Consider the following 57,671-nt stretch of genomic DNA (forward strand, 5'->3'; position numbering starts at 1 on the left):
CCATTGTGCCCTCAAAAACACGGCCACACCCTGCGGAGAACAGTACATCGCCACAAAACAGTTTATTGTCACCGACATAGCCAATGTGACCTTTTGTGTGTCCTGCGAGATCAAGCACCATAAAGATTTCATCGAATAGTTCTAGCTGATCGCCAGCTTCAACCGCGTGCGTTAAGGTAGGAATAGGTTCATGAGCGGGACCAACAACGTTAATGCTGGGAAACTGGCGAACCAGTTCTGCAACACCACCAATGTGATCATGGTGATGGTGGGTAATTAATATTGCTTCGAGCGTTAATTGATGCTTCGAGAGGTACTCAAGTACTGGTGCTGCATCACCGGGATCGACCACAGCACAACGCTGATCGCTATTTTGGATCAGCCAGATGTAATTATCATTAAATGCGGGTATGCTTTTGATCTGTAACATGAGTATCTCCAATCACCGAGGTGAAATAGGTTATCGATGAAGCCAGCGCGTAGCGAAAAAAAATTAGATAAGCCTCATTCTTGGTCCCAACTTAAAAATGGCCAGTGGGTTAGTGATTCTATTCAGACTCGGCTTGATGAATGGTGCTCTAAATTATTTGGCTATCATATGCTTAAGCTCGGTGGTTTGAGTTGTGAGCTTGCCAGTTGCAACTGCAATATTCAACACCAAGTTCATCTTGATATTGAAAACCCACTCCATACGGTGATTGCCGATAGCTACGAACTGCCTTTTCTTGAAAAGAGTTTTGATGTGGCTATTTTAGCGCACCAACTGGATTATTGTGGCGATCCGCACCGTATCTTACGCGAAGTTGATCGCGTGATGATGGATGATGGCTACATCATTATTACGGGGTTTAATCCAATCAGTTTTACGGGGATCGCAAGTTTGATGCCTTGGCGAAAACATAACTTACCTTGGAGCGGTCGTATGTTTACCGCTAATCGGATTAAGGACTGGCTGAGTGTCTTGAACTATCAAGTGATTGACTGTGACCAATATGCCCTTTTCCCGATGCAAAAATATCAACCCATGTGGGCGTGGTTGGAAAATGGTATTGGCGACTGGGCCGCTCCATTTGGTAGCCTGTATTTCATCGTAGCGCGCAAACGTACTTATCCCTTGAAACCGATTAAACCTCATTGGCGTTTTAAACGGCGTCTTTCGCCAGTTAGCCTGAACTACCGTTTATCAACTCAGAACCAAGATAAGGCCTGTGACCCTTATTCGGATGCTTGATACCCAATATCGTCTTCGGTTGGGTTTTCTGCTGCATTGCGTGCTAATTCATCGCACATTTCATTTTCACGATGACCCGCATGGCCTTTCACCCAGCGCCAGTCAATGGTGTGGCGGGCGCTTTCTTTATCAAGTGCTTGCCATAAATCGGCATTCTTCACTGGTTTTTTATCCGATGTTTTCCAACCGCGTTTTTTCCAGTTGTGGATCCACTGAGTAATACCTTGACGAACGTATTGGCTGTCTGTGGTGAGAATAACATTACATGGCTCTTTCAGTGTTTGCAGTGCAACCACTGCCGCTAACATTTCCATTCGGTTGTTAGTGGTGAGTCGGTAGCCTTTGGCTAACGTTTTTTCGGTTTCTTTGTAACGAAGGACAACCCCATAACCACCCGGGCCAGGATTACCTAAGCAAGATCCATCAGTGAAAATTTCCACCTGTTTTGTCATGATTTGATACTATTAGGTTACGCACATTATTGGCATAGTCTGACATACATATCCTTATGAATACTAGCAGCAATTCCCAATCCCAACGTATCGTCGTTCTCGATACGGAAACCACGGGTATGAACCGTGAAGGCGGCCCTCACTATGAAGGACACCGCATTGTTGAAATCGGTGCCGTTGAAATTATCAACCGCAAGCTGACAGGCCGCCACTTCCATGTCTACCTGAAACCCGATCGTGAGATTCAGTTAGAAGCGATCGAGATCCACAGTATTACCGATGAGTTTTTGATGGACAAACCGCAATATCGCGATGTGCATCAAGAGTTTTTAGATTTCATCAAGGGAGCTGAGCTGGTGGCACACAACGCTCCCTTCGACGTCGGTTTTATGGATTACGAGTTTCGCAAGCTCGACGCTAAAATCGGTAAGACGGAGCAGTATTGCAAAGTGACCGATACGCTTGCTATGGCAAAGCGTATTTTCCCCGGCAAACGCAACAATTTGGATATACTTTGTGATCGTTATGGTATCGATAACTCACATCGTACCTTGCACGGTGCATTGCTCGATGCGGAGATATTAGCGGACGTTTATCTGCTGATGACTGGCGGGCAAACCTCGTTACAGTTCAGTGCCGGAACGCGCAGTGATGGCAGTGTGGGAGGAGAGTCAATAAAACGAGCTGTCGCAGGTCGGAAAAAGCTAAAGGTTTTGCAGGCTTGTGCCGATGAATTACAAGCACACCAAGAAAGATTGGATCTAGTCGAAAAGAGCGGAAGCTGTCTTTGGCGTCAGTAGGAGAAAATATGTTGAGGATAATGGTGGCTATTGCTGCGCTGATGTGGAGTATTGGCGTTTTTGCGGCAAATCCCTCCTCGATGTCGCTACTCGATAATCGTTTCCGTGTGGATCCAACCATTTCACAAATTACTTTTGTCGTGTATCGCGAAAAGTCATCTCAGCCAGTGGTGCTTGTGCGGCCAGATGGTAAGAAATATTACGCGTGGCGGTACGATGAGAATATGCGTTGGTATCAAGAGCCTACTATGGATATTATTTCAATTGATAAGCCAATGCCTGGCCCTTGGCAGGCTATAGGAAAGGTTTCGCCACAAAATAGCATTAAGCTAATCTCACACTTGCAATTGGATACAGATGTATTTCCTAGCCGTTTGTATCATGGTGAAGAATTAAAATTTACAGCTCGCTTAACCTCCGACGGTAAGCCTTTATTGTTGAGAGACTTTCTCGATAGAGTCAACTTAAAAGTGACTTTTACTAAGTTCGTTGAAAATGAAGAAGAACTGATCAAAGAGGCGCGTCCATTACCTGAGGTTATTGGTGAATTTGCTGATGATGGACGTGGTTTAGATGAACGCCCTGGTGATGGTGTATTTTCGGTTGCGTTACCTATCACTCCAGTGCCGGGTAAATACCGTGTTAGGATCACTTCTGGTAACGGTGTGTTTTTACGCGCTCAAGAGCAAGAAGTGTTAGTTTACCCTACGCCAGTGTCGACTACCTTTATCCAGTCCCGAGTAGATGGCGCGCCGCACCAAATTGTGTTTGCAGGTGAGTTAGGCATGGTTGAGCCCGGATCGATAGCGGCGCATGTTGAGCATGCCAATATTTATGATGATATTTTTGCTACTGAAGGACTATCCGGAAAAGAGTCACTCAAGCTTAATTTGGAAATTCCATACAAAGGGGATAACGGTAACTATCGTTGGTCTGGAAGGTTATATGCGACAGAACTCGCTAGCCAGCGCCCACTTTTTTTCCCACTTTCAGAGCGTACTTACAGCGTGGTGGATGATGTTAACATTGAGGAGACTCGCCGTTTGCAGATGGAAGAAGAGATTAAGCAGCGTAGGCTTGAACAGGAGCAACTGATTATTCAGATGAGAGAAGAGGCAACGAGTCGCAGTATTATGTTCATCGTGATTGGTAATATTGTTGCAATATTCATAGGTCTTCTAGCGTGGTTTGTGATGCGTAAGATTAAAGCGAAAAAGGCGTTGCAACCCGAATTACAGTTGAATATGCCGAAGAAATAACAAGGGATGTTGCCGAGCTGGCAACCTCTTGATTCAGTATTCCAGTCATAGAAAAGGGCGTTTAAAGCGCCCTTTGACATTCAAGAGATTGACTTACGCAACATCATTTATTGCCGGATATTGAGGCTTTGCGGCCAGTTCCTGTGGCGCAAAATCATCGACATTAATGGTATACAAACGATGAGCCTCAGCTTCCGTTAATAGCTGTGCTTCTTGTTCGGTTAGAATTTTTTGTTGTAAGCCAATGGCAGCCACTTCATCTAAACGCAAAAATGGACGGCGTTGATTGGTGATGCTGCACACTTTATCGAACAAAGGCTCTGCACGTAAAATGATGTCCAGTGCTTGTTCAATCTTACCCGCCGCATTATGCGCCGTTGGGGCGAGATATTGGTTGCGACCAATGCGTGAACGAGTTTCACTCGGTGTTTGCAGGATCTGCGCAACTTGGCTATCTAATTTATCGCTAGGTGCTTTGCGTACTCGACCAATCGGCATCAACAATATACGAAGTACCTTACCAATCGCTTTATTCGGGAAGTTGGCTAAGAATTCATCAATGGCGACTTCCGTCTGCTTCAAACTGTCTTGCAGACCCCAATGAACCAAAGGAAGATCCTCCACGGGACGACCATCATTTTCAAAACGCTTAAGTGTGGCTGAACTGAGGTAGAGTTGGCTCAAAATATCGCCAAGGCGTGCTGACAAACGCTCTTTACGTTTGAGAGAGCCTCCCAATACAGCCATCGAAATATCAGAAAGCAGTGCTAAGTTAGCGCTGTAACGGTTTAGTTGTTGATAGTAGCGTTTGGTTGCATCATTAGTCGGTGCAGATGAACCAAAACCATCGGTAACACCAAACCAAATACTGCGCACAAGATTACTCATGGTGAAGCTGACGTGACCTGCAAGAGCGGCGTCAAATTTCTCAACGGCATCAGAATCTTGTGAATAAGCGGCGTTCATTTCTTCTAAAACATAAGGATGACAACGGATAGCGCCTTGACCAAAGATGATCATTGAGCGAGTCAGAATATTGGCCCCTTCGACGGTTACGGCAATCGGTGCACCTTGGTAGCTGCGAGCTAAAAAGTTAGCAGGACCAATACAAATGCCTTTCCCGCCCACGATATCCATTGCATCAATAATGCTGCGTTGACCACGGTGGGTACAGTGGTATTTGACTATAGCGGAAATGACCGAGGGTTTTTCGCCCAGATCAATACCAGCTACGGTTAAATTGCTCGCCGCATCCATCACATAAGCGTTACCACCTAAACGTGCTAATGGCTCTTCGACACCTTCCATATGGCCAATTGGTTGCTTAAATTGACGACGAATCCGAGCGTAAGCTCCTGTTGCTAGCGCCGCAGTTTTAATTCCGCCCGTCGAGTTAGAAGGTAACGTAATGCCACGTCCAACCGATAAACACTCTACAAGCATACGCCAGCCTTGTCCTGCCATGCTTGGTCCGCCAATAATGAAATCAAGCGGCACAAATAAGTCGTTAGCACGTGTCGGACCATTTTGGAATGGAACGTTCAATGGCATGTGGCGATTGCCAATTTCAACTCCTTTTAAGTGGGTTGGGATGAGCGCACAAGTGATGCCAAGCTCTGTTTTATCCCCAAGTAAGCCGTCAGGATCGCGCAGTTTGAATGCTAGGCCTAATACGGTTGCAACCGGGGCGAGTGTGATATAGCGCTTGTTCCACGTTAGGCGCATCCCTAACACTTCTTTTCCTTCCCATTTCCCTTTACATACCACGCCAAAATCAGGAATTGAACCTGCATCGGAGCCCGCTTCTGGGCTGGTTAATGCAAAGCAGGGAATCTCTTTACCTTCCGCTAAACGTGGCAGGTAATGGTTTTTCTGATCTTCAGTACCATAATGTTGTAAAAGTTCGCCTGGGCCTAAAGAGTTCGGTACACCAACGGTGGATGAAAGCACTCCAGATACACCCGTTAGCTTTTGTAGCACAATGGATTGTGCATAAGCTGAAAACTCCAAGCCGCCGTATTGTTTTTTAATGATCATGGCGAAGAATTTATGATCTTTTAAATATTGCCAAACCTCAGGAGGTAAGTCGGCTAATTCATGCGTAACTTGATAATCGCTAACCATGGCACACACTTCGTTGACTGGTCCATCAATAAAGGCTTGCTCTTGTGCACTTAATGTCGGCGCTGCAATTTTGTGTAGTTTGCTCCAGTTCGGTTTGCCTTTAAACAGTTCAGCTTCCCACCAAACGGTTCCTGCATCTAATGCCTCTTTTTCGGTTTGTGACATTGCAGGCAGCACTTTTTTGAACAGTGTTAATGCTTTTTCGCTAATCACGCTTTGACGGATAGAGGGAACGGCTAATAAAGCGATAGCCGCTAAATACAGCAACCATCCAATCACCCCGGTGTAATCCAGCAGGGTAAGAACCACCATGGTTACCGTTAGCGCAACTAATGCGCTAAAAAGTGACATTCTGTGGTAGAGGCACACACCGAACACGGTGAGAAAACCAAGTATAGAGAGCAAGATGTCCATAATTTCATTCCTTTGAGACTGTATTCACGCCATTGCGGCTGATTTTTCTCAGTGCATTGGGAAGTGTTGTTAGTCGTCTCGTTTGTGTAAGTGGTCTAACCAGTGTTAAGTGTAATCAAATTATTAACGAAATGTAAAACCTTGTATTGTTCAAAAAGTGATCCATGTAGGGCAAAACCTCAAAATAAACAACCCATAGAGGGCTTTCTGGAGTGGGAAGCGGGAGAAAACAACAATTCTTGAAGTCGAACTATCGACAGAAAGGATGGTTTGGGTAAACTCAAGCCTGTTACTGGCTCTTGATTGATGGAGCCTATCGGTAAACAGATTAAAAAGAGAATATATCTATGTACCAGGATTTAATTAAAAGTGAATTGACCGAAGCGGCTGACGTGCTAAACAAATTTCTTAATGATGAGCATAACATCGCTCAAATTGAGGCCGCCGCAAAACTGATTGCCGACTCATTTAAGCAAGGCGGAAAAGTGCTCTCTTGCGGTAATGGCGGTTCCCACTGTGATGCAATGCACTTTGCTGAAGAGCTAACGGGGCGCTATCGCGAGAATCGTCCGGGTTATCCTGGTATTGCTATTTCAGATCCAAGCCATTTGTCTTGCGTTAGCAATGATTTTGGTTACGATTTTGTATTCTCTCGCTATGTGGAAGCGGTGGGTTCAAAAGGCGATGTCCTGTTTGGCCTATCGACTTCTGGTAATTCGGGGAACATTTTGAAAGCGATTGAAGCGGCCCAAGCTAAAGGGATAAAGACCATTGCACTGACCGGTAAAGATGGTGGGAAAATGGCGGGTTTAGCGGATATCGAGATTCGTGTCCCGCACTTCGGCTACGCGGATCGTATCCAAGAAATCCATATCAAGATCATCCACATCGTTATCCAACTGATTGAAAAAGAGATGGCGTAAGAAGTTCAACGCCGTTCTTTTCTTTTAATGTGTTTGTGGTTGCAAAAGGGAGTGCATTAAACCATGTGTGAATTGCTTGGTATGAGTGCCAATGTGCCGACTGATATTTGCTTTAGTTTTACTGGGTTGATTCAGCGTGGCGGCAACACGGGGCCGCATCGTGATGGTTGGGGAATCACTTTCTATGAAGGGAAGGGGTTTCGCACCTTTAAAGATCCTAACCCTAGCTTTCAGTCAAAAATTGCAGAGCTTGTGCAGAGTTACCCTATAAAAAGTCGGGCAGTGGTTAGCCATATTCGTCAAGCAAATCGCGGTGGGGTGAATTTGGAAAATACTCACCCATTCACTCGAGAATTGTGGGGGAGATATTGGACGTTTGCTCACAATGGGCAATTGGCGGATCACCATCAGCTAGAAACTGGGCGCTATCGCCCTGTTGGTGAAACGGATAGCGAGCAAGCTTTCTGTTGGTTGTTAAAGCAGTTAGAAGCGCGTTATCCTGAACCGCCTCAAGATATGCTCAGCATGTTTCAATTCGTTGCGAAGTGTTGCGATCAACTGAAGCAGCAAGGTGTGTTTAATATGCTACTTTCTGATGGTGAGTTTGTGGTGACCTATTGCACGAATCATCTGTACTGGATTACTCGACGTGCCCCCTTTGGTAAAGCGAGCCTGCTTGATGAAGATGTCGAGATTAACTTCCAAGAAGAAACAACGCCTGATGATGTTGTGTCTGTGATTGCGACTCAGCCACTGACGGGAAATGAAACTTGGCAACGAATGAAGCCAGGCGAATATGCGATTTTCCATTATGGCGAATACGTTGATGGCAATGCGCAGTCCTTAGCTGACATTCCCTTTGCCGCGGCAAAGCCAAGCTGCCAAGCACCCATTTAAGTTTTTTATTCTTAAGCTTGTTCTATTTACTGCGGTTTGAATCGTATTTGAGATGACAATAAAAAAGGTTGCTGTTGAGGCAACCTTTTTCGCACTATTCAGAGATACGATTTATTCATCGAAAGCATAACCATGCATGCCAAGTAATTGGCCATCTAAATAGGCTTTACCTTCACGCATTTCCAAGCGTCCTTCAACGAACCATTGTGCCACTAGTGGGTAAATTCGATACTCTTGAGCTTGAACACGTTGAGTCAAAATATCAACGGTATCTTCATCAAAAATAGGCACTTTTGCTTGTAGAATGACTGGGCCACCATCAAGTTGTTCAGTCACAAAATGCACACTGGTGCCATGCTCTTCATCACCCGCGTGAATCGCGCGTTGGTAGGTATTCAACCCAGGATATTTAGGAAGTAAAGAAGGATGAATATTGAGCATCCGTCCTAAATAGTGACGCACAAACTCACCACTCAGAATACGCATGTAGCCAGCAAGAATGATTAAGTCAGGCGCGTATTGGTCAATTTTCTCCATCAATACCGTATCAAACGCATCTCGCGTGTCAAAGGCATTTGGGTCAATATGCACCGCCGCCGCACCTGCTTTTTTAGCTCGTTCTAAGCCATAAGCAGTTGCTTTGTTTGAAAAAACAGCCGTTACTTTGCCATCTTTAATTTTCGTTTCACACGCATCAAGGATAGCCTGTAAGTTGGTGCCATTTCCTGAAACTAAAACAACAATACTTTTCATCAGTTATTTGATCTCTACTTGCTCTTCATCGAGTTGAGCTTCAGCAATATGACCGATAACCCACGCATTTTCGCCTTCCGCTTGCAGTAATTGAACCGCCGCTTGTGCTTGATCCATTGGAAGTGCAACAATCAGTCCGACACCACAGTTAAATGTGCGGTACATTTCGTGAGTGGTTACATTCCCTTTTTCTTGCAGCCATTGGAAAATAATTGGCCATTCCCAGCTATTGCCGTCAATCACCGCTTTCGTCCCTTGCGGAAGAACACGAGGAATGTTTTCCCAGAAACCACCGCCAGTAATGTGTGAAATGGCGTGAATATCGTGCTCGGCGATCATTTTAAGCGCTGATTTGATGTAAATTTTGGTTGGTGTCAGTAAGTGCTCACCAATCGTTTTGCCAGCCAAGTCTTCATTTTTGTCGGCACCTGATACTTCGAGGATCTTGCGAACTAATGAATAGCCGTTTGAGTGGGGGCCGCTAGAGCCAACCGCAATCAGAGCATCACCTGCTGCTACTTTTGAGCCATCGATGATCTCTTCTTTTTCAACCACACCGACACAAAAGCCAGCGACATCGTAATCTTCACCTTCGTACATACCCGGCATTTCAGCGGTTTCACCACCGATCAAAGCGCAACCTGCTTGCACACAACCATCGGCAATACCCGACACCACATCAGCAGCAGTATCTACATCCAATTTGCCCGTGGCGTAGTAGTCCAAAAAGAAAAGCGGTTCAGCACCTTGAACAATCAAATCGTTAACACACATTGCAACCAAGTCAATGCCAATGGTGTCGTGCTTATTCATATCCAATGCGAGGCGAAGTTTTGTGCCAACTCCATCGGTGCCAGAGACTAAAACAGGATGTTTATATTTGGTTGGTAGCTCGCAAAGCGCGCCAAAACCACCAATGCCACCCATAACTTCAGGGCGACGAGTGCGTTTGACGGCGCCTTTAATTCGTTCAACAAGTGCATTGCCTGCATCAATATCTACGCCAGCATCTTTGTAACTAAGAGAAGTGTTATTACCGCTCACGGGGAAGTCCTCGGTCATAAGTTGGATATGAAAACGGCGCTATTCTAACAGGGCTTAAAACAAAAAGGAAAACGTTTGCGTCAGTTTTTTTGTTTATAATTGGCACTGAAATTAGCATAAAAAGTGTGTACAATTCGAAGGTTTGTTTAAATGTCGTCGGAGATGAAAATGAAAGTTGTTGAAGTTAAACACCCTCTAGTTAAGCATAAACTTGGGTTAATGAGGGAAGGGGATATCAGCACTAAGCGTTTTCGTGAGTTAGCTACAGAAGTGGGTAGCCTACTAACTTATGAAGCAACCTCAGACTTTGAAACAGAAAAAGTGACGATTGAAGGCTGGAATGGCCCAGTTGAAATTGATCAAGTCAAAGGTAAAAAAGTAACGGTAGTACCTATTTTGCGTGCTGGTCTTGGCATGATGGACGGCGTTTTGGAGCACATTCCAAGTGCGCGGATTAGTGTTGTTGGCATCTATCGTGATGAAGAAACGCTTGAGCCTGTCCCTTATTTCAACAAACTCGCTTCTAATATTGAGGAGCGAATTGCGCTTGTGGTTGACCCAATGCTGGCAACTGGCGGTTCCATGATTGCGACGATCGATTTGCTCAAGGAGCGCGGCTGTAACCAATTTAAAATTCTCGTTTTAGTTGCAGCGCCTGAAGGCATCGCGGCGTTAGAAAAAGCACACCCTGATGTTGAGCTCTATACGGCGGCAATTGATGAGAAATTGAATGATAAAGGTTATATCGTTCCTGGTCTTGGCGATGCTGGTGATAAGATTTTTGGTACGAAATAAGCGTTAATTTTATACTGTCTTAAAGGAGAAACGAAAGTTTCTCCTTTTTTATAGTTGCTTCAGTGATGCGTCATTACGGTCATTTTATTGCTCAACAGAATTAACGCATTGTTCGATGATTATTTTTTAAGACTTAACGTACTGCTTTTTCTGTGGCTATTAGCTGGCGCACCTTGTGATGAATTTGTGGGTCGGCGCGGTGCTCTTTTTGTATTTGGAGCATGGCGAAACTCATCGGCATTGCGTCCTTGGAACGTTTTTGGCTTTTGATTTCTGCGTGCCGTCGAGGTTTGATTTTGCTCACGACTATCATACAGTTTTGCATCGGTAGCTTTGCGAATACGCTTACCCGTCACATCAAGCTTGGACGCGCCTTCCGTACCGCAAGAACTCTCACACATTGCTAATATTTCAGCGACTTCCTCGTCGCTTAAATAACGCCATTCACCATTCGGGATACCGTCTAGGCTGATGTTCATAATACGAACTCGGCGTAGTTTAAACACTTCGTAACCTAAGGCCTCACACATACGACGAATTTGACGGTTTAACCCTTGTGTTAACACAATTCTAAAGGAGAACTTCGTTTCTTGGGTTACTTTGCAAGGCAGTGTCACCGTATCAAGAATTTCCACGCCAGAGGCCATCTTATGTAAAAATTCGTCGGTGATGGGTCTATCTACTCGGACGACGTACTCTTTTTCATGGTTATTACCAGCACGTAATATCTTATTGACTATGTCACCATCGTTAGTCAGAAAGATCAGTCCATCAGATGGTTTGTCTAATCGACCTATCGGGAAAATACGTTTGTGGTGGCCAATAAAATCAACAATGTTACCTGGAATATCGCGCTCTGTTGTGCAGGTGATTCCAGTCGGTTTGTTAAGGGCAATGTATATCGGTTTTTCTTTTGATTTTAATGGATTACCATCAATACACACCTCATCGTTCGGCGTGACTTTAGTGCCCATTTCCGGCGATAGTCCATTGATGGTTACTCGGCCTTGTTCAATTAACTTATCGGCCTCTCGACGAGAACAGAAACCAGTTTCACTGATGTATTTGTTTAAACGGATGGTAGCTTGTTGTGACATAGGTTGCTCTTACGTTTCCCAACGGCGGTGAATAAAAATAAAGCAACACTCTGAGTGTTGCCTAGTAACGTTGCAATATTTTAGCAGTTAATATTAATTAACCAAGGCGTTTTTAATGACACTCATGGTTTCCAGCCTTTCCCCATCACTTTTCCTCAACAAGATATAGACGGCATTGACGTAATGCCGATCAGTTAAGGCCAAAGGGATCGGTTGAACGATCCTTCAGAGCTGTCAAAATCCAAGTGTATTTAATGCACTTGGATTTTTTTATGGATGTTTCCCAAGCTCTAAACATAATTAATGATTGGAAACCTAGCAACGTTGAGACTTTGTCTGACTTACTTCCAATTGACCTCATCAACGAAGCTTATTCTCTTACTGATACCGTCACGATGAGAAAGAGGAAATTAACTCTAGAATCCATGGTTTGGTTACTTGTTGGAATGGCTATCTATAACAATAAATCCATGAAAGACTTAGTTAACCAGCTTGATATTGTCGATCGTACGGGTAAAGCTTTTGTCGCACCGAGTGCGTTGACTCAACGTCGAAAGACGTTGGGTGAAGGCGCAATTAAAGCGGTCTTTGAGCAAATGACGACTTCATGGTTAAAAAGTGCAAAGTTACCCCAGTGGAATGGATTAACGCTTCTTGGCGTCGATGGAGTGGTTTGGCGCACGCCCGATAACCCGCAAAATGAAAATGCATTTTCTCGACAAAAAGGGACACAATATCCGCAAGTGAGAATGGTCTGCCAAATGGAACTAAGCAGTCATATTATCACGGCCAGTGCTTTTGATAACTACAATACAAACGAAATGGTATTAGCTGAAAAACTGATAGAAACAACACCGAATCATAGCGTGACAATGTTCGATAAGGGGTTCTATTCTTTAGGCTTATTACATAAATGGCAAGACTCTGGCTCAGAGCGCCATTGGCTTATTCCCCTCAAGAAAAATACACAATATGACATTGTTCAATCTTTAGGGCGAAATGACAAACTTGTTCAATTACACAGTAATCCAAGAGCTAGAAAGCGATGGTCTGATTTACCAAAGTCGATAACCGCTCGACTTGTCACTCGTAAAATTAAAGGAAAAGACTACCAAGTATTAACTTCTATGACAGATCCGCTGCGTTACCCATCAAAAGATATTACTGGTCTTTATGAGCATCGTTGGGAGATAGAGCTAGGCTACCGAGAGCAAAAACAATACATGCTTGGAAACCGTCTCACGCTGCGAAGTCGTTTGCCAGAGTTGGTAAAGCAGGAGTTATGGGGCATCTTACTTACTTACAATTTAATTCGATATCAGATGGTAGAGCTCTGCTTCAATTTAAAGGGAAACTACCTTCCTTATCAACTGAGTTTTAACGGCACATTAGCTCATGTATCTGCGTTACTTGTAGGCTTACCTTACTCAACACCAGGAGCAATACCTCGTCAGTTAAAGGGTTTTCACAACATGGCTGAAAGCTTAATACTTGAAGGGCGAAGGGAAAGAACATTCCCTAGAACAGTTAAGCCTAGACCACAACGGTATGCTAAGAACAAAAATGCCGTTCACTCTTAAGTGAACGGCATTACGGCATTGACGCCTTTATTTATGCGAAGAGGGAATGCTCTTATTTGCATGAAAAAATGGAAACTATTTTGAGACAGGTGTTCTTATCGAACCGATCTTGAGTAGCCGAATGATGCCATTCATCAAGAAGATAGAGTTATTAACGTGATAAAAAACCGGAGCAGACAGATAATCGACCCCGGTGCATAGCGTCACACTATTTTTCAATAGGTGCTAAGCGATCTAGTGAGGAGATTTGTCATTCATCACTTTATAAATGAAGAAACCGCCATAAAACAGCATAAGACCAAAAGCACCAAAGATTACTATCATTGAAGATAGTCCCACAGCATTACCAAATAGGAGATCAAGCCAAAAGTCCATGTTTCCTCCAAAGTTTCGAAGACACAGCCAAGTTAAAGTTTGCTCTGTTTGCTGACACTGATCTGGATCAGTTATGTTGCATAGGTTAACTTGATGTTTCTATTGGTGTGTAATTAGTCACGTTTTTATGTGTATTTGATGGTGATTTAGCCAATGAGTTTGTTATTTGATGGAAATAAGATTAAAGGCTTGCGTCTTAGTTTTAGATGAGTAATATACGCATCCGTTCTAGGCAAAAAGCTCGGAACTGCTCGCTAAGTGCAGAGCAAAAATTTCGGTGAATAGCGCAGCTTGGTAGCGCATCTGGTTTGGGACCAGAGGGTCGGGGGTTCGAATCCCTCTTCACCGACCATATTTAAAAGCCTCGCAGTAATGCGGGGCTTTGTTGCATTTGGAAGCGGTAAGTTTTCGTTACCAAATAGAAAGGGGTTCGCCTCTTTCACTATCTGGCTCTTCACCGACCACATTAAAGGCCTCGCAGTAATGCGGGGCTTTGTTACATTTGGAAACGGTAAGTTTTCGTTACCAAATAGAAAGGGGGGTTCGCCTCTTTCACTATCTGGTTCTTCACCGACCACATTAAAGGCCTCGCAGTAATGCGGGGCTTTGTTGCATCTGGATGTGATCATTTTCATTACCAAAGAGAAAGGGTTTTCCTTTTCCTCTTTCTCTATCAGGCTCTTTCACTGTTCACCCTTCTCCGAGCAAATTCAACTATTGAAAATAGCAGTCAATATTCCACGATAATAAATAGCATTAGGATGTGTAAAAAACGTCACTTTAGCGCATTTTGACGTTTGATGAGTCATTACAATTTATGACCTATATCACGATTTAACCTGCCAAATCCCTTTAATGAACTTCTCGCCTTGTAGTGAGTAGTGATCTCTATTCATAAATTCATTTTTGTTATGCATTTTTATGTGTTCTTTCTCAAGTTAAACTCGTCAAATAATAAATTACGGTTTTGACGTCAAGTTTAATCTATTGATTTTAAATGGTTTTGTTTTGATTGTATTTTAGAGAATTTGAACTGGATCACTTCGTGTAGCTAATTATTTTACGCTTAGAAATAACTCCTTGTATGGTGAATGCCTTAGGTCACAAGCCTTTATGCTTGTTGCTGTTTTGAGTCCTTTTAACAGGATATTGGGTTTTTATTTTAAAGGTAGGGTGAGTCAAATGTTGAAACCTAGTTTGATTGCTGTTTCGGTTATCGCCACATTATCAGGTTGCTCTTTGTTGCAATCACCAGAGCAGAAAGTAGTCGATGCGCTGGCGGAAAATTTGGATATTCATTACACCGTATTAACCAATCACGGGGCAGATGAAGGATTGGCATGTCAGGCTCTCGAATCAGAATGGGCATCGTGTAATAAAGTGAACATGACCTTGGTTAACCAAGGTGAAGCTGTGAATTCAAAGCAGTGGGCTATCTATTTCCACAGCATTCGACTTATTCTGGATGTTGAAAATGATCAATTCAAAATTACCCGTTTAACGGGTGATTTACATAAGCTTGAACCTACTGATAAATTTGATGGTTTTGCTGCTGGCGAAGAGGTTGTTTTGCCTCTGGTCGCTGAATATTGGCAGTTGTTTGAAACGGACTTTATGCCGCGTGCATTCGTTGCGGCGCCCAATACAGAGCCTAAACTTATTGTATCTCTCAACACAGAGGACACGTCGTCATTTGTGCGTGGGCTTGAGGGTGACAATATCAAACGCACCACCAGCGATAATAATGTGTTTGCCACGGCCATCAGCCGATTTGAGAGAAATAGCGATGTATCACTGCAAGATGTATCAACGGCTCTGTTACCAACGCCTCTAAAAACAACGCTTGGTCAAGGTGTTGTTGACATTACTCGCGGCCTTAAGCTTGATGTGAAGGACTTTGCGACGGATCAGTTTTCAGCATTGCAGGCGCGTGCTAAAACGATTGGGCTGAAGCTTGATGGAGAGTTGGCGGTTGGTGTTGCGATTACACCGAGCGAATTTTCTGACCAGATGGCGACATCGGGTGCTTATGAGTTGGAGATTGCACCGAATGCTATCTCTATTCGTGCATTTGATGAGGCGGGAGCTTTCTACGCCGTTCAATCTATTTTGGGTTTAGTGGATAGCCAGAATGTCACAGCGCTGCCAGTGATCCACATCGAAGATGCTCCACGTTTTGATTACCGTGGTGTGATGGTGGATGTCGCACGTAACTTCCATTCTAAGCAAGCGATTTTGGCCACGTTAGATCAAATGGCGGCTTATAAGATGAATAAATTACATCTTCATTTGACCGATGATGAAGGTTGGCGTTTAGAAATTCCGGGCTTACCTGAATTGACCGACATTGGTGGGCAGCGCTGCTTTGATTTAGATGAGAAAAACTGCTTGCTGCCACAGCTTGGCTCCGGTCCAAATTCTGATAACTTTGGCTCAGGTTATTTTAGTCGAGCCGATTACATTGAAATCCTCAAGCACGCTAAAGCGCGCAATATTGAAGTGATTCCTGAAATTGATATGCCAGCCCATGCTCGCTCTGCGGTTGTTTCAATGGAGGCTCGTTTTGATCGTTTGAGCCAAGAGGGGAAAACCGAACAGGCTAGCCAGTATCGCTTGATGGATCCTCAAGACAGCTCCAATGTTACGACGGTTCAGTTTTATGATAAGCAGAGTTTTATTAACCCTTGTTTAGACTCGTCTAAACGTTTTGTGGACAAGGTGATCACTGAAGTGGCCTTGATGCACATTGGGGCGGGCATGCCTTTATCGACTTGGCATTTTGGTGGCGATGAGGCGAAAAACATCAAATTGGGCGCGGGTTTCCAAGATATTAATGCGACGGAAAAAGTCAGTTGGAAAGGTAACTTAGATCTTTCACAACAAGATAAACCATTTGCGAAATCGCCACAGTGCCAAGCATTAGTCAGCCAAGGAGTAGTAAGTGACTTTGCTCATTTACCGAGTTATTTTGCTGAGCAAGTGTCGGAAATTGTCGCCGATAAAGGGATTGAGAATTTCCAAGCATGGCAAGATGGCTTGAAATACAGCGAGGGAGAATCCTCTTTTGCCACGCGCAATACACGTGTGAACTTTTGGGATGTCCTCTATTGGGGCGGTACAAGCTCTGTTTATGAATGGGCAAAACAAGGTTACGACGTAATTGTTTCTAACCCTGATTATGTCTACATGGATATGCCTTATGAGGCGGATCCTAAAGAGCGCGGTTATTACTGGGCCACCCGTGCGACCGATACGCGCAAAATGTTTGGTTTTGCACCGGAAAATATGCCGCAAAACGCTGAAACTTCATTAGATCGTGATGGTAATGGTTTTGTCGGTAAAGGAGAGGTGACGTCGAAACCATTCTACGGCTTGTCAGCTCAATTGTGGTCAGAAACGGTTCGTAATGATGAGCAGTATGAATATATGGTTTTCCCTCGAGTGTTGGCTGCCGCTGAACGTGCTTGGCATAAAGCGGAGTGGGAAAACGACTATAAAGTAGGGGTTGAATATTCTCAGCAAACCAACTTAGTCAATAAGTCTGCACTGAATCAAGATTGGACTCGTTTTGCTAATATTGTTGGGCAACGTGAGCTGGCGAAACTGGAAAAAGCTGGCATTGATTATCGCCTGCCAATTCCCGGAGCTAAGATTGAAGCGGGTAAATTGTCGATGAATTCGTCATTCCCAGGTGTTGAGCTGCAATACTCATTAGATGGTCAACAATGGCTTACTTACTTGAGCATTGAACAACCGAAGGTGTCCGGTGAGGTCTGGATCCGTTCTATCTCTGCTTCAGGCGAGCGAGTCAGCCGAGTTACTAGCGTTAAATAACTGTAGCCATATCAAGGCACCCCAATGAAAGCCTCCGCATCTGTCGGAGGCTTTATTACATAAAATCAATTACCTTCGTGGTGAGCAAACTCAAACACCTGACCTTGCTCGTTAAAAGCAAAAACCGAATAGGCTTCTTTCTTATCACCAGATTCCATACCTGGAGAACCGATTGGCATGCCGGGCACGGCTAACCCTTTGGCATTTTTCGGTGGATTAGCGAGAAAGGCTTGAATGTCTGTGGCTGGAATGACCTTCGAAAACATAGCCGTCGATAACGGCTGTATGGCAAGAGGCGAGCTTGGGTGTAATGCCCAATTGTTGTTTTATCGCCGTCATATCTTCTTGCAATTGCTCGTTAACCTTAAATCCTGCTTGTTGCATGTGAGTGGACCACTCAGTACAGCAGCCACAATAAGGGGATTTGTAATTGGTCATCTCGGTCACCGTGGCGAATGCGGAGTAGCTCATAAGAGACAAGGTGCTAAGCATAGCGGCTGTGATCATTTTCATTTTTATCTAACCTCTAAGAGTGAAAAGGGGATTTAAATAGACGCAAGCGGTTAGCGTTGCTCACGACTGTGATTGAGGACAAAGCCATTGCCGCTCCTGCAACTACAGGGCTAAGTAAAAAGCCAAAAGCGGGATAAAGCACACCAGCGGCAATGGGAATGCCGAAGGTGTTATAAATAAACGCGCCCAATAGGTTCTGCTTCATGTTTTTTACTGTCGCTTTAGAAAGAGCGATAGCATTGACTACGGCAAGCGGTGAGGAGTTGAGCAATGTCATTTGCGCACTCTCTATTGCGACATCACTGCCACTGCCCATTGCGATACCAATATCGGCTTGCGCAAGGGCTGGCGCATCATTAATACCATCACCGACCATGGCGACGATTTGGCCTTTCTCTTGTAACTGCACGATTTTTTGTGCTTTTTGATCCGGAAGTACTTGAGCGATCACTTGCTGTATACCTAGTTGTTTGGCGATTGCAGTGGCCACGCTTTGGTTATCTCCGGTTAGCATCACGGTACGAATGTTCATTTTGTTCAGTGTGCTGATAGCTTGTGCAGCGTTAGGTTTGATTGGATCAGCAATTGCGATGAGACCTTTGAGTTCACCGTTAATGGCAACCGCGACTGGCGTCCAAGCTTGTTCTGCGTAGTGTTCAATGGTTGTTTGTGCTTGAGTAAGAGGAACGCCCAGCGATTCAAGGTGCGATAAAGAGGCAACGACGACGGAATCGCCTCCAATGTTTGCCATTAGCCCTTTGCCTCTTAGGTTGGTAAATTGCTCGACTTCGGCGCTGGTTGATACCAGCGGTTGCGCATAATGGCAGATAGCCTTGCCAAGAGGATGTTCAGAGCGCAGTTCCAAAGCGTAAACAAGGGTTAACAATTTGCTATCTTCAATTCCCCACGTGACTAAGTTCTGAACGGTTGGCTTGCCTTGAGTGAGCGTACCTGTCTTATCAAATACTATAGTGGTGATTTTGCTTGCCGATTGCAATACATTGGCATCTCTGATCAAAATACCCATTTCAGCGGCTTTGCCAACTCCTACTGTAACCGAGAGTGGAGTAGCTAGACCCAAGGCACAAGGGCAGGCAATGATCAATACTGTTGTCGCAACCACTAGCATATAACTGGCCTTAGGTTCAGGGCCTACAAAGTACCAAATCAGAGCAGAAAATAGGGCAATCATAACCACTGTCGGTACAAAAATAGCGGATATCTGATCTGCCAGTTTGGCAATGGCTGGTTTACTGCTTTGCGCCTGACGCACCATTTGGATGATGCGCGAGAGCATGGTTTGCGCCCCTACGCCGGTGGCTTCGATGACTAAGCTGCCATCATGATTGATGGTGCCTGCCGCAATGGCATCACCTGTCACTTTTAGGACGGGGATCGGCTCACCAGTGAGCATGGATTCATCAACATAAGATTCACCGCTGAGGACTTTGCCGTCTATCGGCACTTTTTCTCCTGGTTTTATGCGCAGTTGCATACCAAGTTGTACTAATTCAACCGCAATCTGTTGATCGCCTTGCGCTGTGATGCGTGTTGCTTGTTGTGGCTGCAAGTTAATTAAGGCTTGCAAGGATTGAGTTGTCTTTGCTTTGGCTTTCGCCTCAATGTAGTGGCCCAGTGAAATCAAACCGATAATCATCGCGCTGGCTTCAAAGTAAACATGACGCGAGGCGACGGGAAACCAAGTTGGGTAAATCACTACCAACATTGAATAGGCCCAAGCTGCTCCGGTTCCTAGGGCGACTAAGCTATCCATGGTGGCACGCTTATGGGTTAACGCAAGCCAAGCATGGCTAAAAAAGTGGCGGCCAGCTGTGGCTAATAGGGCTAAGCACACAATGCCGATAACGCCCCAGTATATTTGTTGCTGAGTGGTCACAATCATCATGCTGCCACCAAGAAGGCCCCAAAGCATTAACGGGATACCCATCATTAAACCTAGTAGTGCATTGGTTTTATGCTGCTTCTGTAAATCAAGTGATTGCTGTTTTTGTTTTTCTTGTTGTTGGGCTGGGTCACCGACTCGCTCTGCACGGTAGCCTGCATGAGTAATGGCATTGAGCAATTGCAGTTCAAGGTTAGCGATATCTGCTTGCGAGAGCACTAAGGCGCTTTGTTCCGCTAAATTGATTTGCGCTTTTTGTACTCCGTTAACGCTTAGAAGTGCTTTTTCCACCGAAGAAACACAGCTTGCGCAAGTCATTCCTTGAATCAGTAAGTGGGTACTAACCAAACCCGTTGTTGAGACTTCTGTCTCTTGTGCGAGTGGCTGTGTATCGCTAACCAAGGTTGTGGGTTGCGACGAGGGCAGAGGATCGCTGTTCGTGCTGAGCAAGGCTTGATAGCCTAAGGATTCGATAGCGGCGATGAGTTCACTTAAAGAGGCCGAAGTGCTCAGTTCGATGAATGTGGGTGACAGTTGGTGGATTTGTACCTCAAATTCTTGCTTGAGATGCTGCTCAAGTTTCTTCGCGCAACCCATGCATTTCAGCCCTGATAAAGGCAATTGAAAGCGTTTCATTGATAAATTCCCCGTAAACCAACTCAATAGCTAGAAGCATAAACCTTACCTTTAGGGCAAGGTCAAGTTCCACTAAAGGAAAGTTAAGCGAATTTTAAGCGTTATTCTTGAGTGCAGAAAAACGAAAGGCAATCGAGGATTGTAGATTTAGCCGTCAGTGGTAAAATGTCGCCACTTTTTATCCTGGTACTTGCAGTGGACATGTTCTCCGCTGTCTTTTTATCCCTAAGGAAATCAAATGACGGTTAAAACTCGTTTTGCTCCTAGCCCGACAGGCTATCTTCACGTTGGTGGTGCGCGTACTGCACTTTACTCTTGGCTTTATGCAAAAAGCCAAGGTGGTGAGTTTGTTTTGCGTATTGAAGACACCGACCTAGAGCGCTCGACGCAAGAAGCCGTAGACGCGATTCTTGAAGGTATGACTTGGCTAGGTTTGAATTGGGATGAAGGCCCATATTTCCAAACTAAACATTTTGATCGTTATAATGAAGTTGTCGATAAGCTGCTTGCTGAAGATAAAGCCTACAAATGTTACGCCTCTAAAGAGCTGTTAGATGAAGTTCGTGCCGAGCAAGAAGCGAACAAAGAGATGCCGCGCTACGATGCTGATCACCCAAAAATCAAAGCGGTTAACGACGCCGCAAAAGAAGGGGATCCGTGTGTTATCCGTTTCCGTAATCCTAAAGAAGGCAGCGTAATTTTTGACGACCAGATCCGCGGCCGTATCGAAATCTCCAACAGCCAGATGGATGATCTGATCATTCGCCGTACCGATGGCTCACCCACCTATAACTTCTGTGTGGTGGTGGATGACTGGGATATGGGGATTACTCATGTCGTTCGTGGCGAAGATCACATCAACAACACACCTCGTCAAATCAACATTTACGAAGCGTTAGGTGCTCCTGTACCTGTGTTTGCGCACTGCGCAATGATCTTAGGTGACGACGGCGCGAAGCTATCTAAACGTCATGGCGCTGTTTCTGTGATGCAGTATCGCGATGAAGGTTACCTGCCTGAAGCATTGAATAACTATTTAGTTCGTCTAGGTTGGTCTCATGGCGACCAAGAAATTTTCTCGCGTGAAGAGATGATTCAGTTCTTCAGTTTAAATGCTATTAGCAAATCGGCATCTGCATTTAATACTGATAAGTTGTTGTGGCTGAACAATCACTACATCAAAACATCAGAGCCTGAATATGTTGCAAAACACCTTGAATGGCACTTTGAGCAACAAGGCATCAATAAAGACAACGGCCCAGCATTAGCTGAGATCGTTAAACTGGTTGGTGAACGCTGCAATACCTTGGTTGAACTTGCTGCTCAATCTCGTTACTTCTTTGAAGATTTTGCTGAGTTTGATGCTGATGCGGCGAAAAAACACTTGCGCGGTGTGGCGAAAGAGCCGCTAGCACTTGCTTTAAGCAAATTAGAAGCATTGAGTGACTGGACAACGGAAAACCTGCACGCTGTCATCGCTCAAGTGTGTGAAGAGCTTGAAATCGGTATGGGTAAAATAGGCATGCCGCTGCGCGTTGCTGTCACTGGCGGTGGTCAATCGCCATCGGTTGATGCTGTTATGCAACTGATCGGCAAAGAGCGTGTCATTGCTCGTATCAATATGGCATTAGCCTTTATTGCTGAGCGTGAAGCGAACGCTCAATAAGTCAATCATACGAACAACGCTTTGAACCGCAGCTTATGCTGCGGTTTTTCTTTATATCGGCTTTGTTAAATCCTTTGGTGTAGAGCACTGACAATATTTCACAAAACGATGACAGAGAATAAACTAATGCGCTATTTAAGCTTTCTTTACATACAGTATAGTGGTTCCGAGTTATGTAGGTATGTGTGTAGGCGAAAAGTAAACCGTTTTTTGGGTACCGCAACCGCATTATGATAACGATAAATAGGAAAGGAAAAAGTATGAAAAAGTTAGCAGCAGCAGTTTCAATGGCGCTTGTTTTTGCATCTTCTGCCGCAATGGCTGAAGTATATGTAGGTGCTAAAGTTGGTAAATCTTGGCTTGATGACGCTTGTCGTGCTGGAGATGTGTGTGAAGATGAATCTTCTACCGTCGGTGCTTACCTTGGTTACCAAGCGTTTAATTGGCTTTCATTAGAGGCCGGTTACGATTACTTGGGCAAATTTAGTGGTGCGGGGCTGAATGATGAAAAAGTAACGGCCATTACACTCGCACCGAAAGTCAGCCTTCCTTTGACTGATGCCATTGCCTTATATGCTAAAGTCGGCGGTGCTTATGTTGACTATGGCAATAAAGATGATTACTCATATTTAGGTGCCGCTGGTATTGAGTTCAACACCGATAATAACGTCACTTTACGTTTGGAATATCAAAGCCTCACCGATATTAATAACGATCTTGTCCGAGCTGCAGGTAACTCGGCTACCTTAGGTGTTTCGTATAAATTTGGTGGAAGTAAAGCAGAACCTGCGCCAGTCATCGTGCAAGAGGTGTTTGTTGAAGAAGTTGCACAGCCAGTGGTTGAGCCTGTCGTTATTCCCCAAGAACCTGAAACGGTTGTTAAGCATGTGCCATTTCAACGTTTGGACAGCAGTAGCTTTGCCCATAACAGCACTAAGCTAACAGCAGAGAGTACTAACCAGCTCGATAAACTAGTGAAATATTTGCAAGCTTACCCACAAGCCGATGCTGAAATTATTGGTCATACTGACTCAACTGGCGCTGCGGCTTACAACCAGAAACTATCAGAAAAACGCGCACAAGTTGTTGCTGATGTTGTGATTGCTAAAGGTGTGGATGCGAACCGTCTTACCGTAAAAGGTGAAGGGGAAAATAGCCCAATCGCATCGAACGATACAGTCGAAGGTCGAAAGCAAAACCGTCGTGTTGATATCGTTATTCCAAGCTTTGATTATGAAGTGAAATAATAACGCTTAAGTATTAGAAAATAGAGAAAGCCCGTGAAAAACGCGGGCTTTCTTCTTGTAAAACAATGGATTTTAGCCTCTAACCGCTCCGGTATCACGCCATGTTATTTCAAATCAATACTATTCAATCGGCCCATGTAGATAAGAATATCCAAGTCTTCTTTATAAGCCTCTAATAGCGCCTTCTTCGTTTTGGTATAAGCGGCAAGCTTGCCATGTTTGTTGATCGAACAAACGACGCTTTGAAATATACAGTTACCTTTTTCATCATAGTGTCTCCAAGCCGCGATATAACAAGGATCCCGAGCTTCCGGGTTATCGAGCGTTGGTCTGGGTTTGTATATGATTTTAGGTTCCAAACTGTGTGGTAGGCGAGTCATCAAGTAAGGATCTTTGAGCAGACGACGCCAATGTTTGCCCCACATCTCTGAACCTAATTCATTACGCAGCTTTATCGCCTTTTTAAGCCCTTTTTTCTCACCAATACGGATATAGCCGACAGAACGGTGCAGCACCGTATCATCCGGCGTATGGATATGAATTTTATAGGCGGTCTTTGCTTTAGAGATAAAGCGGTGACCAGTATTCGTGATTAGATTGCTCTTTTTCATCATTTTTTCTATCGATAAATCTGTTAATACTAATTCTAGATTATTTGACATAGAACTTACAGTAAGCACTGTATATGAATCATAGTGGCTCAAATCAATATTAGGTCAGTTTTTCGTCATAAGAAAAAAGCCTCAACACCGGTTGGGGGTTGAGGCTTTATCAAAATGGCGCTCCCGACAGGAGTCGAACCTGTGGCCTGCCCCTTAGGAGGGGGCTGCTCTATCCTACTGAGCTACGGGAGCAAGGTGGGATAGTTTACTCAATAATTTTGTGAAGTTAACTAGTTAAAACGAAAATTAAAGCTGTTTGTGCATAACATCGCCAATTTGTATGCTGGAGGCGAGATTTTCTTGATCAACACTCAGCTCCGCTTCGTTTTCATAGACGCGAGTAACCGTAAGGGTAATATCACTTTGAGTCACTTTATTTCGTGGTAGCCCTTTCTGATCAATGAATGAACCTGTATGCCACAACTGCAATTGGTCACCGCTTTTAACGCCATGCACACGTCCTAAATCCATCGTGATGGTGTTACCATATTTAGCAACCACTTCGGGGAGTGTTATTTTACATGAAAGTTCGGATTCAAGATCAAGCATGATATTTCGGCTGACACGCAGCATCATGCTGCCAAAGGTTGAAGCCCAAAAACGAGCACTACTAGTATCTATCTGACTGGTTTTGGCGAAGGGCCATTTAGCGACTTCTCTATAATGTCTAGTCATGACTTCTTGGCCTGTTTTGCCATCAAAAACTTGGATTTGCATAGCAAATTGACGGTTAATCACATCATCGGCGAGTAATTTTTGCTCTATCGTGGCAGTTAAATCGGTGATGGTTCCCCCCAAAATGTACTGCGCCCCCGTGTCCTCTGCAATCATGGTTAAGCGTCCTGGGTGTTGTTTTTCAATTGCATAATCTGTGGTGCCAACCGACACAAAACTGCGAGATTCTTGATCGAGTTGGCGGTTGAGTACCTGTGCAAAATCATCTCCCACACTGTAAATTTGCCCCATAACCGCCTGTTGTGGCGATGCAAGATCAATGTTACCCACTAAAAACGTTTTCTTATATTGGCTAACGTGGCAACCTGTTGCCGAAGGATAAATATCAATTCGAGCTTTAACATACATCACTCCCCGACGTGTTTTATTCTCTTCGACTAACACATAGCGTACTTCATGGTTAGTAAACTGGTACTCTTTACGGTCTGATTCCAGCAGTGGTCGCAAGTTACTGATACTACCGATGTCTGCCCCGGCAAAGTTTACCGCCTTATAGATGGCATCTTCCAATGCATTGAGGCGAGCGACTTCCTCTGAGGAAACAATGGCTGACGATCCGGTCACTTCATACCAAGCAGCATTAACGGCTTGAGAAAAGGTAATGGTGCAACATATTGAAAATAAAACAGAAATAATTTTTTTCATTGTTATTTACCAGTTGGGTATAAATTTTGCTTTTAAAATCTTAGCTGATGTAGGCAGTGCGTTTTGAAAGTGTAACAAGTTTTGAAAAGCAAAGAGTGTTCCAAGTTTTTTAATCTGAAGTTTGGAATCAAGATTGCCTCAGTATATCTGGAGATAAGAGAATGAAAAAATGGCTTTCGATAGTGCCAGCAGTTTTGTTAACTGCTTGTGCCTACGCCCCGATTTATAACGGTAAAGAGCCATACAATGGTTCACAGTTTATGCTAATGGAGAGCCCACGTCACACGTTGGACTTCTTTGTTGAAAGCATGACAGAAGATTTGATGGTGTCCAATACTAGTGTTTCTGCTCGCACTCCTATTGCTGTAACATCGTTTGTGGACCTGCAAAGTATGGACGCGACTAACTGGTTGGGTAACTCGGTTTCTGAAGGATTTATCCATCAGTTTCAGCGTCGAGGATTTAAAGTGGTTGATTTCAAAACCACAGGCTCGATTCAGGTAACGCAGCAAGGTGATTTTGCTTTCAGTCGTGACTGGAAAGACCTTGCTCAAGAGCAAGAAATCCAATACATACTGACAGGGACAATGCTTCGTCAAGAAGGCGGTGTATTAGTCAATGCTCGTGTTGTGGGAATGCAGTCTCGTGTTGTGGTTGCTACCGCACAAGGCTTCTTGCCTGCCGATCGTATTGGTCGTGATCTTGATACGCTCAACAGTATCCGTACACAAGATGGTGTGTTAATTCGCTCTGACCCTACGATTAAGCAGCCGTATACTGTTATCTTGCGTCCATAGGAGAAACCAATGAAAAAATGGCTATTACTTCTAGTGACTATCATGATGGTGGGTTGCCAGCCATTGCAAACCATGCGCGCTGATGAATGGTTGACGGCGGTAGGTTATGCCAATATCAGTGAGCAAACTGGGCGTAGTGTGGATGAAAAGCAAGTCCGTGCAATGCGTGCCTCTAAAATCGATGCTTATCGCGAACTGGCAGAGCAAGTCTATGGAATGCGAGTGAGTGGTCGTGCTGAATTACAAGATCAGCGATTGGGCACAGAGCTGACGTCGGGAGCGGTTGATGGTGTTATCCGCGGAGCAGAAGTGGTCCGCAGTTATAAGGTGGGTGACAGTTATGTCACTGAGTTACGTCTCGATATCCGTAAGATGGATAAACTGCGTGACTACGGCGAAGTTCAGCAAGTACCAGAAAAACGTCAACAAACACTCTTCTAAATCTTCCTTCTCTCCAGATCGAAAAAGCGGCAAAGTTTGCCGCTTTTCTGTTTAATTCGTTTCAGCTTAAAAAATTTAGTCACTCAGCTGCATGTTGGTTACGCTTTAATATTGGTCCCTAAAGTGGACACAGTGTGGGTTTGCCCACCAGCGTTATACGTCATGCCAATTTTTCCGTGGCTTTGCTGCATCAAATTATTGAGTTTATTAAAACTGAGTTGTGCACGTTGTAGCGCTTCACCATTAACAAGGTTTGCTTGCTGGCAATCGTGAACAATGGAACGAATCTGATCAACGATTTGCGACAGGAGTACATCTTCAGCCAGGCTCACGACATGGGGATGTTTCGCAATTCGGAGGTCAGTTTGTTGAAGTTGTCCAACTAAGGTCATCTTTTGTTTGGCAATAGCTTCGATTTCACTTGATGAACGGCTCGTAATTGCTAACTTTTCTTGTTCAAGTAGCGAAGAGAGTTCTAGTGCATTTTTCAATTGGAAATCGACTAAGTCTTTTAATACAGCCATTGTATGTTGCCTTAATTAGTCAAAAGTAGGGCTAGTTAAAACCACCCAACTCTTTTTCAAATTTAATCATATTATCAGCCAACTTTTCTGGGTCGACTCTATATGAGCCATTGGCTATCGCATCTTTAATTGCAGCGACTTTGGCACTATCAAAACTTGGCTGAGATACCATTTGGTTGTGCATTTCACCAATGGCCTTACCTTGGGTACTAAGTGATACCGCATCTTGATTTTGGGGTGAACGAGTGACCGAGCCGGATGTCGATGGAGATGCATTCGATTCAGTACGAGCATTACTACGATTTGTCGTCGTTAATGTTTGCCCCGAACGTATGTTATCAATACCTGCCATATGTGAGCCTTATTAATAATAATGGAAACCTGTACAGTCAATATCGACGGTGCTTGTGATTACTTTAGCTTTTTTTTCTGTTTCACTTTCTTAACAACGTAAACACATTTAGAAGTGTAATGAAAGCGTTAAAATTGAACCGTGACTTCGCCAATACCGGTTACTTGTGCATCTATTATACGGTTTGATTTATCATTTTTCACTTTTATCTGCTCACCAAAAATACCATCACTTAAAGCGGTTCCTTTGGTTGTGATGATCATTCCCTGCTTGGCTGCTTGAATCATAACGTTTTCATTACGACATACGACGCATATATCATCTTGCTCAACGACATCGCCAATACGCATGTTTTTTTTCACTTTAGCTCCGACGATACGATTTATATCAGAAAAACCTTGTCGTCTAAAGCGGTGTAAGTCTACCATTGTAATCAAGACATCTTGCTGCGTAATTTGCTGCCCACGAGAAATGGGTACGGCAACGGTGACAAGTGGCAGTGAAATGGTCAGTCTTACAGGAACATAAATTTTCCAGTTATCTTCAATGCATTCAACCAGAACTGTGATATTACTTGCAGAACCATTACTGGATGAGGAAGAGGTCGATAACGGTGTGGGGCAGTCGGTGGCATAAATTCGGTCATCAACATTTGCCGCTTTTACGTTTAACTCCCCGCTGGGAGGCCACTCAATAGTTTCTAAAACATGTTGTTCCGCAGCTTGTTGAATGGCTTCAACTTGCGGCAAAGTGGCAGAATGAAGAGAAAAATTAAAGAAAAACAATAAAAAGCCGATAGAGAGATAAAAATTTCTATAGAAAGCTCTACACTTAGTTATGGAAAGTAGATGTAAACATATTTTTGTATGCATCATTCTGTTTCTCTGGTTTCTTCATAGCCTGTAGTAGACTACCACTTTTTTGCATAAAAGTTTGAGATGGAGATGAGCTTATGACGGGTATTCTTGATTCTGTGAATCAGCGTACGCAACTCGTTGGTCAAAACCGATTAGAACTCTTAACGTTTCGTCTAATGGGACGGCAACGTTATGGTATCAACGTATTTAAAGTTAAAGAGGTGCTCCAGTGCCCTAAGTTAACTTTGATGCCCAATTTACATCGCCTAGTCAAAGGTGTTGCTCATATTCGTGGTCAAACCGTTTCTGTCATTGATTTGAGTTTGGCCGTGGGCGGACGTCCCACCGCGGACCTTGATAAGTGTTTTGTGGTCATTGCTGAATTCAACCGATCTATCCAAGCTTTCTTGGTCAGCTCGGTGGATCGAATTGTCAACATGCACTGGGAAGCCATTCTTCCTCCACCTGATGGCTCAGGCAAAGATAACTACTTAACCGCAGTCACCAATATTGATAACGAATTGGTAGAAATTCTCGATGTAGAGAAAATTTTGGCAGAGATTTCTCCGGTTAATGAGACAATGGATTCATCGATTGGTGAATCTATCGCCCAAGTAGAAACAGAAAAAGAGATCATCCGTCGAATTTTAATTGCCGATGACTCAACCGTTGCGCGTAAACAGGTTCAAAGAGCAGTAGAATCGATAGGTTTTGAAGTCGTTGCTGTTAAAGATGGTAAAGAGGCGTATGAAAAATTGATCGAGATGGCAGCAGAAGGGCCAATTTACAATCAAATATCTTTAGTGATCTCTGATATTGAAATGCCTGAAATGGACGGCTATACATTAACAGCAGAGATACGTAGAAATTCAGATTTGAAAGATCTATACGTTATTCTTCACTCTTCACTGAGCGGCGTTTTTAACCAAGCCATGGTTGAGCGAGTGGGTGCAAACTCATTCATTGCTAAATTCAACCCTGATGAGCTTGGGAATGCGGTGAAAGCTGCACTAGTTAACTAAAGAGAAATTAATGACTGCTATAACTATAAGCGATCAAGAATATCGCGATTTCAGCCGTTTTTTGGAATCTCAGTGCGGGATTGTACTTGGAGATAGCAAACAGTACTTAGTGAGAAGTCGCTTAAGTCCACTGGTTGCTAAATTCAAGTTAACCTCTCTTTCTGACTTGTTACGTGATGTGGTTACGGGGCGAAACCGTGAGCTACGAGTTGCAGCGGTCGATGCCATGACCACCAACGAAACACTGTGGTTCCGTGATGCTTACCCATTCACCGTTTTAGCGGAACGTCTATTACCCGAGGTCGCTGCAAATAAACGCCCTATAAAAATTTGGTCAGCGGCAAGCTCTTCAGGTCAAGAGCCTTACTCAATGGCGATGACGGTGCTGGAAACTCAACAGCGCAAGCCGGGTATGTTGCCGAGCGTAGCCATCACCGCGACGGATATTTCTGCCAGCATGCTGGATATGTGTAAAGCGGGGATTTATGACAATTTAGCACTTGGCAGAGGGTTATCACCGGAGCGTCGCAAAATCTTTTTTGAGGATGCTGGTGATGGCCGAATGAAAATCAAAGATAACGTTAAGCGTTTAGTTAACTTCCGTCCTCAGAACTTAATGGAGAGCTATGCCTTATTGGGTAAATTCGATATTATTTTCTGTCGTAACGTTTTGATTTATTTCTCACCTGATATGAAGTCGAAAGTATTAAATCAAATGGCTAGTAGCTTAAACCCCGGTGGCTACTTATTGCTCGGCGCATCGGAGTCACTGACAGGATTGACCGATAAGTTTGAAATGGTTCGTTGTAACCCTGGCATCATTTATAAACTCAAATAGCCACATTCTTACGTTGAGTTACTTGCTTACGTTTAGTTACTTGCCCAGCTTTTGCTGGGCTTTTTCTTTCCCCTAATTTCGTTTTGATTGGTGAGATTTACTGAAGTTGTGGGCGACAAGTGGATAAAGCGGCGTATATTTTGCTTACATTTCGACGGATTCTTATTTAGATAAAATTGTTGTAAACACGGTTCGTTTTTTAAGTTGGTACGTTAATTGCTTTTAATATGAGTAGTAACAGTCAGTTTTTAGTGTAGAGGCAAACATGGCTATTTCTTTTGACAACGCATTAGGTATTCACCAACACACGGTTGGTGTACGTGAGCGCAATGCTGAGGTGATTTCCACCAATATTGCACAGGCGAACACACCGGGCTTTAAAGCAAAAGGAATGGACTTTCAAAAAGCATTGCAGGCGGCAAGTTCAGGGGCAAGCATTGGTCTTAGCCGTACGGATGGTCGGCATATATCTGCCTCCACGAAAGTAACTGGCGAGAGTCTCTATCGAATTCCGACTCAACCTGATACGGGTGATGGCAACACGGTGGACGTAGATTTAGAGCGTAACTTGTTTATGCAAAACCAGATCAGACACCAAGCCTCACTGGACTTCTTAGGAAGTAAATTCAAGAACTTAACGAAAGCAATCAAAGGGGAATAAGTAGATGAGCTTATTTAATGTGTTCAATGTGACTGGTTCTGCAATGAGTGCTGAATCTGTTCGTCTAAATACGACCTCAAGTAACTTAGCCAATGCGGATAGTGTGAGTAGTTCGGCGAAAGATACTTACAAAGCGCGTCACGCGGTGTTTGGTGCAGAGTTAAGTAAAGCGCGTTATAACCGTGATCATAATGTACCTGTAAAAGTATTAGGTATTGTTGAAAGCGATAAACCGCTTAACGCAGAATATAACCCAGATCACCCACTTGCCAACGATGAAGGCTATATTTACAAGCCTAATGTCAATGTGATGGAAGAGATGGCTAACATGATTTCGGCTTCTCGTTCGTATCAAACGAACGTGCAGGTGGCTGATGCAAGTAAACAAATGCTGCTGCGCACGCTGCAGATGGGTCAATAGGATAAGGAGGTAGCGTATGGCCGGAATAAATAACATTGGTCAAAGCGGCTTGTCTTATATTGACCAGCTGAAAAGTCTTCAAGACCAAAAGAAAACAGAAGAGACAACGGGGAAGCAAGATCTTAAACAAGAAGACTTCCTATCGTTACTCACCAAACAACTGGCTCAGCAAGATCCTTTTAAACCGGTCAGTAATGACCAGATGATTGCCCAAATGGCGTCATTTGCCACAGTTGATGGTATCGGCAAAATGAACACTCAGTTTGAGAGTCTCAACTCGTCGATGACATCCAACCAAGCTCTACAGGCTTCATCACTGGTTGGCCGTGATGTGTTAGTTCCGGGAGCAGCAGGGATCAAAAAAGAGGGTGCTGGGATGGCTGCGATGGTCAAACTTCCTCAAAGTTTAGAGAACTTGTTTGTCCGAATAGAGAATGAAGCTGGACAATTGGTTCGTACCTTTGATGTCGGGGCTAAATCAGCCGGTGATAATCGCGTTGAATGGGACGGTAACGATCAAAACGGTAATCCATTGCCGGGCGGCAAATACCAAGTGAAAGCTTCGGGTTTGCTCGATGGAGAAAGCAAGGAGTTTGCGGTATCGACTTACGCAAACGTCAATAGCGTTCTGCTGGGTAAAGGTGATGGTAACGTACTGCTCAATCTGGCTGGATTTACATCGCCAGTTAAACTTGCTGAAGTACTAGAAGTTGGCAAAGCGTAACTCTTTATAGAGTAGATATGCTAGCTAGATAGGAGATTTTGGAATGTCGTATATATCATTAAGCGGTTTATCCGCAGCTCAGTTAGATCTGAACACCACAAGTAACAACATTGCTAACGCGAATACCTTTGGTTTTAAAGAGTCGCGTGCTGAGTTTGGTGATGTTTACTCAACCTCATTGTTTACCAACTCCAAAACCACTCCTGGTCAAGGTGTTCAGGCGAACAAAGTGGCACAACAATTCCACGAAGGTTCCAGTATTTATACTAATAACCCGATGGACTTGCGCGTTGCGGGAACGGGGTTCTTTGCGGTTGCGAAAGATAAGCTGACGCCTCAACAAAATGAGTTGACCAGAAATGGTGCTTTCCACCTCGATAAAAATGATTACATGGTAACGTCAAATGACGAGTTTTTGCTTGGCTATGATGTTAACCCTGATACTGGTGATGTTCTTTCGTATGAGCCCAAACCTATCAATATTCCTGCTCAGTTTGGTAAACCTAAACAGACAGCCAATGTTGAACTTGGCGCGAACTTGCCAGCTAATGGCAAGTTAAAAGACCCAACCTTGTTTGATATTACTGATCCTGAGACGTACAACCGTACCACCTCATCTACGATCTACGATTCGATGGGTCAGCCTTATAAGTTGACATCCTATTACCTCAAAGATCAGACGCAAGCTAACACATGGCAAACCTATTACACCGTGACGGATAAAACTGGTGAGAAACCAATCAATGTAGTTGGTGGTGATGCTACTACGCCGACAGGTCATATTGGGCATACCATGAAGTTTAATAATGATGGTACGCTAGCCAGCATGAATAATGGTCAGCAAATTGTAACCGAGCCTTTAGGTTTGGGGGCAAACCCAGTTGAACTCAACGGTGCTGATGCCAACCAAACATTGTCGTTCAGTCTCGATTCGGCTACGCAATTTGCCGCTCCATTTGAGTTGACTAAATTTGTACAAGATGGTGCAACCACGGGCTTTTTGACGAAGATCGATTTCGATGAAAATGGCAGTGTGCTAGCCACTTACTCAAATGGTCAAAATACCATTCTAGGACGTGTGGGGCTTGTCCGCGTAGCCAATGAACAGGGCTTAGATAAAAAAGGCGGTACGCAGTGGGATTCGACTCAATTCTCAGGTGATAAAATTTGGGGTGAATCAAACAAAGGCTCATTTGGTACCATCAGCAATGGTGTTATTGAACAATCCAACATTGATATGACTCAAGAGCTGGTGGATCTTATCTCTGCTCAGCGCAACTTCCAAGCGAACTCGCGTGCGCTTGAAGTTCACAACCAGCTACAACAAAACATACTGCAGATCCGTTAATTCTTTTAACGTCATCCAATGGCAATACCAAGTTAGCGGCAATGTTAGCTTGGTATTGTTGCCATCTGTTCGCGGCAATCTTCGTTATATCCTCCCTATTTTTTTTGCAATTACATTTAACCTATTGATTTTTAATTTAAATATAAGTTGGCACGTCAATTGCTTTTAATGATCGAACGATGATTATTGGAGCAGATTATGGATCGCGCACTGTTTCTCGCCATGAGTGGCGCAAAGCAAAACATGCAAGCCATGCAATTAAGAGCGAACAATTTAGCAAACGTCAGTACCACGGGGTTCCGTGCTGATTTGGCGCAAGCTCGCTCAATGCAAGCTTATGGCGAAGGGTTACCGAGCCGCGTGTTTAGCATGACAGAACGTCCTGGACATAATTTTGCGCAAGGCAGTGTCATTACCACAGGGCGCGATCTCGATATCACCATTCAAGGTGACGGTTGGATTTCCATGATGGATAAAACCGGCAAAGAGGGGTTAACCCGCAGTGGCAACCTAAGCATTGACCAAAATGGCATGCTCATAAATGGCAGCGGCCATCTAGTGCTAGATGGAACGGGTGCGCCAATCACTCTACCTATTCCATTGAGTAAAGTAGAAATCGGTAATGACGGTACTATTTCCGTTCGTCCGCAAGGCGCTCCAGCCGATGCGATGGAAGTGGTAGGCCGAATTAAACTGGTTCGACCCAATAATCAATCCCTATACAAAGATACGAATGGTTTATTTCGTGCTAAAGATCCTAATGCAGCATTCGAAGCAGATGCTAGCGTAAAGCTATTAAAAGGTGCGCTGGAAGGCAGTAATGTCAATGCGGTGGGTGAGATGACTAGCTTGATTGAGCTACAACGTCAATTTGAAATGCAAGTCAAAATGATGAGCACCGCAGAAGAGATGGACAAATCATCCGATTCATTGCTTCGTATGAGCTGATAAGCGTTAAAGGAGATTACTATGCAACCTGCATTATGGGTAAGTAAAACCGGGCTTGATGCCCAACAAACCAATATTGCCACTATCTCAAACAACCTAGCGAACGCCTCTACTATTGGTTTTAAAAAGGGTCGTGCGGTATTTGAAGATCTGTTTTATCAAAATATTAATCAACCGGGCGGTCAATCTTCGCAAAATACCAAACTGCCAAGCGGTTTGATGCTTGGTGCGGGTTCTAAAGTCGTGGCAACACAAAAAGTGCATACCCACGGCAACGTACAAACCACGACCAATAGCCTCGATATGATGATTGAAGGTGACGGCTTTTTCCAAATCCTGATGCCAGATGGCAATATCGCTTATAGCCGAAATGGTCAATTTACCCTCAACGACGAAGGGGCAATTGTGACTTCCGGTGCTGGATATAATTTAGAGCCGGAAATTGTTATTCCACCTGATGCAATCTCTATTACTGTCGGTAATGATGGTGAAGTGTCAGTTAGGCTTCGTGGCCAGCAAAATAACCAAGTGGTTGGACAAATTACCACGGTTGATTTTATCAACCCAGGCGGTCTAGAGCCGATTGGTCAAAACTTGTATCTACCGACCGGTGCTAGTGGTGATCCACAAGAAGGGGTGCCAGGGCTTGACGGCCTCGGTGATGTTCGTCAATCCATGCTTGAAACCTCTAACGTGAACGTCACAGAAGAGTTGGTCAACATGATTGAAGCGCAACGCGTTTACGAAATGAACTCAAAAGTCATCTCAGCAGTCGATAAGATGATGAGTTTTGTGAACCAACAACTCTAATCATTAACTAAGAGAATGCTGCGATGAAACGTCTATTGAGTCTTGTATTGGTTACTGCTTTGTCTGGTTGCTCGTTAATGCCGCCACCGGTCGATACTCCTGAAGTGGTTCAAGGTACAACTGTGGTGGACGCGGTTGAAGGGGATAAGTCTGCAGAAGAAGGTTCTGGTTTACTGGACTCAATGCGTAAGCGTTCCGATCCCGTAGCCGGTGATCCTGCTTGGGCCCCTATCCACCCAAAACAGAAACCGGAACATTATGCCGCGGAAACCGGTTCACTGTTTAATTTGGCACAAATGAACAGTCTTTATGATGATTCAAAACCGCGTGGCATTGGCGATATTATTACCGTCAATCTTGATGAAAGTACTAAAGCGGCCAAGAGTGCTGATGCGGATCTATCCAAATCCAATGATGCGTCTATGGACCCACTCGCTGTCGGCGGTAAAGATCTCACTGTGGGTGATTACAATTTCTCTTATGCGTTGAAAAATGACAACAAGTTCAATGGCAGTTCTGCAGCCAACCAAAGTAACAGTATTTCTGGTTCGATCACGGTTGAAGTGATTGAAGTGCTCGCCAACGGCAACTTAGTCATCCGTGGTGAAAAATGGCTCACACTGAACACTGGCGATGAATACATTCGCTTAAGCGGTACCATTCGTCCCGATGATATCGACTTTGACAACACCATTGCTTCTACTCGTATTTCTAATGCACGCATCCAATATTCAGGCACAGGCACCAATCAAGATATGCAAGAACCTGGATTCTTGGCACGATTCTTTAATGTCTCTCTGTAACGCCGGAGTTCTGGCGTAAAGAAACGTAGAAATTAAGGTACTAGACCATGAAAAAATTCACCCTGCTTGTTTTAAGTCTGTTGCTCATCGCAACCCATGCACAAGCGGCCCGTATCAAAGATGTCTCTCAAGTTGCGGGCGTGCGGAGTAACCAATTAGTGGGTTATGGTCTAGTCACTGGGCTACCGGGAACGGGCGAATCGACACCGTTTACCGACCAAAGTTTTAACGCCATGTTGCAAAATTTCGGCATTCAATTGCCGCCGGGCACTAAACCGAAAACAAAGAACGTTGCCGCCGTGATTGTCACGGCCGAATTGCCGGCGTTTTCCAAGCAAGGTCAAAGTGTCGATGTCACCGTTTCTTCGATTGGCTCTGCTAAAAGTTTACGTGGCGGCACTCTAATGCAAACCTTCCTTAAGGGGTTGGATGGTCAAATTTACGCCGTGGCCCAAGGTAATTTAGTGGTCAGTGGTTTTAGTGCCACCGGTGCTGATGGTTCTAAAATTGTCGGCAATAACCCAACGGTTGGCCTGATTTCAGGCGGCGCTATGGTGGAACGCGAAGTGCCAACACCTTTTAGCCGTGGCGATTTTATTATCTTCAATTTGCTTGAATCTGACTTCACCACGGCGCAACGTATGGCAGATGCAGTGAATAACTTCCTAGGCCCAGAGATGGCGACCGCGGTTGATGCAACGTCAGTACGTATCCGTGCACCACGAGATGTTGGGCAGCGCGTCGCGTTTCTTTCTGCAATCGAAAATGTTGAGTTTGATCCAGCGGATGGCTCAGCCAAAATCATCGTTAATTCTCGAACTGGCACCATTGTTGTCGGCCAGCATGTGCGCTTAAAACCTGCTGCGGTGACGCACGGTGGTATGACTGTTGCCATTAAAGAGAATTTGAATGTCAGTCAGCCCAATGCGTTAGCGGGTGGTCAGACAGCTGTGGTGCCTAATAGCCAAATAGAAGTGTCTGAAGCACAAGGTAAAATGTTTAAATTTGAACCGGGTTTGACCTTGGATGATTTAGTGCGCGCGGTCAACGAAGTGGGCGCAGCCCCTTCAGATTTGATGGCGATTCTGCAAGCATTGAAACAAGCAGGCGCGATTGAAGGCCAACTGATCATTATCTAGGAGAGGAAGATGATTAATAATCCCAATGATATTGGCTTTATTCATGATATTGCTAGCTTAGATAAGCTACGTCAGCAAGCGAAAACCGGCGATAAAGAAGGCGAGTCAGCGGCGCTCAAGGCCGCAGCCAAACAGTTTGAAGCGATTTTTACCTCAATGTTGTTCAAATCGATGCGCGACGCCAATGCCGATTTTAAATCTGAGATGTTCAACAGCCAAAACGAAGATTTCTATCGACAAATGCTTGATGAACAAATGTCGAGCGAGCTCAGTGCCTCCGGTTCTTTAGGGCTTGCCGATATGATTGTGGCGCAGCTCAGTCAGGCTAACGGCACCTCGAAAAACGATCCAGCAATAACCGACCCGACGCAAGATGGTTTCCAAGAAGCCATGCGCCGTATAGAACGCAGTAACAACCGCCGCCTCTCAACGCAAGAGACGATCGAACCTAGCAAGGTCGAATCGAGTCGATTTGATTCGCCGCAAGCGTTTGTGGCTTCAATGAAACCTTATGCTGAAAAAGCAGCGCGGGCATTAGGTGTTGACTCTTCACTGCTACTTGCTCAAGCGGCATTAGAAACCGGATGGGGACAAAAAGTTGTTCAAAATGCTCGTGGTAGCAGTAATAACTTATTCAACATCAAAGCGGATAAAAGTTGGTTAGGTGAGAAAGTGGCGACGCAAACTCTTGAATATCATGATAATACACCCGTGATGGAAAAAGCGGCGTTCCGTTCTTATGGAAATTATCAAGACAGTTTTAATGACTATGTTCGTTTTCTCAATGACAATCCGCGCTACACCGTGGCGCTGAACCATAATGGCAGCGATGAGTCTTTCATTCGTGGCCTGCACGCTGCTGGTTACGCGACGGACCCGTACTATGCTGAAAAAGTGCTGAGAGTAAAATCTCAAATTGAAGCAATGGAATAACCCCTCTAAAGCCAGCCTTGCTGGCTTTTATCTTTCCTTTATTTTGTCTAACCTCCTCTTTAAAACTCCTTTGGCATACATATTGCAATTACTAACTTAGATATTCAGTAACCACTGATTTGATTAGGTTTTCGGGGGCAGTATGGCGTCGGATCTTCTGAATCTAGGTACCCAAAGTGTACTTACCGCTCAGAGACAACTCAGCACCACAGGTCATAACATTTCTAATGTTAATACAGAAGGTTACAGCCGTCAGTCTGTGATCCAAGGGACCAATACGCCTCGCCAATACGGTGGTGAAACCTACGGTATGGGCGTACATGTGGAAAAAGTTCGCCGCTCATGGGATCAATTTGCCGTTAATGAATTAAACCTATCTACCACCAGTTTTTCCTTTAAGCGTGACGACGAAGAAAATTTAGACATGCTCTCAAAGTTATTGTCGTCAGTGGCCTCGAAAAAAATCCCTGAAAACTTAAACGAATGGTTTGATGCGATTAAAACCCTCGCCGACAGCCCGAATGATATAGGTGCGCGTAAAGTTGTACTTGAGAAAGCGGATCTGATCACTCAAAACATGAATGATTTTCACGAGAACATTCGCCGCCAATCTGATGCGACCAACAAAGGGCTAGATGTTGCCGTTGAGCGTATTAACCAATTGGCGCTTGAGCTGCGAGATTTACAGCGCTTAATGATGCGCACTCCTGGTCCTCACAATGACTTAATGGACCAGCATGAAAAATTGGTGGCTGAGCTGTCTGAATACACCAAGGTCACCGTGACGCCACGTAAAAATGCTGAAGGGTTTAACATCCATATCGGGAGTGGGCACACGCTCGTCTCAGGTACAGAAGCCAGCCAAATGAAGATGGTTGATGGTTATCCTGATGTGAGTCAGCGCCGCTTGGCCATGATTGAAGGCAAAGGGATCAAGACCATTACCACTGAGGATATTGGCGGTAAGTTAAGTGCTCTGTTTACGATGCGAGATAAGCACATTCCTTACCTAATGGATGAACTTGGCCGCATGGCAACATCTTTCTCTTATGAAGTTAACAAGTTGCAATCACAAGGCTTGGACTTACGTGGCAATGTGGGAAGAGCGTTGTTTACGGATGTGAACTCTGAAGTCAATGCCCGCTCGCGAGCGATCATCGCTGGCAATTCAAAAGCCGATATGGCGGTCTATATCGAAGATACTTCAGCGTTGAAAAGTGGTGAATACTCCCTACAGTACAACGGCAGCAATTATACCGTATTAAAGCCAACGGGCGAGCGGGTTAACGTTCCGGTCGTTGGCAGCAGTTTATTTTTAGATGGAATGCGAGTTGAGATTCGCAACGCCCCTCAAGCCGGGGAGCGCATATTGCTGCGTCCAACGCGTAATGGTGCCGCTATTATGAAAATGGCGACCAACGATCCGACAGCCATTGCCGCACAAAGTTATGAAGCCTCCACCACTTTTGCCCAAGGGCAGGCAAAATTTAATATTTTATCGGCAGGTGGGTTGCGTGAATTTGAAGTGGTGATCTCACCAACGGGCGATCAATTTGCGGTCACGGATACCAAAGGTAACGTGCTGCTAGAACCACAGGCCTACCCACCATCGAATTCGATTACTGTGCTTGGTACAACGTTTGAATTGACGGCTGGCGCGCTACCCAATGATAAATTTACGGCAAACCTTGTCCCCTCAGAAGGTGACAACGGCAATTTGCGTAAGATGCAGCACATTCAAACAGAGAAAAAACTCAACGACGGTGAAACGACCGTGCTCGGGGTTTATCACGATCTCAATACTGATTTTGGTTTGCAGCTGGCCACCGCGTCACGCTTAAGTGACGTGGCCAGGCTTGAAAAAGAGTCAGCGCAGGAGCGCATTGCGTCCATTTCCGGAGTCAACCTTGATGAGGAAGCCGCGAACATGATGAAGTTCCAACAAGCTTATATGGCTTCCTCACGCATCATGCAGGTGGCTAATGATACTTTCAACACGATTTTGCAGCTGAGATAGGAGGCGATAAATGTTAACCAGAATATCGAGCTTCCATAACTATCAATCGGTGCAAAACGATATGCGCCGTCAAGAATCAAAGATCCATCATAACCAAGCGCAGCTAGCGTCAGGTAAGAAGTTGCTTTCGGCCAGTGATAGCCCATTAGCCACTCATTACATCCAAAAAGTAGGGCAGCAAGAAGAGCAATTACGCCAATATCTTGATGCAATCGTGCTGGTTCGAAACCGCTTAGAGCATCAAGAAGTAATCATTGCCAATGCGGAAAGCTCGACCGATGAGGCAAAGCGTACTGTTATGGAAATGATTAACGGTTCATTCTCTCCAGAAGATAGAGAAGCGAAAGCGCGTGAGCTGCAAGAGATGTTCAACAACTTAATTGAACTAGCAAATACGCAAGATGAGTCCGGTAACTACATGTTTGCCGGCACCAAGCCGAAGAATCAGCCTTTCTTTAGAGATAATGCCAGTAACGTGACTTATTCCGGCGATGATTATCAGCGCAAAATGCGTATCTCCAACAGCTTAGAGATCCCGTTCAATAATCAGGGTAATAAAGTGTTTATGGAGATTGATAACCCGTTTGGTAACTACGAACCAAACTATCAATTAAACGAAGGTTCAGAGTTACTGCTCGAGCGCGCAACCAATTTAGACTCGAATGATACATCACGCTATACCGTGACGTTTGTTGATATGGCTAACGGCAAATATGGTTACCAATTAGAGAAAGATGGCAGCGTGGTACAGGCCGATGAGTTTGATCCACAAAAAGGCATTCGATATCAAGATCTGACGGTGCACGTAAAAGGGCAAATCTCGAAAGGTGATGTGTTAAGCCTAGAGCCGCGTTCAACTTTTACCTTATTTGATAGCTATAAAGACGCGATTGAGCTCTCGCAAGGCTCCGTATCGGATGCGTCGACGACAGCGAAACTGCACCAAATTACGGAAGAGTTTCATGCCGCCTTTATTCATCTCAATAAAGTGCGTACTGATGTCGGTGCACGCTTGAGCACTTTAGATATTCAACAAGAACAGCATGAAGATTTCAAAATCAGTTTAGCGAAATCAAAAAGTAACTTTGAAGATCTTGATTACGCGGAAGCGGTGATTGAATTTAATGAGAATTCACGTGCGTTGCAGGCTTCACAACTGGCTTTTGGTAAAACGAAAGATTTGACCCTTTTCAACTATATCTAATCTTCAATGCCTTATGTGCTAAGCCATATGCGCGAAGAGTGGAATGTGTTGAAAAATTGGCCTGGAAATTGCTCATCTATTATCGAGAGATAAAGAGGCAATAGAGCGGCAAACGAAAGTGGCAACTCTGTTGCTAACGAGAAAAAACTGGATGCTCACTCACAAAGATAGAATGAATGAATTTCTTCTAAGTGATTAAAAAAACAAAGAATATTAATTTTAATATCAGATGTTTTAAAAGTTGGCATACTAATTGAATTGTCTATATCAGAGTTGATACAACAAGTTTTTAAATCGGCAAATAGCGGATTTAGCAAGTTCACGGTCAGTGCTTCCAAATGAGAGTAAAGCTGGCCGCTTCGCAAAAAGCTTGCGAACTCACTAGGAGAGCAAACTATGACCATTACAGTAAATACTAACGTCTCAGCAATGACTGCTCAGCGTTACCTTAATAAAGCGACGGGTGAATTAAATACCTCGATGGAACGTTTATCATCAGGTAATAAAATCAACAGCGCTAAAGATGATGCGGCAGGCTTACAAATTTCAAACCGCTTAACCGCTCAGTCTCGTGGCCTAGATGTGGCAATGCGTAATGCCAACGACGGTATTTCGATTGCTCAGACCGCGGAAGGGGCAATGAATGAGTCGACCAGTATCTTGCAACGTATGCGTGATCTTGCTCTTCAATCAGCAAACGGCACCAACTCGGCGTCAGAGCGACAAGCTTTGGATGAAGAGTCGACCGCATTGCAAGATGAGTTAAACCGTATTGCAGAAACGACCTCATTCGGTGGACGTAAACTGCTCAACGGTTCGTTTGGTGAAGCATCATTCCAGATTGGTGCGAGCTCAGGTGAGGCGATCATTATGGGGCTTACCAGCATACGTGCTGATGACTTCCGTATGGGCGGCCAATCGTTCCTTGCAGAGCAAGGAAAGGACAAGGATTGGGGAGTGCCAGCGGGCGCACGTGATTTGAAATTTGAATTCACCACCCAGGCAGGTGAGCTTGTTACTCTCGATGTGTTAGCCAAAGATGGCGATGATATTGAAGAGCTAGCGACTTACATTAATGGTCAAACCGACAAGCTTAAAGCATCGGTTGATCAAGACGGTAAACTGCAAATTTTTGCCGCAGAACCGAATTTACAAGGTGACCTTGCCATCTCTGGTGGTTTGGCAACCGAACTTGGCCTAAACGGCGGACCGGGCGTTAAGACGACGGTTCAAGATATTGATATCACCTCAGTTGGTGGTTCTCAAAATGCAGTGGGCGTTCTGGATGCTGCGTTGAGATATGTGGATTCACAACGGGCAGAGCTCGGTGCGAAGCAAAACCGTTTAAGCCATAGCATCAACAACTTGGCCAATATCCAAGAGAATGTTGAAGCATCCAACAGTCGAATTAAAGATACAGATTTTGCGAAAGAAACCACGCAAATGACGAAAGCACAGATTCTGCAACAAGCGGGTACCTCGATTCTCGCTCAAGCAAAACAGTTGCCAAATTCTGCAATGTCACTATTGCAGTAATGTTAGGACCCTTCATCCAACAGCTCAGACGTGGGTTAGGTGAAGGAATCCTTGGCAAAGTATGATTATGGCCGAATATAAAGCTCTCTCAAGATGTACCCTGCTTTATAGTCATAGATAATCATGCGCCCCGGTCAGTCGGTAATGTGTTCATTTCTCTGATCTCCACATTGGCTCTGGCTACCAACTAGCCCCGGTTCTCTCAAAGGAAAAGGGGCTTTTCTTTATCTATAACTTCTTGCTCTCATCAATGCTCCTCAATCGCCCGTGAAGCCGACCAATCACGTCAAATCTTTAATGCTATTTTTGTATTTCAGCCAGTTTTGCAGCGTTTATCCCACTTTTAATCGATATTGGTTATTTTTTACGAAATCGTCGTTTTCCCGTTAAAGGATTCCTAACCGCAGTCGCTAATAATAGTACTTTGAGAGAACTACTTGGTTTTCCGAGACGTCGGAAACCGTTTGTCTATGACGCTAAGTCGGAAAATCAATAGGAGAACCACTATGGCGGTTAATGTAAACACTAACGTTTCAGCTATGACAGCACAACGCTACCTAAACAGTGCTAGCAATGCGCAACAGTTATCAATGGAACGTTTATCATCAGGCTTCAAAATTAATAACGCAAAAGATGACGCAGCAGGTTTGCAAATCTCTAACCGTTTGAACGTTCAAAGCAGAGGCTTAGATGTTGCCGTGCGCAACGCAAATGATGGCATTTCAATTGCGCAGACAGCTGAAGGTGCAATGAACGAAACTACCAACATTTTGCAACGTATGCGTGACTTATCTCTACAATCGTCAAATGGTTCGAACTCGAAAGCCGACCGCGTAGCGATTCAAGAAGAGATCACCGCGCTGAATGACGAACTCAACCGTATTGCTGAAACTACATCGTTTGGTGGTAATAAGTTGCTCAATGGTACTTTTGAGACGAAATCATTCCAAATCGGTGCGGATAACGGTGAAGCGGTCATGCTAAGCCTAAATAATATGCGCAGCGACAACGCAATGATGGGCGGTAAGAGTTACCAAGCGGCAAATGGACAAGATAAAGATTGGACCGTTAAAGCGGGTGCTAATGACCTTACCATTACGTTGACTGACAAACGTACTGGCGAGCAAACCATCAACCTAAGTGCAAAAGATGGCGATGACATCGAAGAGTTGGCCACTTACATCAATGGTCAAACCGACATGTTAAAAGCTTCTGTTGACGATGAAGGCAAACTGCAAATCTTTACTGATAGCAACCGTATTGATGGCGTAGCAACCTTTGGTGGCAGCTTAGCGGGTGAACTGAGTTTCCAAGCGGCAAAAGATGTGACAGTCGATACCATTGATGTCACCTCTGTAGGTGGTTCGCAAGAATCAGTTGCCATTGTTGATGCGGCACTGCAATTTGTAGACAGCCATCGTGCTCAACTGGGTGCATTCCAAAACCGTTTCAACCATGCGATTAACAACTTAGATAACATCAACGAAAACGTAAATGCTTCTAAGAGCCGAATCAAAGACACTGATTTTGCGAAAGAAACCACTGCCTTGACTAAATCGCAGATCCTTTCTCAAGCATCAAGCTCAGTGTTGGCACAAGCTAAACAAGCGCCTAATGCTGCTCTTGGTTTGCTTGGTTAAGTCGTTAACTTTTAAATTAAAAATCCAGCTTCGGCTGGATTTTTTTATGCCTCACTTTTCACGTGATCAAAGAATGGATCTGAAAAATGAATCAACAGTTAAAACGGGAGGAAAGGATATATTGTTATGAGGCTAATAAAACAAAACCCAGCCTAAGCTGGGTTTGAATTGATGGTGCGGAAGGAGAGACTTGAACTCTCACACCTTGCGGCGCCAGAACCTAAATCTGGTGCGTCTACCAATTTCGCCACTTCCGCAACTTGTACTGTAGATAGATTGAACATTGGTTATTCAAACTATCGTTGTAAATGGTGGCTACGACGGGATTCGAACCTGTGACCCCATCATTATGAGTGATGTGCTCTAACCAACTGAGCTACGTAGCCATTTAACAATCTTAAATCATGGTGCGGAAAGAGAGACTTGAACTCTCACACCTTGCGGCGCCAGAACCTAAATCTGGTGCGTCTACCAATTTCGCCATTTCCGCAGCGTATTCTTTAAATAAACCGAATGTTATTGATTCAGCTTATCTTTTTACGGTCAGCTTATCGCTAATCCTACAAATAATGGCAGGGCTACCTGGATTCGAACCAGGGGATGGCGGCATCAAAAGCCGCTGCCTTACCGCTTGGCGATAGCCCTACAAGATGATTGCTCATCTAAATAATGGTGCGGAAGGAGAGACTTGAACTCTCACACCTTACGGCGCCAGAACCTAAATCTGGTGCGTCTACCAATTTCGCCACTTCCGCAACTTATGCTGTAGATAAAATGAGGATTGGTTACTCAATTTATCGTTGTTATGGGTAGCTTATCGCTAACCATATGAAATATGGCAGGGCTACCTGGATTCGAACCAGGGAATGGCGGCATCAAAAGCCGCTGCCTTACCGCTTGGCGATAGCCCTACGAGATGATTGCTCATCTAAATAATGGTGCGGAAGGAGAGACTTGAACTCTCACACCTTACGGCGCCAGAACCTAAATCTGGTGCGTCTACCAATTTCGCCACTTCCGCAATTTAATTTTTCGATTCAACGAATCTTTTTCACAACAAGCGCTTGGCTTATCGTGTCAATAATGGCAGGGCTACCTGGATTCGAACCAGGGAATGGCGGCATCAAAAGCCGCTGCCTTACCGCTTGGCGATAGCCCTACAGGATGATTGCTCATCTAAATGTGGTGCGGAAAGAGAGACTTGAACTCTCACACCTTACGGCGCCAGAACCTAAATCTGGTGCGTCTACCAATTTCGCCATTTCCGCAAATTTTTAGTTATCGAGATGGTGCGGAAGGAGAGACTTGAACTCTCACACCTTACGGCGCCAGAACCTAAATCTGGTGCGTCTACCAATTTCGCCACTTCCGCAGCTCGATATCTATGTGTTGCCAACTTTCGCTAACAACTAAATTATGGTGGCTACGACGGGATTTGAACCTGTGACCCCATCATTATGAGTGATGTGCTCTAACCAGCTGAGCTACGTAGCCATCTTTTTGAGCGAGACAATATAATACAATCCACACTCATGTGCCAATGGTTTTTTAAACACTGACCCATTTGAATAATGGCAGGGCTACCTGGATTCGAACCAGGGGATGGCGGCATCAAAAGCCGCTGCCTTACCGCTTGGCGATAGCCCTACAAGATGATTGCTCATCTAAATAATGGTGCGGAAGGAGAGACTTGAACTCTCACACCTTGCGGCGCCAGAACCTAAATCTGGTGCGTCTACCAATTTCGCCACTTCCGCAACTTAACCTGTAGATTCAGTGAATATTGGTATTCATTAAATCGTTGTTATGACCAGTTTATTCGCTAGTCATCTCAATATTGGCAGGGCTACCTGGATTCGAACCAGGGGATGGCGGCATCAAAAGCCGCTGCCTTACCGCTTGGCGATAGCCCTACAAGATGATTGCTCATCTAAATAATGGTGCGGAAAGAGAGACTTGAACTCTCACACCTTGCGGCGCCAGAACCTAAATCTGGTGCGTCTACCAATTTCGCCATTTCCGCAACTTTCCTAAATATTTTTATAAGAAAAACACTTAGGAAATGGTGGCTACGACGGGATTCGAACCTGTGACCCCATCATTATGAGTGATGTGCTCTAACCAACTGAGCTACGTAGCCATTTTTATTCTCTCTTTAAGTTTGCCTTAATGTCGAGAACGGAGCGAATTATGCGGATATGGCTCTAGAGCGTCAATAGTTTTTTTGAATAAATTCTTTGAAACCAACCGTTCGAACTTTTTTTGAACAAAGAGACGTGTTTGTGATCAAAAACGGTTAATAAATCATTAAGCTTATTGATTTTTCCTTGCTTGTCGCTAAGGTTGATTTTGAGAAAAAAACAAAAAAGCCAACAGAATCTGTCGGCTTTAATGGTGTATTAATGGCTGATTAACGAGTTATTTACACGTTGAAGCGGAAGTGGATAACATCGCCATCTTTTACGATGTATTCTTTACCTTCCAAGCGCCATTTGCCGGCTTCTTTGGCTCCATTTTCGCCGCGATATTGAATGAAATCATCATAACCCACAACTTCAGCGCGAATGAAACCACGTTCAAAGTCGGTATGGATTTTACCCGCCGCTTGCGGAGCCGTCGCACCGACCGGAATCGTCCAGGCACGCACTTCTTTTACGCCAGCGGTGAAGTAGGTTTGTAGCGTTAGCAGTTCGTAACCGGTACGAATCACGCGGTTTAGACCGGGTTCTTCAATGCCTAAATCGGCTAAAAACTCGGCGCGATCTTCTTCTTCAAGTTCAGATAGTTCAGCTTCAATGGCTGCGCAAACAGCAACCACAGAATTGTTCTCTTTTTCTGCAAACTCTCTGACAGCATCAAGGTACGGGTTATTTTCAAAGCCATCTTCGCTCACGTTGGCGATATACATGGTTGGTTTCAACGTTAAGAAGTTGAGATAATCTACGGCGGCTAGCTCTTCTTTTGAGAGTTCAACCGTGCGAGCCATACCACCTTCCGTTAATACAGGGAGTAGCTTCTCTAATACGGTGATTTCAAATTTAGCGTCTTTATCGCCACCTTTGGCACGTTTTGCTTGACGTTGAATGGCGCGTTCACAGCTATCAAGGTCGGCAAGGGCAAGCTCTAGATTGATTACTTCAATATCTTCAATTGGCGATACTTTGCCTGCTACGTGAACGATATTTTCGTTCTCGAAGCAGCGAACAACGTGACCAATCGCATCTGTTTCACGGATATTGGCAAGGAATTTGTTGCCTAAACCTTCACCTTTTGACGCGCCAGCCACTAGGCCTGCGATATCGACAAATTCCATTGTCGTCGGAAGGATACGTTGAGGGTTTACAATTTCTGCTAACGCATCGAGACGAAGGTCTGGAACAGGAACCACACCCGTGTTTGGTTCGATAGTGCAAAACGGGAAGTTTGCTGCTTCGATGCCCGCTTTAGTTAGTGCATTAAATAATGTTGATTTACCCACATTTGGTAAACCCACGATGCCACATTTAAAACCCATGACTGTAACCTTATTCAGCTTTGAACGTATGTAAGCGATTTTGTGCTTTAGTTAGACCATCTTTTAGTAAAATGTCGAAGCAACGAACCGATTCGTCAACCGCGGCATCTAGGCACTCTTGCTCTTTGGCGGGTGCTTTACCTAAAACATAGCCTGCTACTTTATCTTTGTGCCCCGGATGGCCGATACCAATCCGCAGGCGGTAGAATTCTTTGTTATTGCCGAGTTTGCTGATGGTGTCTTTAAGGCCATTATGCCCGCCATGACCACCGCCCATTTTGAACTTAGCTACCCCGGGAGGTAAGTCTAGTTCATCATGTGCCACCATGATCTCTTCTGGTTTTATCTGGTAAAACTTGGCGATGGCCGCCACGGCTTTACCGGATAAATTCATAAAAGTTGTTGGGATCAATAAACGCAGATCTTCACCATTAACCACGATACGTCCGGTGAAACCGAAGAATTTGGCTTCGTTTTTCAAGGTGACGTTATGAACTCGGGCTAATTCTTCTACTACCCAAGCGCCGGCATTGTGCCTCGTTTTGGCGTACTCAGGGCCAGGATTCGCTAGCCCGACAAGAAGTTTGATTGGTTGGCTCAAGGTTAGGATCTCTTTGCAATATCAAAAGCGCGGTATGATAGCACACAAAAGGGAAAGGGTGCGAGGCGCTAAAATAACAAAGGAAAAAGCACCTCATTTTTCAATGAAGTGCTTTAAAAGCATTTAAAAATCAGTAAATAAACTGAGTTTTAATTAAACATGGCAGAAATAGACTCTTCGTTGCTAATGCGACGAATCGCTTCAGCAAGCATGCTAGACAAGGTTAATTGTGTCACTTTGCCGGTTGCCGCCATCTCTTTAGATAGGGTGATCGAGTCTGTGACGATAACTTGGTCTAGTACTGAGTTTTTGATATTTTTCGCTGCGTTACCTGAGAATACCGCGTGCGTTGCGTAAGCAAATACACGTTTTGCTCCACGTTCTTTCAACGCTTCAGCGGCTTTACACAAAGTGCCGCCAGTGTCGATCATGTCATCCACGATCACACAATCGCGCCCATCAACATCGCCAATCAGGTTCATAACTTCAGACACGTTGGCGCGTGGACGACGTTTATCAACGATTGCGATGTCGATATCACCTAATGCTTTTGCAGTCGCACGAGCACGAACCACGCCACCAAGGTCAGGTGAAACCACAACAGGATCTTCTAACCCACGCGCTTTCATATCTTCAAGCAACACTGGCGTACCAAAGATGTTATCTACTGGGACGTCAAAGAAGCCTTGGATTTGTTCTGCGTGAAGGTCGATGGTCAAAACGCGGTCAACACCAACGTTTGAAAGGAAATCTGCAACAACTTTTGCAGTAATCGGTACACGAGCAGAGCGCACTCGGCGGTCTTGACGGGCATAACCAAAATATGGGATGACAGCAGTAATACGGCCTGCTGAAGCACGGCGCATTGCATCAATCATCACTACTAATTCCATTAAGTTGTCATTAGTAGGAGCACAAGTAGATTGAATAATAAATACATCGCTACCACGAACATTTTCGTTGATTTGCACTGCAACTTCACCGTCGGAGAAACGAGAAACAGTAGCATCACCAAGAGAGATGTATAGACGTTCAGCAATACGTTGGGCTAGTTCAGGTGTGGCGTTACCAGCAAATAGCTTCATATCAGGCACGGTGGAAACCTCAGGGTTGCGTCCAGTTTTTAAATAGGTCGGGTGTTGGCGAATTGGTATTCAGCCAGAGTCTTTTTCAGTGGCGAAATGTTACACCCTAAGGCGACAAACGCGAAGACTGTGTCAGGGAGCTTGGCAAGGACAGCTTCCGCTTCTACTTTGCTAGAAAATTCGGCAAAAACGCAAGATCCCGTCCCAGTCAATCTTGACGGCGCGTATTGTAGCAGCCATGAAAGTTGCTTATCAACCTCTGGGTACAGCATTCGGACAATTTTTTCGCAATCGTTTTCGTAAGGGTGTTCGAGAAGCGTTGCTAGCGCTCGTTTTGGCGTGTTCCTTATCAATTGGGGATGAGTAAAAATATCTTTCGTTGCAATGCTCACATTAGGCCGAACCACCAAATACCATTTTTGCTTTGGTTCGGTTTGGGTCAGTTTTTCACCTACGCCTTCAGCAAATGCGGCAAAGCCATGGACAAAAACGGGAACATCCGCCCCGAGTGTTAAACCGAGCGTAGCGAGTTCTTGCTGTGATAAATTGGTTTGCCATAAGTAGTTCAGTGCAACAAGCACGGTTGCAGCATTGGAAGAGCCGCCACCGATGCCACCGCCCATTGGCAAAACTTTATTTAATTCAATGCTCGCGCCATAGCGGCATCCACTTGCCTTTTGTAAGGCGATGGCCGCTTTCCAAATCAAGTTGTCTTGTAGCGCAACGCCAGCAATGGCTGGTGTGAGAGTTATTTCGCCAGACTGATTGGCGGTAATGGTTAACTCATCACCAAAATCGAGAAATTGAAACAGTGTCTGTAATTCATGATATCCGTCGGCTCTTTGCCCGGTGATGTACAGAAACAGGTTGAGCTTAGCGGGTGATGGCCAGTGGGTTGGGGTGCAAATCATGGCGTTAGGGTCCACTTTGAAATGACGAGGTTTAATGAAACTTGATCTTGAGTCAGCTTCAGTTTGGCCGGAAGTGGCACTGAAGTGGAAGAAGCGGATGTTGAGACGAAGGGATAAGCTTGGTAGTTCAAATATTCCAAGTGCCAGCGGCTAAGCCCTAGCTGTTTATCTAACGATGCCAACAAATTATTTTGATTCAATTGAAAACCATCCGCCTCGGTTGGCAATCCAAGCAGCCAATCTTGTAGCTGCTCAATGGGGATCGATAACCCAGTTAACTCGTAAACTAAAGCATCCGCATTCTGCGCATCGATAATTTGATCATCATACGTTTTGACCTGGGCGCCCTGAGGCGAGATGGAGAGATTTAAAACGGTCTGCCCTAAAAATGTTGAGAGACGAAGCTGGCTATGGTCGGCGTTTTTTTGCCAATGAAAATTGAGGGATTGGCGCTGTTGTGGTGATATATAGCCGAGTTTTCCGCTGGCTTGGTACTCGCGGATCGTTTGTAATTGCTGTTGGTGTTGCTGCCAGCCGACGCTCTCGACCCTTGTTGAGGGTAAGTTTGTGCAACCAAAGAGTGTTAGCAGAGTGAGGAGAGTTAAAATCAGTCTATTTGCGCGTGTCATATCTGCCCATTATTTACACAGTGAAGGCCGTAAAAACGCCTCACTATATCATTGATATCACGAAGTCGGGAAAACAAATCCTTGTTGCCCTTTCATTAAAACAGGGCATCAAGTAAAATTCTGCTCCTATTTACATTTCCTGAACCGAGAAACCTCTATAGATGTCCTTGCTTGCTATTGGAATAAATCACAATACAGCGTCGGTAGAACTGCGAGAGAAAGTGGCGTTTGGTCCTGATAAATTATCAGAAGCCTTGCGACAACTTGCGTCCAGTTCCAGCGTTCAAGGTAGCGTTATTGTCTCTACCTGTAATCGCACGGAAATTTATTGTGATGTAAAATCGTCGAGCAAAAGTAAGTTAATCGATTGGTTGTCTCAGTTCCATCATGTGAATCCTGAAGATCTTAAACCGAGTTTGTATGTACATGAAGAACAAGCCGCTATTCGTCATTTGATGCGAGTGGCTTGTGGGCTGGATTCACTGGTATTGGGTGAGCCGCAGATTTTAGGGCAGGTGAAGCAAGCCTATGCGGATGCTCGCGAGCATAACGCGGCTGATTCAGCGATTGAAAAACTGTTTCAAAAAGCATTCTCGGTAGCTAAACGTGTGCGCACCGAAACCGAAATAGGCGGCAGTGCGGTATCTGTGGCTTATGCTGCTTGTACGTTGGCAAAGCAGATCTTTGAATCACTCTCTGATTCAACGGTAATGTTGGTTGGGGCGGGTGAAACCATCGAACTGGTTGCGAAGCATTTAGCCAGCCATCGATGTAAACGCATGATAGTCGCCAACCGAACCCGCGAGCGAGCGATGGGGCTTGCACAGCAGTTTGACGCTGAAGTGATTGCACTCAATGAGATACCTGACTATCTCGCTCACGCGGATATCGTCATCAGTTCAACCGCCAGCCCACTGCCGATTATTGGCAAAGGGATGGTAGAAAGTGCGATTAAAGTGCGCCGCCATCAACCCATGTTACTGATTGATATTGCCGTGCCTCGTGATATTGAATCGCAGGTCGGTGATTTAAACGATGCCTATCTGTACACGGTTGATGATCTTCAGTCGATTGTAGACAGCAATATGGAACAGCGTAAAGTTGAAGCCATTCAAGCTGAAGCGATTGTCAGTGAAGAGAGCGCAGCCTTTATGAGCTGGATGCGTTCCTTGCAAGCAGTAGACAGCATCCGAGAATACCGTCAATCGGCCAACGAAATTCGTCAAGAATTGCTCAGCAAAAGCTTGCAGGCACTGGCTGCAGGGGGCGATCCTGAAAAAGTGTTACTTGAGTTAAGTAACAAACTCACCAATCGATTGATCCACACACCAACCCGAGCATTGCAAAGCGCTGCCGAGTTAGGTGAACCGGCTAAATTGGCCGTGATTAGACAAAGTTTGGGTCTTGACGACCCTCGATAATATCCGTCACTCCGAATTAAAGAAGAAACTATGAAAGCGTCGATTTTAGTTAAGCTTGAATCCCTTGTTGAGCGTTACGAAGAGGTTCAGCGCCTGCTTGGCGAGCCTACCGTAATTAGTGATCAAAATAAATTCCGTACTTTGTCAAAAGAGTACTCTCAGCTTGAGGAAGTCACTAAATGCTTCCAAGCTTACCAACAAGCGCAAGAAGATTTGGTTGCCGCAGAAGAGATGACCAAAGACGAAGACGCTGAAATGCGAGAGATGGCTCAAGAGGAAATAAAAGCGGCCAAAGCGACGATTGAACGTCTCACTGATGAATTGCAAATTCTGCTGCTACCAAAAGATCCGAACGATGATCGTAACTGCTTCTTAGAAATTCGTGCAGGGGCCGGTGGTGATGAGGCGGGCATTTTTGCTGGCGATCTATTCCGTATGTACAGCCGTTATGCTGAGAAAATGAGCTGGCGTATCGAAATTATGTCCGCTAGTTATGCTGAGCATGGCGGCTATAAAGAAGTGATTGCCAAAGTGAGTGGTGATGGCGCTTACGGTGTGCTTAAGTTTGAATCAGGCGGTCACCGCGTACAGCGTGTTCCGGCCACGGAATCTCAAGGTCGTGTGCATACTTCCGCTTGTACCGTCGCGATCATGCCCGAAATTCCTGAAGCTGAAATTCCAGAAATTAAAGCTAGCGATCTGAAAATTGACACTTTCCGCTCATCGGGCGCTGGTGGTCAGCACGTGAACACCACCGACTCTGCTATCCGCATTACCCACTTACCAACAGGTACGGTAGTTGAGTGTCAGGACGAGCGTTCACAGCACAAAAACAAAGCCAAAGCGATGGCCGTATTGGCCGCTCGTATTGCACAAGCGGAAGAAGCGAAGCGCGCAGCCGAAGTGTCCGATACTCGTCGTAACCTACTGGGTTCTGGTGATCGTAGCGACCGTATTCGCACTTACAACTACCCGCAAGGTCGCGTTTCCGATCATCGTATTAACTTAACCATCTATCGTCTTAATGAAGTGATGGAAGGGGATCTGCAAAGCTTGATTGATCCAATCATTCAAGAATATCAAGCAGACCAACTTGCCGCTCTTGCCGATCAACACTGATCCCATGACGTTATCTCGTATTGATGATGCGTTGAAAGCCGCGATTGACCAGCTCCAAGAAGGCGGCAGCGATTCGCCTTCTGTGGATGCGGCGGTGCTGCTTTGCCATGTACTGGATAAACCACGCTCTTATCTGCTGACTTGGCCTGAAAAGACCTTAAGCGAAACGCAGTCGCGGCAATTTTGCTCGTTGATTACGCGTCGAGTGACGGGGGAGCCTGTGGCCTATTTGGTTGGGGAACGTGAGTTTTGGTCGCTGCCACTGAAAGTTTCGCCTTCGACATTAATTCCTCGGCCGGATACTGAACGCTTGGTTGAAATTGCGTTAGAAAAAAGCCAGCAGACGCAAGGGGATATTTTGGACTTAGGTACAGGAACTGGCGCGATAGCATTAGCGTTAGCGTCTGAGTTACCTGAACGTCATGTGGTTGGTATCGACTTACGCCCAGAAGCGCAAGCCTTAGCGTTGGAAAACGCGCAGCGTTTAACTATTACCAATGTCACATTTTTACAAGGCAGTTGGTTTGAACCTTTAAAGCTCGGTACAAAGTTTGCTTTAATTGTCTCCAATCCACCGTATATTGAAGAAAATGATCCCCATCTAACGCAAGGGGATGTACGTTTTGAGCCTTTAAGTGCGCTGGTGGCCAAAGACAAAGGCTTGGCTGACATTAAACACATTGCAGAGAATGCGCGTCACTATTTGCAGCAACAAGGCTGGCTGCTGTTTGAACATGGTTATGATCAAGGGGCGGCAGTCAGAGCGTTATTTGAGTCACTCGGCTATCACCATGTAGTGACAGAAAAGGATTATGCGGGTAATGACCGAGTGACACTGGGTCAATATTCGCACTCAGAAGAGAGAGCATCATGTACGAAGGATTAAAACATTTTCATCTACTGACCATTGCGATCAGTGCACTATTGTTGTCGGTACGTTATGCCTTGATGATGATGGATTCCAAATTGCTGCAACACCCTTTTTTGAAACGTTTTCCTCATATTAACGATTCGCTGTTGTTGTTATCGGGTATCGCGTTGATTGTGATGTCTGGTTTTATCCCATTTACCCCAGCCGCACCTTGGTTAACTGAGAAGCTGACCTGTGTGATGGCGTACATTGCGCTGGGCTTCTTTGCGCTCAAACTGGGTAGGAATAAGCTGTTGCGTACCTTTGCTTTTTTGGGCGCATTAGGTTGGCTTGCTATGGCGGGAAAAATCGCCATCGTAAAAACGGCTATGTTTTTAGGCTAACAGCATCCGAGCGGCATTATGTTTGAATGGTTCGATGAAGATTTTGATGCAATGGAATTGGTGGAAGGGGCGCTGATCTTAAACAAGGCCGTCAATCCTGAAACTGAGGATGAATGGGCACGCCAAGAGTTGGCCCGTTTGCTTACACAAGCAAAACACGAGTTAGCTAATGAACAGGATGAAAAACAGCGTTTCGAAGCGTTGTTGCATCTGTTTTACCAACAATGGGGTTTTCGCGGTGACAGAGAGGCTTATTTTGATTCACGTAATGCCTTCATCGATAAAGTGTTGCAGCACCGCAAAGGTATTCCCGTCAGTTTAGGTGCGCTGTTGCTCTATTTTGCGCGCAAGCTAGGCTTTCCTTTACAAGGTATTACCTTTCCCACACAGTTTTTATTGCAGTTGCATTGGTGCGATGAATCACCGATTTATATTAACCCTTTTACTGGTGAAACCGTCTCATTACATATACTGCAAGCGTGGTTAGTTGGGCATAAAGGGGTCTTGTCTAAGCTGAAATCGAGTCATTTGGAAGTGACAGATAATCCGACGGTGATCGGTCGTTGGCTGGCACTACTAAAGAGCGCACTATTAAGAGAAGAGCGTTATACCTTAGCGCTGCGTTGTACTGATTTAGCGCTGACTTTTGTTCCTGATGATCCGTATGAAATCCGCGATCGCGGCTTTATCTATCAGCAACTGGATTGTCACCAAATTGCCTTATCCGATTATCAATACTTTATTGATCATTGTCCGAATGATCCGGCGGCTGAGTTATTAAAAAATCAAGTTAATGCATTAAGCTTTGAAGCTATTACGCTGCATTAACCGCTAAATGAGAGAGAATAAAATGGAACAAAAAATCGTCCACGTGGGTGATATTCCCGTTGCCAACGACAAACCGTTTACTCTGTTTGCTGGAATGAACGTCCTTGAATCCCGTGATTTAGCGATGCAAATCTGTGAGCATTACGTGAAAGTGACCGATAAACTCGGTATCCCTTATGTGTTTAAAGCTTCTTTTGATAAAGCAAACCGCAGCTCTGTTCACTCTTATCGTGGCCCCGGCTTGGAAGAGGGAATGAAAATTTTCCAAGAGCTAAAAGAGACCTTTGGCGTCAAAATCATCACTGACGTGCACACAGAAGCTCAAGCTCAGCCTGTGTCTGAGGTGGTTGATGTGATTCAACTGCCAGCGTTTCTTGCTCGTCAAACTGACCTTGTCGAAGCGATGGCGAAAACAGGTGCAGTGATCAACGTGAAAAAACCACAATTTATGAGCCCTGGCCAAGTGGGCAATATCGTGGAAAAATTTGCAGAGTGCGGCAACGACAAAGTGATTTTGTGTGAACGTGGTGCTTGCCATGGCTATGATAATCTGGTCGTTGATATGTTGGGTTTTGGTGTGATGAAAAAAGTATCAAACGGCAGCCCAATTATTTTTGATGTGACCCATTCACTGCAAATGCGCGACCCTTCTGGCGCAGCTTCTGGTGGGCGTCGTGAACAGACAGTTGAGTTAGCAAAATCAGGTCTTGCTGCCGGGATTGCGGGCCTTTTTATTGAAGCGCATCCAAACCCAGATAAAGCGCGTTGCGATGGTCCATCGGCACTGCCTTTGGATAAACTTGAACCTTTCCTCGCACAAATGAAAGCGTTAGATGATTTGATCAAGAGCTTTGCTCATATCGATATCCGCTGATTTTTTGTTGGATCTACCACTCATAATTTGGCCACCGCAAGGTGGTCAAATTTTATCGAATGTTTTCCAAACCTGTTTATCTTGCCTAAGTGCTCACTTTTCCTTATTTTTTCGTGTTTAGGAAAGAAAACGATTGCCTGTGATCCATTAAAATTTCACGTGTAACCTGTGGCAACCGTTACATTTTTGAATTGATTTTATAGTGATCAATTCTACATAAATATGAAATCAATCTGTCACCTTTGAGATGTTAATTTAAACTGGGTCAAGTTTATTGGTATGGCTTGATTTTGTGTTTGCAACGTTGACCATGACCTCCCCCTCACAAGCAGTGGATTTTTCAAGTTCAAAGGTATGATAATGAAACAACGTCTTATTCTAAAAACAGCGCTCAGCGCGGCTATTCTTACAGCCCTTATGGGTTGCGCAACTCAACCCACTCATGAGTGGAAAGAAGATACGACTTATAAACTCACCGTGTTACACACTAATGACCACCACGGTCGTTTCTGGCAAAACAAATATGGCGAGTATGGTATGGCGGCACGTAAAACGCTGATCGATGATCTTCGCTCTGATATTGAAGCTGAAGGCGGCAGCGTACTGCTTCTTTCTGGTGGCGATATTAATACCGGAGTTCCTGAATCTGATCTGCAAGATGCAGAGCCTGATTTTAAAGGTATGAGCAAGATTGGTTATGATGCGATGGCGTTAGGTAACCATGAATTCGATAACCCGCTCGAGGTTCTGTTTAAGCAAAAAGAGTGGGCGAATTTCCCAATGCTGTCGGCCAACATTTACGATAAAGCGACCGGAAAACGTCTATTCCAAGCCT

52 protein-coding genes, 18 tRNA genes and 1 pseudogene (2 of these 71 cut by a window edge) are annotated in these 57,671 nt (G+C 44.7%); 35 read left to right on the plus strand and 36 right to left on the minus strand.

The genetic code is table 11. The features are described from left to right. A protein-coding gene (gene gloB / locus N5E84_RS01955; RefSeq protein ID WP_026027910.1) for a hydroxyacylglutathione hydrolase crosses the window boundary here: on the minus strand, positions 1-430 show its 5' portion. 329 nt of this gene lie to the left of the window's left edge; only the first 430 of its 759 coding nucleotides appear in the window; the start codon lies at positions 428-430; the stop codon falls past the left edge of the window. A 36-nt stretch (positions 431-466) separates the two neighbouring features. On the opposite strand from gloB, the gene N5E84_RS01960 reads away from it, so the two are divergent. Next, positions 467-1,231, plus strand: a complete 765-nt coding sequence (locus N5E84_RS01960) for a methyltransferase domain-containing protein (protein WP_013856227.1) — start codon at positions 467-469, stop codon at positions 1,229-1,231. Here the strand turns inward: N5E84_RS01960 and rnhA are convergent. After that, positions 1,216-1,683 carry a ribonuclease HI gene (gene rnhA / locus N5E84_RS01965; RefSeq protein ID WP_013856228.1) on the minus strand — a complete coding sequence of 156 codons (468 nt, stop codon included), beginning with the start codon at positions 1,681-1,683 and terminating at the stop codon, positions 1,216-1,218. The two genes, N5E84_RS01960 and rnhA, sit on opposite strands and share 16 nt — an antisense overlap. A gap of 56 nt (positions 1,684-1,739) precedes the next feature. Between rnhA and dnaQ the strand changes: the two genes are divergently transcribed. Both dnaQ and N5E84_RS01975 read left to right on the plus strand, forming a co-directional pair. Next, positions 1,740-2,483 carry a DNA polymerase III subunit epsilon gene (gene dnaQ, locus N5E84_RS01970; protein WP_019282304.1) on the plus strand — a complete coding sequence of 248 codons (744 nt, stop codon included), beginning with the start codon at positions 1,740-1,742 and terminating at the stop codon, positions 2,481-2,483. Positions 2,484-2,491: 8 nt separating this feature from the next. Beyond that, positions 2,492-3,742, plus strand: coding sequence for a TIGR03503 family protein (locus N5E84_RS01975; RefSeq protein WP_029388239.1), 1,251 nt, complete (start codon positions 2,492-2,494; stop codon positions 3,740-3,742). A 93-nt stretch (positions 3,743-3,835) separates the two neighbouring features. Here the strand turns inward: N5E84_RS01975 and fadE are convergent, their stop codons facing one another. After that, positions 3,836-6,280 carry an acyl-CoA dehydrogenase FadE gene (gene fadE / locus N5E84_RS01980; protein WP_019282302.1) on the minus strand — a complete coding sequence of 815 codons (2,445 nt, stop codon included), beginning with the start codon at positions 6,278-6,280 and terminating at the stop codon, positions 3,836-3,838. 347 nt (positions 6,281-6,627) lie between these two features. Here fadE and lpcA point away from each other — a divergent pair, with 347 nt between their 5' ends. Then, positions 6,628-7,203, plus strand: coding sequence for a D-sedoheptulose 7-phosphate isomerase (lpcA, locus tag N5E84_RS01985; RefSeq protein ID WP_019282301.1), 576 nt, complete (start codon positions 6,628-6,630; stop codon positions 7,201-7,203). 63 nt (positions 7,204-7,266) lie between these two features. Beyond that, a complete protein-coding gene (locus N5E84_RS01990; protein WP_019282300.1) occupies positions 7,267-8,100 on the plus strand; it encodes a class II glutamine amidotransferase in 834 nt (277 codons plus the stop codon). Between the two features lie 111 nt (positions 8,101-8,211). On the opposite strand, the gene purN is transcribed toward N5E84_RS01990, so the two are convergent. After that, positions 8,212-8,853, minus strand: a complete 642-nt coding sequence (gene purN, locus N5E84_RS01995) for a phosphoribosylglycinamide formyltransferase (protein ID WP_019282299.1) — start codon at positions 8,851-8,853, stop codon at positions 8,212-8,214. Positions 8,854-8,856: 3 nt separating this feature from the next. After that, on the minus strand, positions 8,857-9,897 hold the full coding sequence (gene purM, locus N5E84_RS02000; protein WP_010320092.1) for a phosphoribosylformylglycinamidine cyclo-ligase: 1,041 nt from the start codon (positions 9,895-9,897) through the stop codon (positions 8,857-8,859). Between the two features lie 168 nt (positions 9,898-10,065). Between purM and upp the strand changes: the two genes are divergently transcribed. Beyond that, positions 10,066-10,692: a uracil phosphoribosyltransferase gene (gene upp / locus N5E84_RS02005; RefSeq protein ID WP_026027908.1), complete on the plus strand. Its 627-nt coding sequence runs from the start codon at positions 10,066-10,068 to the stop codon at positions 10,690-10,692. A gap of 119 nt (positions 10,693-10,811) precedes the next feature. Here upp and rluF read toward each other — a convergent pair whose 3' ends face one another. Beyond that, entirely contained in the window at positions 10,812-11,789 is a 978-nt protein-coding gene (rluF, locus tag N5E84_RS02010; protein WP_019282298.1) for a 23S rRNA pseudouridine(2604) synthase RluF, read from the minus strand. A gap of 272 nt (positions 11,790-12,061) precedes the next feature. Between rluF and N5E84_RS02015 the strand changes: the two genes are divergently transcribed. Further along, entirely contained in the window at positions 12,062-13,369 is a 1,308-nt protein-coding gene (locus tag N5E84_RS02015) for an IS4-like element ISVa16 family transposase (RefSeq protein WP_029388402.1), read from the plus strand. A gap of 234 nt (positions 13,370-13,603) precedes the next feature. Here N5E84_RS02015 and N5E84_RS02020 read toward each other — a convergent pair whose 3' ends face one another. After that, positions 13,604-13,744, minus strand: a complete 141-nt coding sequence (locus tag N5E84_RS02020; RefSeq protein ID WP_010319399.1) for a DUF3149 domain-containing protein — start codon at positions 13,742-13,744, stop codon at positions 13,604-13,606. A gap of 275 nt (positions 13,745-14,019) precedes the next feature. Between N5E84_RS02020 and N5E84_RS02025 the strand changes: the two genes are divergently transcribed. After that, a tRNA-Pro gene (locus tag N5E84_RS02025) sits at positions 14,020-14,096 on the plus strand. An 830-nt stretch (positions 14,097-14,926) separates the two neighbouring features. Beyond that, entirely contained in the window at positions 14,927-17,578 is a 2,652-nt protein-coding gene (locus tag N5E84_RS02030) for a beta-N-acetylhexosaminidase (protein ID WP_029388123.1), read from the plus strand. A gap of 65 nt (positions 17,579-17,643) precedes the next feature. On the opposite strand, the pseudogene N5E84_RS02035 reads toward N5E84_RS02030, so the two are convergent. Beyond that, positions 17,644-18,091: pseudogene (locus tag N5E84_RS02035) on the minus strand (DUF411 domain-containing protein). A 13-nt stretch (positions 18,092-18,104) separates the two neighbouring features. Further along, positions 18,105-20,630, minus strand: coding sequence for a heavy metal translocating P-type ATPase (locus tag N5E84_RS02040; RefSeq protein WP_175418692.1), 2,526 nt, complete (start codon positions 20,628-20,630; stop codon positions 18,105-18,107). A 238-nt stretch (positions 20,631-20,868) separates the two neighbouring features. Here N5E84_RS02040 and gltX point away from each other — a divergent pair, with 238 nt between their 5' ends. Together gltX and N5E84_RS02050 are read left to right on the plus strand one after the other, a co-directional pair. Further along, positions 20,869-22,296, plus strand: a complete 1,428-nt coding sequence (gene gltX, locus N5E84_RS02045; protein WP_013856240.1) for a glutamate--tRNA ligase — start codon at positions 20,869-20,871, stop codon at positions 22,294-22,296. A 260-nt stretch (positions 22,297-22,556) separates the two neighbouring features. Next, entirely contained in the window at positions 22,557-23,543 is a 987-nt protein-coding gene (locus tag N5E84_RS02050; protein ID WP_026029039.1) for an OmpA family protein, read from the plus strand. 104 nt (positions 23,544-23,647) lie between these two features. On the opposite strand, the gene N5E84_RS02055 is transcribed toward N5E84_RS02050, so the two are convergent. From N5E84_RS02055 to N5E84_RS02065, 3 genes are all read right to left on the minus strand, one after another. After that, a complete protein-coding gene (locus N5E84_RS02055) occupies positions 23,648-24,154 on the minus strand; it encodes a Fe3+-citrate ABC transporter substrate-binding protein (protein WP_026027396.1) in 507 nt (168 codons plus the stop codon). 166 nt (positions 24,155-24,320) lie between these two features. Next, positions 24,321-24,397 (minus strand) — tRNA-Arg (locus N5E84_RS02060). A gap of 54 nt (positions 24,398-24,451) precedes the next feature. After that, positions 24,452-25,585, minus strand: coding sequence for a flagellar assembly protein FlgT (locus N5E84_RS02065; protein ID WP_019281754.1), 1,134 nt, complete (start codon positions 25,583-25,585; stop codon positions 24,452-24,454). Between the two features lie 161 nt (positions 25,586-25,746). Here N5E84_RS02065 and N5E84_RS02070 point away from each other — a divergent pair, with 161 nt between their 5' ends. Together N5E84_RS02070 and flgP are read left to right on the plus strand one after the other, a co-directional pair. After that, complete coding sequence (locus N5E84_RS02070) at positions 25,747-26,382, plus strand: FlgO family outer membrane protein (protein ID WP_013856244.1); 636 nt, start codon at positions 25,747-25,749, stop codon at positions 26,380-26,382. A gap of 9 nt (positions 26,383-26,391) precedes the next feature. Next, the gene (flgP, locus tag N5E84_RS02075; RefSeq protein WP_017043110.1) at positions 26,392-26,823 is read left to right on the plus strand and encodes a flagellar assembly lipoprotein FlgP; all 432 of its coding nucleotides are present in this window, start codon (positions 26,392-26,394) and stop codon (positions 26,821-26,823) included. Between the two features lie 98 nt (positions 26,824-26,921). Here flgP and N5E84_RS02080 read toward each other — a convergent pair whose 3' ends face one another. The 3 genes from N5E84_RS02080 to flgA form a co-directional block, all read right to left on the minus strand. Next, positions 26,922-27,347, minus strand: a complete 426-nt coding sequence (locus N5E84_RS02080) for a flagella synthesis protein FlgN (protein ID WP_013856246.1) — start codon at positions 27,345-27,347, stop codon at positions 26,922-26,924. A 31-nt stretch (positions 27,348-27,378) separates the two neighbouring features. After that, positions 27,379-27,699 (minus strand): flagellar biosynthesis anti-sigma factor FlgM, encoded by a 321-nt coding sequence (gene flgM / locus N5E84_RS02085; RefSeq protein WP_013856247.1) that lies wholly within the window; start codon positions 27,697-27,699, stop codon positions 27,379-27,381. 128 nt (positions 27,700-27,827) lie between these two features. After that, positions 27,828-28,574 carry a flagellar basal body P-ring formation chaperone FlgA gene (gene flgA / locus N5E84_RS02090; RefSeq protein ID WP_069212143.1) on the minus strand — a complete coding sequence of 249 codons (747 nt, stop codon included), beginning with the start codon at positions 28,572-28,574 and terminating at the stop codon, positions 27,828-27,830. Positions 28,575-28,651: 77 nt separating this feature from the next. Between flgA and N5E84_RS02095 the strand changes: the two genes are divergently transcribed. The 15 genes from N5E84_RS02095 (at position 28,652) to N5E84_RS02165 (ending at position 44,600) form a co-directional block, all read left to right on the plus strand. Next, complete coding sequence (locus N5E84_RS02095) at positions 28,652-29,578, plus strand: chemotaxis protein CheV (RefSeq protein ID WP_013856249.1); 927 nt, start codon at positions 28,652-28,654, stop codon at positions 29,576-29,578. A 10-nt stretch (positions 29,579-29,588) separates the two neighbouring features. Further along, positions 29,589-30,416, plus strand: a complete 828-nt coding sequence (locus N5E84_RS02100) for a protein-glutamate O-methyltransferase (RefSeq protein WP_013856250.1) — start codon at positions 29,589-29,591, stop codon at positions 30,414-30,416. A 265-nt stretch (positions 30,417-30,681) separates the two neighbouring features. After that, complete coding sequence (flgB, locus tag N5E84_RS02105; RefSeq protein ID WP_013856251.1) at positions 30,682-31,077, plus strand: flagellar basal body rod protein FlgB; 396 nt, start codon at positions 30,682-30,684, stop codon at positions 31,075-31,077. A 4-nt stretch (positions 31,078-31,081) separates the two neighbouring features. Then, positions 31,082-31,498 (plus strand): flagellar basal body rod protein FlgC, encoded by a 417-nt coding sequence (gene flgC / locus N5E84_RS02110; RefSeq protein ID WP_010319383.1) that lies wholly within the window; start codon positions 31,082-31,084, stop codon positions 31,496-31,498. Positions 31,499-31,514: 16 nt separating this feature from the next. Further along, a complete protein-coding gene (gene flgD / locus N5E84_RS02115; protein ID WP_013856252.1) occupies positions 31,515-32,222 on the plus strand; it encodes a flagellar hook assembly protein FlgD in 708 nt (235 codons plus the stop codon). 43 nt (positions 32,223-32,265) lie between these two features. Continuing rightward, complete coding sequence (gene flgE / locus N5E84_RS02120; RefSeq protein WP_026027395.1) at positions 32,266-33,570, plus strand: flagellar hook protein FlgE; 1,305 nt, start codon at positions 32,266-32,268, stop codon at positions 33,568-33,570. A 198-nt stretch (positions 33,571-33,768) separates the two neighbouring features. Then, the gene (flgF, locus tag N5E84_RS02125; protein WP_026027903.1) at positions 33,769-34,518 is read left to right on the plus strand and encodes a flagellar basal-body rod protein FlgF; all 750 of its coding nucleotides are present in this window, start codon (positions 33,769-33,771) and stop codon (positions 34,516-34,518) included. Between the two features lie 21 nt (positions 34,519-34,539). Then, positions 34,540-35,328: a flagellar basal-body rod protein FlgG gene (gene flgG, locus N5E84_RS02130; protein ID WP_010319379.1), complete on the plus strand. Its 789-nt coding sequence runs from the start codon at positions 34,540-34,542 to the stop codon at positions 35,326-35,328. Positions 35,329-35,351: 23 nt separating this feature from the next. Beyond that, positions 35,352-36,131 carry a flagellar basal body L-ring protein FlgH gene (gene flgH / locus N5E84_RS02135; RefSeq protein WP_017045947.1) on the plus strand — a complete coding sequence of 260 codons (780 nt, stop codon included), beginning with the start codon at positions 35,352-35,354 and terminating at the stop codon, positions 36,129-36,131. A gap of 47 nt (positions 36,132-36,178) precedes the next feature. Further along, positions 36,179-37,270, plus strand: a complete 1,092-nt coding sequence (locus N5E84_RS02140) for a flagellar basal body P-ring protein FlgI (protein WP_019281753.1) — start codon at positions 36,179-36,181, stop codon at positions 37,268-37,270. Positions 37,271-37,279: 9 nt separating this feature from the next. Further along, entirely contained in the window at positions 37,280-38,203 is a 924-nt protein-coding gene (flgJ, locus tag N5E84_RS02145; protein WP_013856257.1) for a flagellar assembly peptidoglycan hydrolase FlgJ, read from the plus strand. Between the two features lie 142 nt (positions 38,204-38,345). Continuing rightward, entirely contained in the window at positions 38,346-40,220 is a 1,875-nt protein-coding gene (gene flgK / locus N5E84_RS02150) for a flagellar hook-associated protein FlgK (RefSeq protein ID WP_019281752.1), read from the plus strand. Between the two features lie 10 nt (positions 40,221-40,230). Further along, positions 40,231-41,424, plus strand: coding sequence for a flagellar hook-associated protein FlgL (gene flgL / locus N5E84_RS02155; RefSeq protein WP_019281751.1), 1,194 nt, complete (start codon positions 40,231-40,233; stop codon positions 41,422-41,424). Positions 41,425-41,820: 396 nt separating this feature from the next. Beyond that, entirely contained in the window at positions 41,821-42,960 is a 1,140-nt protein-coding gene (locus N5E84_RS02160; protein WP_017045944.1) for a flagellin, read from the plus strand. Positions 42,961-43,466: 506 nt separating this feature from the next. Continuing rightward, positions 43,467-44,600 carry a flagellin gene (locus N5E84_RS02165; protein WP_026029038.1) on the plus strand — a complete coding sequence of 378 codons (1,134 nt, stop codon included), beginning with the start codon at positions 43,467-43,469 and terminating at the stop codon, positions 44,598-44,600. Positions 44,601-44,772: 172 nt separating this feature from the next. Here the strand turns inward: N5E84_RS02165 and N5E84_RS02170 are convergent. The 21 genes from N5E84_RS02170 to lolB all read right to left on the minus strand — a co-directional run bounded on the left by N5E84_RS02170 (position 44,773) and on the right by lolB (position 51,340). Beyond that, positions 44,773-44,857 (minus strand) — tRNA-Leu (locus N5E84_RS02170). A gap of 52 nt (positions 44,858-44,909) precedes the next feature. Continuing rightward, a tRNA-Met gene (locus N5E84_RS02175) sits at positions 44,910-44,986 on the minus strand. A 19-nt stretch (positions 44,987-45,005) separates the two neighbouring features. Beyond that, positions 45,006-45,090 (minus strand) — tRNA-Leu (locus N5E84_RS02180). An 80-nt stretch (positions 45,091-45,170) separates the two neighbouring features. Continuing rightward, positions 45,171-45,245: transfer RNA gene (locus N5E84_RS02185), tRNA-Gln, on the minus strand. Positions 45,246-45,270: 25 nt separating this feature from the next. Beyond that, positions 45,271-45,355, minus strand: a tRNA-Leu gene (locus N5E84_RS02190). Between the two features lie 81 nt (positions 45,356-45,436). Then, a tRNA-Gln gene (locus N5E84_RS02195) sits at positions 45,437-45,511 on the minus strand. 25 nt (positions 45,512-45,536) lie between these two features. Further along, positions 45,537-45,621: transfer RNA gene (locus N5E84_RS02200), tRNA-Leu, on the minus strand. Positions 45,622-45,684: 63 nt separating this feature from the next. Further along, positions 45,685-45,759, minus strand: a tRNA-Gln gene (locus tag N5E84_RS02205). 24 nt (positions 45,760-45,783) lie between these two features. Beyond that, positions 45,784-45,868 (minus strand) — tRNA-Leu (locus N5E84_RS02210). A 19-nt stretch (positions 45,869-45,887) separates the two neighbouring features. After that, positions 45,888-45,972: transfer RNA gene (locus N5E84_RS02215), tRNA-Leu, on the minus strand. A gap of 45 nt (positions 45,973-46,017) precedes the next feature. Beyond that, a tRNA-Met gene (locus N5E84_RS02220) sits at positions 46,018-46,094 on the minus strand. A 78-nt stretch (positions 46,095-46,172) separates the two neighbouring features. Next, positions 46,173-46,247 (minus strand) — tRNA-Gln (locus tag N5E84_RS02225). 25 nt (positions 46,248-46,272) lie between these two features. Then, positions 46,273-46,357 (minus strand) — tRNA-Leu (locus N5E84_RS02230). 81 nt (positions 46,358-46,438) lie between these two features. After that, positions 46,439-46,513: transfer RNA gene (locus tag N5E84_RS02235), tRNA-Gln, on the minus strand. 25 nt (positions 46,514-46,538) lie between these two features. Continuing rightward, positions 46,539-46,623, minus strand: a tRNA-Leu gene (locus N5E84_RS02240). Between the two features lie 40 nt (positions 46,624-46,663). Then, a tRNA-Met gene (locus N5E84_RS02245) sits at positions 46,664-46,740 on the minus strand. Between the two features lie 282 nt (positions 46,741-47,022). Next, entirely contained in the window at positions 47,023-48,114 is a 1,092-nt protein-coding gene (ychF, locus tag N5E84_RS02250) for a redox-regulated ATPase YchF (RefSeq protein ID WP_013857965.1), read from the minus strand. Between the two features lie 10 nt (positions 48,115-48,124). Then, entirely contained in the window at positions 48,125-48,715 is a 591-nt protein-coding gene (pth, locus tag N5E84_RS02255) for an aminoacyl-tRNA hydrolase (RefSeq protein WP_013856262.1), read from the minus strand. Positions 48,716-48,864: 149 nt separating this feature from the next. Further along, positions 48,865-49,809, minus strand: coding sequence for a ribose-phosphate pyrophosphokinase (locus tag N5E84_RS02260; protein ID WP_010320509.1), 945 nt, complete (start codon positions 49,807-49,809; stop codon positions 48,865-48,867). Between the two features lie 29 nt (positions 49,810-49,838). Continuing rightward, complete coding sequence (ispE, locus tag N5E84_RS02265) at positions 49,839-50,711, minus strand: 4-(cytidine 5'-diphospho)-2-C-methyl-D-erythritol kinase (protein WP_019280893.1); 873 nt, start codon at positions 50,709-50,711, stop codon at positions 49,839-49,841. Next, positions 50,708-51,340, minus strand: a complete 633-nt coding sequence (gene lolB / locus N5E84_RS02270; RefSeq protein WP_017045762.1) for a lipoprotein insertase outer membrane protein LolB — start codon at positions 51,338-51,340, stop codon at positions 50,708-50,710. The genes ispE and lolB overlap by 4 nt, the downstream gene beginning before the upstream one ends. A gap of 161 nt (positions 51,341-51,501) precedes the next feature. Here lolB and hemA point away from each other — a divergent pair, with 161 nt between their 5' ends. The 7 genes from hemA to ushA form a co-directional block, all read left to right on the plus strand. Further along, on the plus strand, positions 51,502-52,761 hold the full coding sequence (hemA, locus tag N5E84_RS02275) for a glutamyl-tRNA reductase (protein ID WP_013856265.1): 1,260 nt from the start codon (positions 51,502-51,504) through the stop codon (positions 52,759-52,761). Positions 52,762-52,791: 30 nt separating this feature from the next. Continuing rightward, complete coding sequence (gene prfA / locus N5E84_RS02280) at positions 52,792-53,880, plus strand: peptide chain release factor 1 (RefSeq protein ID WP_010320505.1); 1,089 nt, start codon at positions 52,792-52,794, stop codon at positions 53,878-53,880. Positions 53,881-53,884: 4 nt separating this feature from the next. Then, positions 53,885-54,766 carry a peptide chain release factor N(5)-glutamine methyltransferase gene (prmC, locus tag N5E84_RS02285; protein ID WP_019281749.1) on the plus strand — a complete coding sequence of 294 codons (882 nt, stop codon included), beginning with the start codon at positions 53,885-53,887 and terminating at the stop codon, positions 54,764-54,766. Beyond that, a complete protein-coding gene (locus N5E84_RS02290) occupies positions 54,751-55,134 on the plus strand; it encodes a SirB2 family protein (protein ID WP_019281748.1) in 384 nt (127 codons plus the stop codon). The genes prmC and N5E84_RS02290 overlap by 16 nt, the downstream gene beginning before the upstream one ends. Before the next feature lie 18 nt (positions 55,135-55,152). Beyond that, positions 55,153-55,962 carry a SirB1 family protein gene (locus tag N5E84_RS02295; protein ID WP_017048839.1) on the plus strand — a complete coding sequence of 270 codons (810 nt, stop codon included), beginning with the start codon at positions 55,153-55,155 and terminating at the stop codon, positions 55,960-55,962. 22 nt (positions 55,963-55,984) lie between these two features. Then, a complete protein-coding gene (kdsA, locus tag N5E84_RS02300) occupies positions 55,985-56,836 on the plus strand; it encodes a 3-deoxy-8-phosphooctulonate synthase (RefSeq protein ID WP_026028071.1) in 852 nt (283 codons plus the stop codon). Positions 56,837-57,196: 360 nt separating this feature from the next. Continuing rightward, a protein-coding gene (ushA, locus tag N5E84_RS02305; RefSeq protein WP_069212142.1) for a bifunctional UDP-sugar hydrolase/5'-nucleotidase UshA crosses the window boundary here: on the plus strand, positions 57,197-57,671 show its start. It continues 1,187 nt past the right edge of the window; the window shows 475 of its 1,662 coding nt (coding positions 1-475); the start codon lies at positions 57,197-57,199; its stop codon lies beyond the right edge, outside the window.

The sequence above is a fragment of the Vibrio sp. J502 genome (assembly GCF_025397955.1).
Lineage (GTDB): Bacteria > Pseudomonadota > Gammaproteobacteria > Enterobacterales > Vibrionaceae > Vibrio > Vibrio anguillarum.

Coding starts and splice junctions, on each gene's coding strand:
- N5E84_RS01960 (WP_013856227.1), top strand. CDS start 467: ATGAAGCCAGCGCGTAGCGAAAAAAAATTAGATAAGCCTCATTCTTGG.
- rnhA (WP_013856228.1), bottom strand. CDS start 1,683: ATGACAAAACAGGTGGAAATTTTCACTGATGGATCTTGCTTAGGTAAT.
- dnaQ (WP_019282304.1), top strand. CDS start 1,740: ATGAATACTAGCAGCAATTCCCAATCCCAACGTATCGTCGTTCTCGAT.
- N5E84_RS01975 (WP_029388239.1), top strand. CDS start 2,492: ATGTTGAGGATAATGGTGGCTATTGCTGCGCTGATGTGGAGTATTGGC.
- fadE (WP_019282302.1), bottom strand. CDS start 6,280: ATGGACATCTTGCTCTCTATACTTGGTTTTCTCACCGTGTTCGGTGTG.
- lpcA (WP_019282301.1), top strand. CDS start 6,628: ATGTACCAGGATTTAATTAAAAGTGAATTGACCGAAGCGGCTGACGTG.
- N5E84_RS01990 (WP_019282300.1), top strand. CDS start 7,267: ATGTGTGAATTGCTTGGTATGAGTGCCAATGTGCCGACTGATATTTGC.
- purN (WP_019282299.1), bottom strand. CDS start 8,853: ATGAAAAGTATTGTTGTTTTAGTTTCAGGAAATGGCACCAACTTACAG.
- upp (WP_026027908.1), top strand. CDS start 10,066: ATGAAAGTTGTTGAAGTTAAACACCCTCTAGTTAAGCATAAACTTGGG.
- rluF (WP_019282298.1), bottom strand. CDS start 11,789: ATGTCACAACAAGCTACCATCCGTTTAAACAAATACATCAGTGAAACT.
- N5E84_RS02015 (WP_029388402.1), top strand. CDS start 12,062: ATGGATGTTTCCCAAGCTCTAAACATAATTAATGATTGGAAACCTAGC.
- N5E84_RS02020 (WP_010319399.1), bottom strand. CDS start 13,744: ATGGACTTTTGGCTTGATCTCCTATTTGGTAATGCTGTGGGACTATCT.
- N5E84_RS02030 (WP_029388123.1), top strand. CDS start 14,927: ATGTTGAAACCTAGTTTGATTGCTGTTTCGGTTATCGCCACATTATCA.
- N5E84_RS02040 (WP_175418692.1), bottom strand. CDS start 20,630: ATGAAACGCTTTCAATTGCCTTTATCAGGGCTGAAATGCATGGGTTGC.
- gltX (WP_013856240.1), top strand. CDS start 20,869: ATGACGGTTAAAACTCGTTTTGCTCCTAGCCCGACAGGCTATCTTCAC.
- N5E84_RS02050 (WP_026029039.1), top strand. CDS start 22,557: ATGAAAAAGTTAGCAGCAGCAGTTTCAATGGCGCTTGTTTTTGCATCT.
- N5E84_RS02055 (WP_026027396.1), bottom strand. CDS start 24,154: ATGAAAAAGAGCAATCTAATCACGAATACTGGTCACCGCTTTATCTCT.
- N5E84_RS02065 (WP_019281754.1), bottom strand. CDS start 25,585: ATGAAAAAAATTATTTCTGTTTTATTTTCAATATGTTGCACCATTACC.
- N5E84_RS02070 (WP_013856244.1), top strand. CDS start 25,747: ATGAAAAAATGGCTTTCGATAGTGCCAGCAGTTTTGTTAACTGCTTGT.
- flgP (WP_017043110.1), top strand. CDS start 26,392: ATGAAAAAATGGCTATTACTTCTAGTGACTATCATGATGGTGGGTTGC.
- N5E84_RS02080 (WP_013856246.1), bottom strand. CDS start 27,347: ATGGCTGTATTAAAAGACTTAGTCGATTTCCAATTGAAAAATGCACTA.
- flgM (WP_013856247.1), bottom strand. CDS start 27,699: ATGGCAGGTATTGATAACATACGTTCGGGGCAAACATTAACGACGACA.
- flgA (WP_069212143.1), bottom strand. CDS start 28,574: ATGATGCATACAAAAATATGTTTACATCTACTTTCCATAACTAAGTGT.
- N5E84_RS02095 (WP_013856249.1), top strand. CDS start 28,652: ATGACGGGTATTCTTGATTCTGTGAATCAGCGTACGCAACTCGTTGGT.
- N5E84_RS02100 (WP_013856250.1), top strand. CDS start 29,589: ATGACTGCTATAACTATAAGCGATCAAGAATATCGCGATTTCAGCCGT.
- flgB (WP_013856251.1), top strand. CDS start 30,682: ATGGCTATTTCTTTTGACAACGCATTAGGTATTCACCAACACACGGTT.
- flgC (WP_010319383.1), top strand. CDS start 31,082: ATGAGCTTATTTAATGTGTTCAATGTGACTGGTTCTGCAATGAGTGCT.
- flgD (WP_013856252.1), top strand. CDS start 31,515: ATGGCCGGAATAAATAACATTGGTCAAAGCGGCTTGTCTTATATTGAC.
- flgE (WP_026027395.1), top strand. CDS start 32,266: ATGTCGTATATATCATTAAGCGGTTTATCCGCAGCTCAGTTAGATCTG.
- flgF (WP_026027903.1), top strand. CDS start 33,769: ATGGATCGCGCACTGTTTCTCGCCATGAGTGGCGCAAAGCAAAACATG.
- flgG (WP_010319379.1), top strand. CDS start 34,540: ATGCAACCTGCATTATGGGTAAGTAAAACCGGGCTTGATGCCCAACAA.
- flgH (WP_017045947.1), top strand. CDS start 35,352: ATGAAACGTCTATTGAGTCTTGTATTGGTTACTGCTTTGTCTGGTTGC.
- N5E84_RS02140 (WP_019281753.1), top strand. CDS start 36,179: ATGAAAAAATTCACCCTGCTTGTTTTAAGTCTGTTGCTCATCGCAACC.
- flgJ (WP_013856257.1), top strand. CDS start 37,280: ATGATTAATAATCCCAATGATATTGGCTTTATTCATGATATTGCTAGC.
- flgK (WP_019281752.1), top strand. CDS start 38,346: ATGGCGTCGGATCTTCTGAATCTAGGTACCCAAAGTGTACTTACCGCT.
- flgL (WP_019281751.1), top strand. CDS start 40,231: ATGTTAACCAGAATATCGAGCTTCCATAACTATCAATCGGTGCAAAAC.
- N5E84_RS02160 (WP_017045944.1), top strand. CDS start 41,821: ATGACCATTACAGTAAATACTAACGTCTCAGCAATGACTGCTCAGCGT.
- N5E84_RS02165 (WP_026029038.1), top strand. CDS start 43,467: ATGGCGGTTAATGTAAACACTAACGTTTCAGCTATGACAGCACAACGC.
- ychF (WP_013857965.1), bottom strand. CDS start 48,114: ATGGGTTTTAAATGTGGCATCGTGGGTTTACCAAATGTGGGTAAATCA.
- ispE (WP_019280893.1), bottom strand. CDS start 50,711: ATGATTTGCACCCCAACCCACTGGCCATCACCCGCTAAGCTCAACCTG.
- lolB (WP_017045762.1), bottom strand. CDS start 51,340: ATGACACGCGCAAATAGACTGATTTTAACTCTCCTCACTCTGCTAACA.
- hemA (WP_013856265.1), top strand. CDS start 51,502: ATGTCCTTGCTTGCTATTGGAATAAATCACAATACAGCGTCGGTAGAA.
- prfA (WP_010320505.1), top strand. CDS start 52,792: ATGAAAGCGTCGATTTTAGTTAAGCTTGAATCCCTTGTTGAGCGTTAC.
- prmC (WP_019281749.1), top strand. CDS start 53,885: ATGACGTTATCTCGTATTGATGATGCGTTGAAAGCCGCGATTGACCAG.
- N5E84_RS02290 (WP_019281748.1), top strand. CDS start 54,751: ATGTACGAAGGATTAAAACATTTTCATCTACTGACCATTGCGATCAGT.
- N5E84_RS02295 (WP_017048839.1), top strand. CDS start 55,153: ATGTTTGAATGGTTCGATGAAGATTTTGATGCAATGGAATTGGTGGAA.
- kdsA (WP_026028071.1), top strand. CDS start 55,985: ATGGAACAAAAAATCGTCCACGTGGGTGATATTCCCGTTGCCAACGAC.